This window comes from Undibacterium sp. TC9W, assembly GCF_049339865.1.
In the GTDB taxonomy this organism is placed as follows: domain Bacteria; phylum Pseudomonadota; class Gammaproteobacteria; order Burkholderiales; family Burkholderiaceae_D; genus Undibacterium.
Genome location: NZ_JBMPPJ010000012.1, coordinates 57672 through 115342, shown reverse-complemented (window position 1 = coordinate 115342; position 57671 = coordinate 57672). Strand labels below are relative to the sequence as shown.

Sequence of the window (57671 nt, the reverse complement as noted above, 5' to 3'; positions counted from 1 at the left end):
GAAACAGCAGTCAGACCGGGGTTGCTGGCACGCCGATTGCAATACGCATCCCAGAATCTGTTCATTAACCTGAAAGCATACATATGAGTACATACTCCGCAGGTGCCGCCTTCCGCAAGGCGATGCAGGAAGAATCCCCTCTCCAAGTCGTCGGTGCAATCAATGCCAACCATGCCTTGCTGGCCAAACGTGCCGGTTTTAAGGCGATCTACTTGTCTGGTGGCGGTGTGGCTGCCGGTTCCTTGGGTTTGCCTGACCTGGGCATTTCCAATCTTGACGATGTCCTGACTGATGTGCGCCGCATTACCGATGTCTGCGACCTGCCTTTGCTGGTCGATGTCGATACCGGTTTTGGTTCCTCTGCCTTCAATGTGGCGCGCACAGTCAAATCCATGATCAAGTTTGGTGCTGCGGCTATCCATATCGAAGACCAGGTGGGCGCCAAGCGTTGCGGCCATCGCCCTGGCAAGGAAATCGTCAGCAAGCAGGAAATGGTAGATCGCGTAAAAGCTGCAGTTGATGCCCGTACTGATGACAATTTCGTCATCATGGCACGTACTGATGCGCTGGCAGTTGAAGGTCTGGAAGCAGCGATAGAACGCGCCCTGGCATGCGTAGAGGCGGGTGCCGACATGATCTTCCCGGAAGCGATCACTGAGCTGGCGATGTACAAGCAATTCGCCAACGCAGTCAAAGTACCTATCCTGGCAAATATCACTGAATTTGGTGCTACTCCTTTGTTCTCGGTTGAAGAGCTGGCTGCGGTGGATGTGGGTCTGGTCTTATATCCATTGTCCGCTTTCCGCGCCATGAACAAGGCTGCAGAAAACGTCTATGGCGCGATACGCCGTGACGGCACGCAAAAGAATGTCGTCGATACCATGCAAACCCGTATGGAATTGTATGAACGCATCAATTACCACGACTTTGAGCAAAAGCTCGATGCGCTGTTTGCGCAGCAAAAAGCCAAATAATAATGATATAAGCTGTCCCGTCCTTGTGCCACATCAATCTGGCGGATGGGAACAGCCCTGAATATGAACCTCTGGAGAAATAATCATGACTGAAGCAGTTCCTTTCAAACCTAAGAAATCCGTCGCCCTTTCTGGCGTTACTGCTGGCAATACCGCACTGTGTACCGTTGGCAAAACCGGTAATGACCTGCATTACCGCGGTTACGATATCCTGGACGTGGCAGACGCCTGCGAGTTTGAAGAAATTGCCCATTTGCTGGTGCACGGCAAATTGCCTACCGTCGCAGAATTGCGTGGCTACAAAGCCAAACTGAAAGCACTGCGCGGCTTGCCAGCCAGTGTCAAGGCAGCACTCGAATGGTTGCCTGCATCGTCCCATCCTATGGATGTCATGCGCACTGGCGTTTCTGCTCTGGGTTGCGTATTGCCAGAAAAAGACGATCATAACCACCCCGGTGCACGCGATATCGCTGACCGCCTCATGGCTTCTCTGGGTTCCATGCTGTTGTACTGGTATCACTATAGCCATAATGGCAAACGCATAGAAACTGAAACTGATGATGAATCCATAGGTGGTCATTTCCTGCATCTGCTGCATGGTGAAAAACCAAGCGCATCATGGGAAAAAGCCATGCATACATCGCTGATCCTGTATGCAGAACATGAGTTCAATGCCTCCACGTTTACTGGCCGCGTCATTGCTGGCACGGGTTCTGATATGTATTCCGCCATTACTGGCGCGATCGGCGCTTTGCGCGGCCCTAAACATGGCGGCGCGAATGAAGTCGCGTTTGAAATCCAGAAGCGTTACGACAATCCTGATGAAGCAGAAGCCGATATCAAGAAGCGTGTAGAAAACAAGGAAGTTGTGATCGGCTTCGGCCATCCTGTTTATACCATCTCTGATCCACGCAACAAGGTCATCAAGGAAGTGGCGCGCAACCTCTCTAAAGAAGCCGGCGCGATGAAGATGTTTGATATTGCTGAACGTCTGGAAACCGTGATGTGGGATATCAAGAAGATGTTCCCTAACCTGGACTGGTTCTCTGCCGTGTCTTATCACATGATGGGTGTGCCAACTGCCATGTTCACACCTTTGTTTGTGATTGCCCGTACATCAGGCTGGGCGGCGCACATCATAGAACAGCGTATTGACAACAAGATCATTCGTCCTAGTGCCAATTATGTCGGTCCTGAAGATCTGAAGTTTGTTCCATTGAATAAACGCAAGTAGGTTAAACCAAACTAAGCAAACCAGAGGTTGCAAAATGAAAGTGCAGGCAGACTTGTCCATACTCAGCACCAGACGCGCTGTGAGGCAGGATCTGCCGCGCCTGCTGGAACTCATCGCCGATGATGACCTGGGCAAGAACCGTGAAGGCGTGGGTTCGGAGGACGCATGTTATGCCGAGGCATTTGATCGCATAAGCGCCGATGATAATCAGTTCCTGATGGTAGCCGAGCTGGATGGCCGTATCATCGCCATGCAGCAGGTGACTTTCATCCCTGGCCTGAGCAGAAAAGGTGCTACCCGTGCCATGATAGAAAGCGTGCGCGTTGATGGTTATCTGCGCGGGCAGGGCATAGGCCATTGGTTCATAGAGCAAGCCATAGCCCTGGCACGTGAGCGCGGTTGCCAACTGGTGCAACTGACCAGCGACAAGAAACGCATACAGGCCCACCGGTTCTATGGAAGCATGGGCTTCACAGCATCACATGAAGGCTTCAAGCTGCAGCTCTGAATTGTAACTCTGAATTGCAACTCTGAGTTGCTGTCTGAACTCTTCTGAACACCGAATACTAATATTTAAAAATAGCGAGCCATGAATACTCAATTCCGCAAGCCACTACCCGGTACCACCCTGGATTATTTCGATACACGTGCTGCCGTCGATGCTATCGTGCCTGGTGCGTATGACAAGTTGCCATACACTTCACGCGTGCTGGCAGAAAACCTGGTGCGTCGCTGTGATCCTGCTACGCTGACTGATTCTCTGCGCCAGTTCATAGAACGCAAGCGCGACCTTGATTTTCCATGGTTTCCGGCGCGTGTAGTCTGCCATGACATTCTGGGCCAGACTGCCCTGGTAGACTTGGCTGGCTTGCGCGATGCGATTGCCTTGCAAGGTGGTGACCCGGCACTGGTTAACCCTGTCGTACCTACACAACTGGTGGTTGATCATTCGCTGGCTGTTGAATGCGGTGGGTTTGATCCGGATGCCTTCAATAAAAACCGCGCCATTGAAGACAGGCGCAACGAAGACCGCTTTGACTTCATCAACTGGACCAAGAAGGCATTCAAGAATGTTGATGTGATCCCGCCCGGCAATGGCATCTTGCACCAGATTAATCTGGAACGTATGTCGCCGGTGGTGCAGGTCAAAGACGGTGTCGCTTACCCGGATACTCTGGTGGGCACAGACAGCCATACCCCTATGGTGGATGCACTTGGTGTGATCGCGATTGGTGTTGGTGGCCTGGAAGCAGAAAGTGTCATGCTCGGTCGTGCATCCTGGATGCGTCTGCCAGACATTATTGGTGTGGAACTCACTGGCAAACCGCAGGAAGGTATTACGGCAACTGATACGGTACTGGCCTTGACCGAGTTCTTGCGCAATCAAAAAGTCGTCTCGTCTTACCTGGAATTTTATGGCGAAGGCGCATCCCACCTGACCCTGGGTGACCGCGCAACGATTTCCAACATGGCACCTGAATTTGGTTCCACTGCGGCGATGTTCTATATCGATGAGCAAACCATTAAATACCTGAAACTGACAGGCCGTGATGATGAACTCGTCAAGCTGGTAGAAACCTATGCCAAAGAAACTGGCCTGTGGGCAGATACCCTGAAGAATGCGGAATATGAACGCGTACTGAAGTTTGATCTGTCTTCTGTCGTTCGCAATATCGCAGGCCCATCCAACCCGCACAAACGCGTGCCAACATCGGAACTGGCAGCACGTGGTATCAGTGGCACAGTTGAAAACGAACCTGGCCTGATGCCTGACGGCGCCGTCATTATCGCTGCGATTACCAGCTGCACCAATACCAATAACCCGCGCAATATGGTGGCCGCCGGTTTGCTGGCCCGCAATGCCAACAAACTGGGTCTGACGCGCAAGCCTTGGGTCAAGAGTTCACTGGCCCCAGGTTCCAAGGCCGTGACCCTGTACCTCGAAGAAGCCAATCTCATGCCTGAGCTGGAGCAACTGGGCTTTGGCGTAGTTGCCTATGCCTGCACGTCCTGCAATGGCATGTCGGGTGCGCTTGACCCTGTCATCCAGAAAGAAATCATAGACCGTGATCTGTATGCGACGGCAGTGTTGTCGGGTAACCGCAATTTTGATGGTCGTATCCATCCTTACGCAAAGCAGGCTTTCCTTGCTTCGCCACCGCTGGTTGTGGCGTATGCCATCGCGGGCACCATTCGTTTTGATATTGAAAAAGACGTACTGGGTCTGGATGCAGCAGGTAAGCCAGTGATGCTGAAAGACCTGTGGCCTAGCGATGAGGAAATTGATGCTGTCGTCGCTGCCAGCGTCAAGCCTGAACAATTCCGCAAGGTCTATATCCCCATGTTTGCCAAACAGGCAGATGATGGACAAAAAGTTAGCCCCCTGTATGACTGGCGTCCACAGACTACTTATATCCGCCGCCCGCCGTATTGGGAAGGCGCACTGGCAGGTGCCCGCAACATGAAGGGCATGCGTGCGCTGGCAGTATTGGGTGACAACATCACGACTGACCATCTGTCACCATCGAATGCCATCATGCTCGACAGTGCCGCTGGTGAATACCTCGCCAAGATGGGTTTGCCAGAAGAGGATTTCAATTCTTATGCTACCCACCGTGGCGACCATTTGACGGCGCAACGTGCGACTTTCGCCAACCCGACTCTGAAAAATGAAATGGTCGTGGTTGATGGCAAGGTCAAGGCAGGTTCACTGGCACGTATAGAACCAGAAGGTCAGATCACCCGCATGTGGGAAGCGATCGAAACTTACATGGAACGCAAGCAGCCGCTGATCGTGATTGCCGGTGCAGATTATGGCCAGGGTTCTTCGCGTGACTGGGCAGCCAAGGGCGTGCGCCTGGCGGGTGTCGAAGTGATTGTCGCTGAAGGTTTCGAGCGCATACACCGCACCAACCTGGTGGGCATGGGTGTCTTGCCACTGGAATTCTTGCCAGGTGTGAACCGCCTGACGCTGAACATAGATGGCACAGAAACCTTTGACGTCATCGGTGATCGTATGCCGCGCGCAACCCTGACCCTGATCATCAATCGCAAGAATGGTGAATCTGTGGCTGTGCCTGTGCTGTGCCGCCTCGATACGGCAGAAGAAGTGTCGATTTATGAAGCTGGTGGTGTCTTGCAGCGTTTTGCACAAGACTTCCTTGAGTCTGCCAAGGCTGCGTAAGTTTTACTGGCACTGTTTTACTGACACTGCTTGCAAGCGCACCTCTTGATTGAGGGGCGCTGCCTCTGAATCAAATTTTAAAGAGTTAAAGACAATGGCCCATCTTCCACAGATCAAAATCCCGGCGACGTATATGCGCGGCGGTACCAGCAAGGGTGTGTTTTTCCGCCTGCAGGATTTGCCTGAGGCTGCCCAGCAGCCAGGTGCAGCACGCGATGCATTGTTGTTGCGCGTGATAGGTAGCCCCGACCCTTATGGTAAGCAGATCGATGGTATGGGTGGCGCAACTTCCAGTACCAGCAAGACTGTCATCCTCTCAAAAAGTTGCAAGCCTGATCATGATGTTGATTACCTGTTTGGTCAGGTGGCGATAGACAAGGCCTTTGTTGATTGGAGCGGCAATTGCGGCAACCTGTCTGCTGCAGTCGGTGCCTTTGCCATCAGCGCTGGCCTGGTTGATGCTGAACGTATTCCACAAAATGGTATCGCCACCATCCGTGTCTGGCAGGCAAATATTAGCAAGACTATTATTGCCCACGTACCGATGACTGATGGTGCAGTACAGGAGACTGGCGATTTTGAGCTCGATGGAGTGACCTTTCCGGCGGCAGAAGTCCAGCTTGAATTCATGGACCCGGCAGCCGATGAAGAGGGCGCAGGTGGCTCCATGTTCCCGACAGGTAATCTGGTCGATGATCTGGAAGTGCCTGGCGTGGGTACGCTCAAGGCAACCATGATCAATGCCGGTATTCCCACCATCTTCATCAATGCAGAAGCGATAGGCTATACCGGTACAGAATTGCAGGACGCCATCAACAGTGATGTTAAGGCGCTGGCCATGTTTGAAACCATACGCGCCCACGGCGCGTTACGCATGGGCCTGATCAAGGATATCTCTGAAGCTGCACAACGTCAGCATACCCCCAAGGTAGCTTTTGTTGCCAAGGCTGCTGACTACACCTCATCCAGCGGCAAGCAAGTCCAGACAGCGGATATCGATTTGCTGGTGCGCGCCCTGTCCATGGGCAAGCTGCATCATGCGATGATGGGTACTGCAGCCGTGGCTATCGGCACTGCGGCGGCAATTCCGGGCACGCTGGTGAACCTGGCGGCTGGTGGCGGTGCGCGCACTGCGGTGCGTTTTGGTCACCCATCCGGCACTTTGAGAGTGGGCGCAGAAGCGACGCAAGGCAATGGCGACTGGAGTGTCACCAAGGCCATCATGAGCCGCAGTGCGCGCGTGCTGATGGAAGGTTGGGTACGCGTACCCTCAGACTGACAAAATTTTGGATTTGAAACGAAGTAGTTTTATGCACGTGAAAGTGCAGGCCTCAACACGTGCCAGCGCCACTGTCCAACAATAATAATTAATGCTCAGGGCCGATGCGAATGTTAAGAACATTTTGTGATATTGAAGGAGACAGCATGACCTACGCAGCGTTTTATCAGGAATCTATACAAGACCCGCAAGGGTTCTGGGCCAAAGAAGCGCAGTTGATAGACTGGCACAAGCCTTATGATCAGGTACTCGACCATAGCAAGTCGCCATTTGCGAAATGGTATGTCGGTGGTGAAACCAATCTCTGCCATAACGCAGTTGATCGCTGGTTGGCCACCCAGGCAGACCAGCCTGCACTGATTGCCGTTTCTACCGAAACCAATACCGAAAAAACTTATAGTTTTGCCGAACTACATGCAGAAGTGCAGCGCATGGCGGCCATCATGCTTGGGCTGGGTGTCAAGCAGGGCGACAGGGTCTTGATCTATATGCCCATGATCGCTGAGGCGGCATTTGCGATGCTCGCCTGCGCGCGCATAGGTGCGGTGCATTCTGTGGTATTTGGTGGCTTTGCTTCCAAGAGCCTGGGCACGCGTATTGATGATGCCAAGCCTGTGCTAGTAGTGTCAGCCGATGCAGGCATGCGTGGTGGCAAGGCTGTGCCCTACAAACCCTTGCTGGATGAAGCCATCGCACTTGCTGAGCACAAACCCGCCCACGTCTTGCTGATAGATCGCGGCCTCGATGCCATGCAACTGGTGGCAGGGCGGGATGTTGATTATGCGACAGCAAGAGCGCAGCATCTGGATGCACAGGTGCCTGTGACCTGGCTGGAATCGAATGCCATGTCCTATGTCTTGTATACCTCAGGCACGACAGGCAAACCCAAAGGTGTGCAGCGTGATGTCGGTGGTTATGCCGTGGCACTGGCTTCATCGATGAAGCATATTTTCTGTGGCAAGCCGGGAGAAACTTATTTTGCGACTTCCGACATAGGTTGGGTGGTGGGTCACTCTTACATTGTCTATGGCCCGCTGATCGCTGGCATGGCGACCATCATGTATGAAGGCACACCGATACGCCCTGATGCGGGAATCTGGTGGAGCATAGTCGAGAAATACAAGGTCACGCGCATGTTCTCTGCACCGACTGCCGTACGTGTCTTGAAAAAGCATCCGCCCGAGCTGATGCGCAAATATGATTTGTCCTCGCTCAAAGCCCTTTACCTGGCGGGTGAGCCGCTCGATGAAACTACGTCAAGCTGGATAGCAAGCGAGCTTGGCGTCCCTATTATCGACAATTACTGGCAAACCGAGACGGGCTGGCCCATCCTGTCGGTTGCCCGTGGCGTTGAGCAGACTGCCACTCGCCTTGGTAGTCCGGGTGTAGCCATGTATGGCTACGATGTGCGCATCATCAATGAAAACACCGGTGCTGAGTGCGCGGCAAATGAAAAAGGCGTGGTTGCCATCAAAGGCCCGTTGCCACCAGGTTGCATGCAAACCGTGTATGGCGACGACCAGCGTTTCGTGAATACTTACTGGTCCAATTTCTCCCATGAGCAGTTGTATTCTACCTTTGACTGGGGCATCAGGGATGCTGATGGCTATTATTTCATTTTGGGTCGTACTGATGATGTCATCAATGTTGCCGGACATCGCCTGGGTACGCGTGAGATAGAAGAAAGCATTTCCAGCCATCCGCAAATTTCTGAAGTGGCGGTGGTGGGTGTTGAAGATAAGCTCAAAGGCCAGGTGGCAGTCGCGTTTGCCATACTCAAAAACCCTGAACTGGCAGAAACGCCGGAGCAAAAGAGAGCACTGGAGGCAGAGGTCATGAGTGTGGTTGACAAGCAGCTAGGGGCAGTCGCCAGGCCATCACGCGTGCATTTTGTCAGCATGTTGCCGAAAACCCGTTCCGGTAAATTGCTACGCCGCTCCATACAGGCGATCTGTGAAGGGCGCGCGGCTGGGGATTTGACGACTATCGAAGACCCGTCTTCCTTGCAGCAAATTCAGGCGGCCCTGAAGGCCTGAAAAGGCCTGATCGTTTGAAAGCCACGTATTGAAAACTGTGCTTTGAAAAAACCAAGGGAGCATATGCTCCCTTGGTTTTGTTGCATGCAGAATTAAGAAAACTCAGAGTTGCAGCGCAGCAGCCAGGGTTTGGACTTCTTCTTCTGACTCTTCCAGTATGCTGTTCAGCGTACCATCACCGACGACAAAGTCAATTTCTGAAGAATACTGTTCAGACACCTCGGCATAGGAATGGATATCCATGGGTGAATGCGTGGTTGCCAGTTCGTTCGCCAGTAACAGCGTATCCCCCAGGGTTTCTGGCGGCATGGCGCGCAGCCCGAACCACAGGGCCTCAACTGCTTCTACCACTTGCTGCGGCAGCATGAGGCTTTTGATCACGGCGGCACCTATCTGTGACTCGGATGATTCGCGGTCTATGATTGTGTCGAGGAAAGAGGGCAGGTCATCAGGACTGGAATCAGGTGCAGGTTCATCTCTTTCTATGAGAGAAGGGTACTCATCGACGCGGGACAGCAGGTAAAAATTTCCCACTTCATGCACGATACCGGCAAACATCGCTGTGTCCGGATCCAGCTTGGTGATGCGCCTGGCAATGACGCGTGACAGCGCTGCTACCTGGGCCGTATGCTCCCACAGCTTATTCGTCATGGCCTGCAATTGTTTGTTCTTGCTGGTGCCAGCGAGTTGTCGCACCACCAGCGAAGCAACCACCGCACGCAGGGTGCGTAAGCCCAGACGGCTGATGGCCGCCTTGACATTGGTGACATCATTGCCGCGATTGTAGGCGGCAGAATTGGCAATGGCGACCATGCGGGCCGCCAGGAAGGGTTCGTTCAAGACCAGTTTGGTTGCCGTATCAATACTGCAATCCGGGTCATCCAGGGTCTGCTGCAATTTAATGGAAGCCGCCACATTCGTCGGGAAAACCAGCTCTCCCCGTTTGGCTTGTTCAGCTATGCTGTTGAGCGCATCGATTTTATTCATCGCTATGTCTTTTGCACAAGTTAAACAAACATATGACAGGTGCAGGCTACACCCGGCCAGTCAGCACCGGGATTGTTTGTTGATTAACAAGCCCGGTGCTGTATTCGATTTACTGCTTATGTTTACAAAAATGAGTTTGCAGAATGAGTCTTATATTTCATTCTGCTTCAGATACAGTGGCAGGTCAATCAAGCGATAGAAAATAAATCCAAACTTGCTCAATTTGTCTTTTGGCTGTCTATCCACTTGTTGACTTTTGCTTCCAGCAAGGCCAGTGGCAGGGTGCCATCGCTGAGTATCACATCATGGAACTGACGCAGATGAAAGCGCTTGCCCAGTGCAGCACTGGCTTTTTGCCGGAGTTCGACGATTTTAAGTGAACCTATCTTGTAGCCCAGAGCCTGGCCCGGCCAGGCCATGTAACGCTCGGTTGCCTGGCGTGAGGCAGCTTCGCTATAGCCCAGAGTCGTTTGCTGGTACTGAATGGCTTGTTCGCGTGTCCAGCCTTTTGAATGCAAGCCGGTATCGACGACCAGGCGGGTGGCGCGCAAGAGTTCATCTGTCAGGTGGCCGAGATAGGCACTTGGGTCATTTTCAAACAAGCCCATTTCCTTGCCCAGGGTCTCGGCATACAAGGCCCAGCCCTCGGTATAAGCATTATTGCCGCCGAATTTACGGAACTTGGGTATGTCCAGTTCCTGTGATGTTGCCAAATGGAAATGATGTCCTGGCTGGCCTTCGTGCAGGTACAGGGTTTTCATGCCTGTCGTGCTGTAGTCTGCCGGATTATTGATGACGGCCCAGAATACACCGGGGCGTGAACCATCAAAGGCTGGCTGGGTGTAATGGTCAGATGCGGTCTGGCGGCTGATTTCAGGTTCGGCCCGGATATCCAGCGCAGCCTTTGGCATTTTGTTGAATAGTTCTGGCAGTTTGGCCTTGACCATTTTTTCTATCTGACGATAGCCGTCCAGCACCTCGGCCTCTGTTTTATAAGGGCGATACTGGTTTTGCGTATCTATCCAGGCTGGCAGGCCCACCGGGTCGCCGCTATAACCCAGTTTTGGGCCCAGGGCGACAAATTCGCTTTGTATGCGCGCAACTTCCTTCAAGCCTATCGCATGTATGGTTTCAGGGGCCAGGGTAGTCGTGGTCTGGTCGCGTACCAGGGCGCGGTACCAGGCGTCTCCACCTGGCAATGCGCCAAAACCACTGCTGCTGCGGCTGGCGGCCAGATAATCCTGAGACAGGAATTGACTAAACTGACGCAAGGCGGGCAAGACTTTTGCGGTTAATACCTGCTTGTATTCTTTGCTCAGGCGTTGCTTGTCTGCTTCACTAAAACCTTCGGGGAAGTTTTTGACAGGGGCAAAGTAGGCATGATCTTCCACTTTGTCTGTCACCAGTTGCGCAAACTGGGGCAGGGCAGAATTAACCAGGGCCTTGGGCAGGACGATGCCGCGTTTCATGCCTTCACGCATATTAGCTGTGGCCTGGTTTATCCACACCGGCAATTGCGCCAGGCGACGCAAGAAGATTTCGTATTGTTTGACCTTCTTCAGGGGTTGTGCGCTCTGGCCGGAGGCGAAGTGGGCCAGGGTCACGGGCAGACTGTCCATCTGATTGACCGGTAGCAGATGCCCGTCAAATTTGGACATTTCCAGGCTGGCCTTGAGTTCATAGTCCAGGCAGTCATAGGTGACGGCATCGCTTGCTGATAATTGTTCGCGCTGTATGCGCGCCAGTCTGCTGGAAACATCCTTCAATACGGCAATCTGCCTCGCCCTGACAGGTGCTGACAGTGTCATTGGCAGCCTGTCGTCATAGCGGGTGTCGCCATTATAAGTGGCACCTATGGGGTCGAAAGCGGTTTGTTTTTCATAGTATTCGTCAGCCAGCTTGTTCAGTTGCTGCCCTTGCTGCTGCCCGGCTTGCGCGACTGCCGCCTGCTTGCTAGTTGCGTTGCCTTTGTCATTTGCAGCCAGCGCGTTGACGCAACTTAGGACACCGACAGAAATAAGGACACTGGATAGTAAACGCAACTTGAGCATAAGAATTTTCCGGAGAAGATAAAAATAGTTTGCAAGCATACCACTGTGTGTACGCAGACTTGTTATGAGCTTGTTCTGAACTTGCTATGGCCTTGCCATAGCCCTGCTCAGACCTTGCTAAGACCTGGTTTGATATTGGCAGTTCCCTTGCCACTAAAGCTGGCTGAAAAAAAATGGGCTTGTCTGCCTCTTTGTCATAAAGCTTTTTGAACTTTGACCGTTATCCAGTTAGATCACGCATATTCCATTTGACGAGTGAGCAATACTGAAGTGCGTGCGGATGGAAGGTATATCGGGCTGACAAGCTTCGCGTGGTCGTGTCCTGTGTGTTGAGCGCAGGAGTGCGAGGGGAGCTGTTGTATGTAAAAATATAAGCCCCCGGTATGTGTTCCAGGTTTACTTCATCATCAGCTCATGGCTGGAGCACATCATGAAAATTGCTTCCTCGGATATTTCCTTTTCTTCACAACATACTGCCACTACAACGCTGGAAACGCAGGAAAAACTGCGCGCCTGGATAGGCAAGGAACGCCCTGATTTTGAAGGCAGGAATGCCAGTCTCCCGGCGAACTTGAGAAACGCGTCAAGCAATGTGCAAATTTCAGACGCTGCCAGGGCCGCTCAGCTTGCGCCAGCAGTGCCAGCCGACAATGCGGCTGCACAGACTGACGCCGTCCAGCAAGCCAGCGATGAGGCTGACAATGACCCGCGCATACGCCTGATCAGGTACATCATAGAACTCATGACTGGCAAACAGATCAACACCCTGAGCAGTGCAGATATACAGGCGGGTACCAGTGCGCCGGCAGCACCAGCATCCCAGGCGCCTGCTGACGCAGCACAAAATGCCCAGCCAGCGCAAAAAGGCTGGGGTGTTGAGATAGACACGCATCAATCCTATACCGAGACTGAACAGACTTCTTTCCATTCGACCGGAAAAATAGTGACCGCTGATAATAAGGAAATCAGCTTTGATCTGTCGTTTGAATTAAACCGCAGCTACCATGAAGAAAGTAGCAGCAGTGTTCGCCTTGGCGATGCCAAAAAAGTCGATCCTCTGGTTATTAATTTCTCTGGTAATTCTGCCCAACTGACATCGCAAAAATTTGCTTTTGATCTGGATGCCGACGGCAAGAAAGACAGTATCTCTTTCGTTCAGGGTGCGGGTTTTCTGGCGCTCGACAAGAACAATGATGGCAAGATCAATAATGGCAGTGAATTGTTTGGTCCGGGCACAGGTAATGGCTTTTCTGAACTGGGAGCCTATGACAGTGATGGCAATCACTGGATAGATGAAAACGATGCGATATACCAAAAACTCAAAGTATGGACCAAGGATGGTGCAGGTCATGATCAATTGCAAACCTTGAAACAGGCGAATGTTGGTGCACTGTATCTTGGCAATGCCAGCACTGAATTCGATTTGAAGAATGCGCAAAATCAGTCAAACGGACAGTTACGTTCTTCCGGCATATGGTTAAGTGAAGACGGCAAGGCGCATAGTTTGCAGCAAGTGGATTTGTCGGTATAGATGACCTGAGCTGGCTATCTTTTAGCACAGATGTCAGCACCTGCAAAAACAGCTCCCCGTGTGGAGCTGTTTTTGTGTGAGGTCATCTATTTTTATCTAAAACTTAGAACTCTTCCCAGTCATTATTTGTCGCAGCAGTCGGTTTTTCCATGCTGGATGTTTTCATCGCTGGTTTCGTTGCTGCTTTTGCCGGTGCCTTGCTTATTTTTAACGGTGCTGTCGTAGCTCTTGGGGCTTGACTGACAGCTTTGTTTGCTGCGGAAACAGTTGGTTTTTTCACGACTGCATCAAGCTTGAAGACGCTGACAGCCTGGGCCAGTGCGCCAGCCTGCTCTTGCATGCTCTCGGCGGCCGCGGCAGCCTGTTCGACCAGGGCAGAGTTTTGCTGCGTCATTTCATCCATCTGCGTGATGGCCAGATTGACTTGTTCTATACCTGCACTCTGTTCCTGACTGGCGGCAGTGATCTCACTCATGATGTCAGCCACATGCTTGATGGAAGTGACGATTTCATCCATGGTCAGGCCAGCTTCATCGACGAGCTTGTTACCGAGATTGACTTTCTCTACAGAGTCATCAATCAGGGTCTTGATTTCCTTGGCGGCGCTGGCGCTGCGTTGCGCCAGGTTCCTGACTTCGGCGGCTACCACGGCAAACCCCCGGCCTTGTTCGCCAGCACGGGCAGCTTCGACTGCGGCATTCAAAGCCAGGATATTGGTCTGAAAGGCAATACCGTCAATGACGCCGATGATATCAACGATCTTGCCCGAGCTGTCCTTGATGGAGCCCATGGTATTAACAACCTGACCAACGATATTGCCGCCCTTGGTAGCAACTTCAGTCGCCGAGATTGCCAGTTGATTGGCCTGACGGGCATTATCAGCATTTTGCTTGACGGTAGATGTCAGTTCTTCCATGGAAGACGCGGTTTCTTCGAGGGAGCTGGCCTGCGACTCCGTCCTGCTTGAAAGGTCGGCATTACCAGAAGCGATTTCACTGGATGCAGTCGAGATCATCTCCGTGCTGTTGTGCACCTGGCTGATGGTCATGACCAGACTGTTATTCATATCTGCCAGTGCACTCAGCAACTGACCGGTTTCATCCCTTGAGCGTACTTCTATGCGACCAGTCAGGTCGCCATTGGCGACCTTGGTGGCAACCTGAACGGCCTCATCCAGTGGAATGGTAATTGAACGCGAGATCCAGGCTGCAAATGCAGCACTGATGACGAAGGCAATAATACCCAGCACTATCATGAGGTTACGCGAAAACATGATGATGCTTTTGATCGCCTCACCATTAGTTTCCATATCATTTCTTTGTATGGCGCTCAGATTCTGTATATCAATCAGGGATTGTTTCAGCGCAGGGAAGGTGGATTTTCCCATCATGGCGGTGGCTTCATCCTTTTGATCCAGCTCTATCAGGTCGCCAGTCTTGCTGAAAGCCGCGACGAATGCAGCATTGGAGGCGATGAGTTTTTCTACAGCGTCTTTTTCCTTCTGAGGTATCGCCAGTTTCTTGGAAATCTCAAGCAGGGCATTGATTTTTTTCTTGTTTGCATCAATAGAAGCATACTGTGCCGTGCGGGCTTTCTGGTCTGATGTAATGAACAACTCCAGTGTACGGCTGCCGTTTTCCTGTATCAGGGCAGAAATTTCCAGGGCGCTGATGACGCCGACGGCATCATCTTCGAGTATTTCCTTGTTCCGGTCCGCGATCTCATTGAGCCTCACCACGCTGATGACGACCATGAGCAGCATGGTCAACAAGGTCAGGCCGAAGCCAAAGCTGAGACGTACCCTGATTTTTAAATTACTGAAGTTCATGGTAATTATTCCTGTGCAGATCAGTTTTGAGGGGGCAGGCAACGGCAGTTTGAGGTTTTAGCATACCTAAAATTGCGCTGTTCTGCTAAGTAAATTGGTCATTAGTCGCGGCACCTGTCAGTTTCCTGACAATTTCATCAAACCCTTCGGGTAAAATCGCAGAATACTTGATCAAAACAGAGGAATTATGAAGCTTGCAACACTGAAGGATGGTTCCCGGGACGGGCAATTACTGGTTGTTTCCCGTGACTTGAAGACAGCAGCTATTGCTGACGGCATCGCCCCGACCTTGCAGCGTGCCCTGGATGACTGGAATTTTATCCAGCCCCAGCTCGAAGAGCTGTATAACCGCCTGAATTCTGGCAGGGTAGCCTATAGTTTTGAGTTTGAAGCAAAAAAGTGTATGTCACCTCTGCCACGCGCATTTCAATGGGCGGACGGTTCATCCTATGTCAATCACGTGGAACTGGTACGCAAGGCCAGGAGCGCCGAGATGCCAGACAGCTTCTGGCATGACCCTTTGATGTATCAGGGCGGCAGCGATGACTTCATCGGCCCTTGCGATGATATCGTCATGACGTCGGAAGAATGGGGCATAGACTTTGAAAGTGAAATCGCCGTTGTGACCGGCGATGTACCCATGGGTGTCAAGGTGCAGCACGCACGCGACCACATACTATTGCTCATGCTGGTAAATGATGTATCCCTGCGTAACCTGATCCCGGCTGAGCTGGCAAAAGGCTTTGGTTTCTTCCAGTCCAAACCTGCATCGAGTTTTTCACCGGTGGCGGTCACGCCGGATGAACTCGGGGAATTCTGGAAGGAAGGCAAAGTTCATCTGCCCCTGCGTTCCAGCATGAACGGCATGCTCGTAGGGCAGCCCAATGCGGGTGTCGATATGGTGTTCTCTTTCCCACAACTGATCACGCATCTGTGCAAAACCAGAAATGCCAAGGCGGGCACTATCATTGGCTCCGGCACGGTATCAAACAAGGATGCCAGCAAGGGTTATAGCTGCATCGCTGAGAAACGCGCACTGGAGATGATAGCGCTGGGTGAACCAGTCACACCGTATATGAAATTTGGTGACAGCATCAAGATAGAAATGCTGGATAAAAACGGCAAATCCATTTTTGGGGCGATTGATCAAAGCGTAGTTGAGTCTCATCTTTAAGTTGCCATTTTTTACCTGTTTTTGTTGCTAGCTTTTGCTGCCTGATTTTATTAGCTGCTTTCATCGTCTATTTTTTTGGAGTCACCGCATGTCCCTGATCTTTTCTTATTCCCTGCGTGGTGCAGTCGTCGCAGCTTTGAGCTTGGGTAGTGTCGTGGCGCAGGCGCAGATCAGGGTGGGTATCAATTTATCTACCACCGGGCCGGCAGCGGCCATCGGTGCCTCATCCAAAAATGCCATCATGCTGTGGCCCAAAGAAATTGCAGGCAAAAAAATTGAGTACATCTTGCTTGATGATGCCAGCGACCCCGGCAATGCCGTCAAGAATGCGCGCAAACTGATCACCGAAGAAAAGGTCGATGTCATCGTCGGCCCCAATACCACGCCGAGCGCGCTGGCAATGCTGGAAACGGTGGCAGAGAATGAAACGCCGATGATCACCCTGGCCGCATCTGCCAGTATCGTCGAACCCATGGATGCCAGGCGTGCCTGGGCTTTCAAGATGCCGCAGAATGATACTCATATGACCACCATACTGACACAACACATGGCTGATCACGGCGTGAAGACCGTGGCCTTCATTGGCTTTGCTGACGCGTATGGTGAAGGCTGGTGGCGTGAGTTTTCTAAGCTGGCTGAGCTGCGCCATATCAAGATCGTTGCGAATGAACGTTTTGCCCGCACCGATACCAGTGTCACAGGGCAGGTCTTGAAAATGATGGCTGCCAAGCCAGATGCAGTACTGATCGCCGGTTCTGGTACACCCGCAGTCTTGCCACAAAAGACGCTGATAGAACGTGGCTATAAAGCGCAGATTTACCAGACCCATGGCATCGCCAGCCAGGAGTTTTTAAAGCTCGGCGGCAAGGATGTGGAAGGCACTTTATTCCCGACCGGGCCAGCAGTGGTGGCATTGCAATTGCCGGAAAAGCATGCAGTCAAAAAAATCTCTACCGAGTTTGTGCGCAAGTATGAAGCTGCTTATGGTGCGGGCACGACAACGCAGTTTGCTGGTGATGCCTGGGGAGCGTATATGCTGCTGGCGAATGCGATTCCTGCCGCCCTGAAAACCAGCCAGCCTGGCAGCAAGGCTTTCCGGCAAGCCTTGCGTACTGCGCTGGAAAACACCAGGGATCTGGTCGTGCCTCAAGGTGTCATCAATATGAATGCTGGCGACCATGTGGGCCTGGACCAGCGCTCACGCGTCATGGGCAAAATTCAGGGTGGCAAATTTGTGTATGCTTACGGCGGCTAAAAAATTTATTGCCTGCCCAACTGGAAGAAAACATTTTTTGCGCCACTTTGCCCCACCGCAAAACCCAGGTAAATAGGGCCGATAAAACTGTTGAAGCCGGCGAACAGACTGGCACTCTTGCGTAATGACTTCAATGACATATCTTCACCCCTGTTCCAGACACTGCCTGCTTCCAGTGACGTGCCGAGGAACAGGCTTTGTCCCGCCAGATCAAACTTCACCGCACGCAGCAAATAAGTCATGCTGCCATAGACCATGAAGTCCCCCGTGAACTGGTCAGGCTGGTATGCGGATAATTGCTGGAAGCCGCCCAGGGTATAGCCTATACCGCGTACATCAGTGCCTTTCTGGAACAGACCTGCCGCATTCAGTTTCAGATTGATGCTGTGGTTTTCTATGCTATTAGCCCAGGTCGTATTGATCGCCACTTCCTGGAAGTTTTTCCTGGTATCGCTGGTGCCCAGAAAGGCGCTGGCATCTATCTTGTAGCCATAGCGCGGGAAGCTGGCATCGCTGAGCTGGTCGAAGACGACTGCCGACTTCAGACCAAATTGCTGCAAGTCTGCGCTGGGCAGAGATTCGACTTTCGTGCTGCCATCTTCATTCAATAGCAGGAAGCCTCCTATCTTCGGGCGCACGCGGTAGTGATTGAAATTCAGTCCCAGTTTGGCCTCGCCGAGTGTGCTTTGTTCTCCTATGCGAAAGCCCAGATCCAGCCCCAGTTTGTCACTGCGGAAATTGTATTCGGCAATACGGGTATTGCCGCTATACAGGTTGCGGGTGTTCTGGCCGATCTCTACAAATGGTGCGAGATACATGCCTTCGCGCTCAAACAGGGGCTGGCGCAATTCAGTGTGATATTTGATGCTGTTACCAAATTCGAGATCATTGCGCCATTCCAGCCCGCCATCGGTCAGCCAGGGGCGGCGGTGACCGACTTGCAGCTTGAAGCCGCCAGCTCCTTCAAAACCGCTGGACAGGGCCAGGCCAAAACGCAAGAAATGCGGCCCCCAGTTGCGGCCATGGGCATTTACCCGTATGCCATATTCGCCATCCCGCTCTACCAGTTCATGGTTGACGCTGTCAAACTCGCGGGCATTGTTCAGTATGGCCAGCTTACGGTTGATTTCTTCCGCCTTGTATTCTGTACCCGGGCGGATATTCAACTGACGGCGTATATCACTCTCAGGCACGGCACCGTCAGTGCTGATATCGACAAACTGAATTTTGATCGGCGGTAATTGCGGGTTCAGACGTATCTCATGCTTGACGGTATACATGTCTGGCGGCAGGCTCAGAGTCAGCAAGCGGGCATCCAGTTCATGCGTGGCTTTTTCACCTATCTTCACCGCTTCCTTGGATCTGGCGAAATCCATAAAAGTGATATTGCCCAGGCCTGGTTCTATCAAAATATCTTTTGAATTCAGCATGGCTTTTTGTGCTTCCACATTTTGCTCAGTCAGAATATTCACCATCTGCTGGCTGACATTGAACAGGGTGAGTAACTGGTCGCGTGGCATCAGCGGTGTGCCTATGTTAACCGCGATGACTATATCTGCCCCCATTTGCCGGGCGATATCGACGGGCAGGTTCCTGACCAGGCCGCCATCAGACAATAATTTGCCATCTATTTCTACTGGCGCAAATACGCCAGGTGCTGCCATGCTGGCGCGTATGGCTTTATGCAGGGGGCCTTTCGTAAAAAGCACCATCTTGCCGGTTTCCATATCGGTCGCCACAGTGCGAAAAGGGATGGGCAGGCGGTCAAAATCGATGTCAGGTTGCAGGTGCGCAGTCCAGTTCTGCAAAATTTCCAGGAACTGGCTGGCCTGTACGACGCCTGCGGGCAGACGCACGCCATTGGCGCTCAGGCCCAGAGTGGCACCAAGAGGGTATTGCTCATCTTCTTCCCTGACGCTTTGCGGCAGATAGCGTCTTTCTACCCTGTCTAACGCGATATCGTTGAGCTTCAAGGCATCCAGGCGCTTTTCAATTTCGCTGGCAGAAAAACCCGCTGCATACAAGCCACCGACCACTGCACCCATGCTGGTGCCGGCAATACAATCGATGGGGACATGCAATTCTTCCAGTACCTTCAGCACGCCAACATGAGCAAAGCCACGCGCACCACCACCAGACAGGGCCAGGCAAATTTTCGGTCTTTTAAGTTCTGGCCCCGGTACGGTAATACTTTCTGCCAAGGCAAGAGATGCTGTCGTTAAATAAACGAAAAGGCTCAAAACTGTTACTAATAATGGTTTGTGCATGTTGTAATTGGTGGAAACATGGAATTCTTGGCTCAGGGTCTATATACTAGCGCATGCATATAAAACGATGCTAACCTAGGTCTAATTGCATAAGAGATTATCCTCGCCTTTACAAAAAATCTACCCATGAACCTACATCAATTGCGTTTTGTACGCGAAGCTGTAAGACAGAATTTTAATCTGACTGAGGCTGCCAAGGCCTTATTTACATCGCAACCAGGTGTTTCCAAGGCAATTATTGAGCTTGAAGAGGAGTTGGGCGTTGATATTTTCACCCGTCATGGCAAGCGCATACGCGGCCTGACCGAGCCGGGCAGGGCAGTGTTGAAGTCAGTTGAGCTCATCATGCAGGAAATTGATGGGCTTAAACGCATAGGCAAAGAGTTTGCGGCACAGGACAGTGGCAGCTTTACCATTGCCACTACCCACACCCAGGCACGCTATGCATTGCCCAAGGTGGTGCAGGCCTTCATGCAAAAATACCCCAAGGTAAGATTATCGTTATTGCAGGGTAACCCCAAGCAAATTGCCGAGATGGTCATGCGTGACCAGGCAGATATTGCGATAGCAACTGAGGCCATTGCCGGCTTTGATGGCTTGATATCCCTGCCTTGTTATCAATGGGAACATGTAGTCGTGGTGCCGGTGGATCATCCTCTGCTTAAATTAAAGAACATCAGCCTGGAAGAAATTGCCAATTATTCATTGATCACCTACGATGCCGCCTTTGCAGGCCGTAGCAAGATAGACCACGCTTTCCAGATACGCAGCCTTAAGCCTGATATCCTGCTGGAAGCCATTGATGCAGACGTAATCAAGACTTATGTAGAACTGGGGATGGGCGTTGGCATTATTGCTGGCATGGCATTTGATGCCGAACGTGACAAGAATTTGCGCGCCATACCAGTCGGCCAATTGTTTGGCATGAATATTTCACGTGTGGCGATCAAGCAGGGTGCTTATTTGCGCAGCTATATTTATACCTTTATAGAATTACTGAATCCTACCCTGAACCGTAAAATGATAGACAATGTCATGCAGGGCAATAAGGATACTTACGATTTATGAGCATGCAGGCACTGAGTAGCTGGCCTGCCGAACAACGCAGGCAGGTGCGCGGTATACTGACGGACATTGATGACACCTTCAGCAGCCATGGCAAGCTGACCGTGGCTGCGCTTGCCGCACTTGAGCGGGCAAAAAACGCAGGTTTGCGGCGTATCGCCGTGACAGGGCGACCGACATACTGGACTTTGCCTTTGTTAAGGCTTTGTGATTTTGATGCAGTCATTGCCGAGAATGGCGCGAGCGCTTTCTGGCTGGATAAAGATGGCAGGCAACAGGCGATGTATTATGCCGATGCTCAAACCCGTCTGCAACACAGGCAGCGCCTGCTGGATTTTGCTGACATCATGCGCCAGCATTTCCCGGATGTATTGCCTGCTGCAGATGCTGCACAACGCATAGGTGACCTGGCATTTGATATTGCTGAAAATATTCCTGCAATACCGCTGACACAATTGAATGAAGTCGTGGCTCTGATCCGTGAACATGGTTTTCATGCGACTACCAGCAGCATCCACGCCCATGCCTCGGTTGCGCCGTTTAGCAAACAAAGCATGAGCCAGCGGGTGTTGCATGAAGTATTTGGCGTCAGCGACGAAGCTGCAAAAAAGACTTATGTATTTATTGGTGATTCTGCCAATGATGCTAGCATGTTTGCCCATTACCCGCTCTCGGTCGGAGTGGCAAACATACGCAATTACCTTGACAGGTTTGAGGCCCATCCAGCCTATGTCTGTCGTGCCGAATATGGCGCGGGATTTGTAGAGCTGGTAGATTTTCTGTTGAAAGATAAAAATGAGTGAAAACAAAATGCGCGAATACTATGCGCAACGTGCCCAGACCTTGGAAAAGGTTTACCAAAAACCAGAGCGCCAGCAAGACTTGCGTGAGATCCAGGGTAAAGTGCTGGATGTATTGAAAGACCAGCGCGTGCTGGAAGTGGCTTGTGGCACAGGCTATTGGACTGAGCGCTTTGCCCCCGTAGCAGCGAGCGTGGTGGCGACTGATTATAACCAGCCCATGCTGGATGTGGCACAGGCCAAAGCTTACCCTGAAAGCAAAGTGCAATTTGCATTGGCTGATTTGCATGAATTGCCCGCCGCGACACCGGACCAATACACAACTTGCTTCGCCGGATTTTTCTGGTCGCATGTCATGCGTGATGATCAGACCAGCCTGTTGGGTCATCTGAGCAAGGTGACCGGTAAAGGCACGACACTGGTGTTAATCGACAATAACTATGTCGAAGGCAGCAGCACAGTCATTGCCCGTACTGATCTTGAAGGCAATACGTTTCAGTTACGCAAGCAGGAAGATGGCAGCAGGGTAGAAATACTCAAAAATTTCCCTACTGATAGTGCACTGCGCAAAAAATTTGGTCCTGCGGTGCGCGACATCCGCATTTTCAGGAACACTTACTACTGGATGCTGACTTGCATATTGAAGTAAGTATAGGGATTGAGTTCCATACTCTTCTAGTATTGTCCCTCGAAAGCCTGCCGTGATACATTGCAAGTCGTTTAAATTTTTTCTGGAGTAATTCATGGATCTGCAAGCTTGCACAGAAGCGATACGCGCTAAAGTTGGTGATGATAGTGGTTTGAACGCTACCCTGAAATTTGATTGCGGAGATGATGGCGTGGTATTTGTTGATGCGTTGGTGACACCAAATACGGTCAGCAATGAAAACAAGGAAGCTGGCTGCACCATCACAATTTCTTTGGAAAACCTGGCAGCCTTGCTGACGGGTCAATTGAATCCTATGAACGGTTTCATGATGGGCAAACTCAAAGTGTCCGGCGACATGGGCGTGGCCATGCGCTTGCAGACTGTGGTGTAAGAACCAGTCTGACAGACAAGCTTTACAGAGCGGCATTTCCTTGGCGATAGCGAGGAAATGCCGTTTTATTTTGGACTTGCAATATTGCTGACGTTTCTAGTGTTACCGACGTTGCCGATATTACTGTTGTTAAACCAGTGACATGGCACTCAATGCCAGTGCCGACGTACCATCTGGATATAAGGCGTCGTAGCAGCGTGTGCAACTGCTGCAAAAAAGGTGGGAGCGCTTGACGAATTTATAGCGCAGTATGAGTTGTAATTGCACTCCACTGCAATGGGGGCAATGCTCGCGCATATGGCCTGCCGAGGGCGCATCTTCGGATTGAAAACCTTCTTCTAACATTACTCCTTCTATGACATCACGGGGATCAAGCTGCATCAGTATAAAATCTGGTGCGCGGGCATTGCGCCTTTCTGAATAAGTATCTTGCTGTTGGGAAAGTAGATGTGCACTGGCTGTCATCATGTTGAGCTCCTGAAAAGACATCTGCCTCTGCTGAGTTATCAGGAGGGCAGGCTTTCAATCTAGTAAAATTCAAGCCTGAAGACAAGGTTGATAGCGAGAAAAAATGAATACGCCGGTAGTATTAGGGAATAAGGTATGGTCTGTGACCATACAACCCCAGGGCTGGACTTGCGAAACTCAGGATGAACTCAGCCTGATGGAAGCTGCCTTACTGGAAGGTATACGTATGCCCAATTCATGCCGCAATGGCACCTGCCGCACGTGCATGTGCCAGATGCTGGCCGGGGAAATACGCTACCGGATAGACTGGCCGGGCCTGAGCCTGGAAGAAAAGCAGGAGGGCTGGATATTGCCCTGTGTCGCCCAGGCCTGCTCGGATGTGCTGTTGGAAGTGCCTGCCGCAGTCAAAGTGTAGCGGCGGCATCATTATTATTCGGCGTTACTACATTGCCTGAGCTGCCCGTCCTTGCGATTCCAGCACGCAGTGCTGGCCTCTGGTACGGGATGGGGTACGCCTTCATCATTTATTTTTGCCAGTCGGGTATCCCAGGTCCTGACGCCTTTTTTATCAAGTTGCAACCGAATGACCCAGCCACGGGTTTGCGGTTCATTGTCGAGCTCATCCATGACGAAATTACCGAGGCTGTATATGATAGGCCTGCCCTTGTAATGCTCTACATCCTGTATCACATGGGGGTGTCCACCTATGATGGCATCGGCACCTGCATCTATCATCAATCTCGCTAACTGGCGCTGCCTTTCGACAGCGAGTTTGTCGTTTTCCCAGCCCCAGTGCATGAAGGGTATCACGAGGTCAGCGCGGTATTGCTGGCGCGCCTTGCGTATATCCAGCACCACTTGTTCATCTTCACTCCAGGCTACACCGGCTGCTTGTGCTTCCGCTTCAAAGCTGCGCGGCATGTATTCGTTATAGCCCAGCAGGGCAATGCGCAAGCCTTTCTTTTCTATGATCAGTGGTGTATGCGCTTCACGCAAATTATTGCCGCCGCCAAAGCGCTGGATCTGCTGCTGATCCAGCAAATCCAGCATTTCCTGGAAAGCCGCACGGCCAAAATCACCGGAATGATTATTGGCAATCGACACTGCATCGACATGCTGCTTCAGCGTAGCCAGGGTACGGGGATGCGCGCGGAAGGTGAAATTCTTGTCGGCAGCATCACCCGTTGTGGCAACCACGCATTCGAGGTTGACCACGCGTATGTCAGTACTTTTGAATAATTTGGCAAAGGCAAAAAACGGGTCTTTGCCCTCGGCGATCATTTTTCCTGGCTTGCCATCAAGGACGACGTCGCCAGCAAACAATATGCTGACACTGTCGTCTTGTGTCTGGGCTTGGGCTGTTTGTGCGAGCGTGCCAGTCAGAATAAATGCTGCCAGCAGATGACTTAAAGACTTGAGTTTCATTGCTGCACCTCCTGCAAAGTGCAGCGGTACTTCAGTTCACGTTCTACATCACCCGCATAGACTGAATTTTGCGGCGTCAGGGGGCTCTCTTTGCTGCTGATTTTGAAGGGAGGGCGGTAAGTTGCCTGATGGACGGGGATATCGCTGCGACGGGTCTGGAAATAAGCATACAGCTTGATATAGTCTATCTGCTGCGCCTTGCCTACCATGACGGCTTTAAAAGTGAAACGTTCACCTATATCGGTAGTCTTCACATCATACGGGTCAGTGACTAACCGACTTTCTATGGTTTGCATGCTGCCAGCATAGCTGACGTAGCAGCGCAATAAAGGTTTGGCCTGACTACTTGTACTGAGGAAGCACGCCGTAAAAAAAAACGCTGCCTGCTAGTAAAGATACTCGATACCTGTTCTTGGTCCCTGCAAGTGCCTGCATAGATTCACCGATGTTCGTTTATACGAACAGCGATTATCACAGTATTTGTGGATGCAGGGAAGTCAGAGTTTTGCCTTCTATCCTGTAGCAGGATAAATGTTCAGGAACTTCGCAGCGCCAACCCAGTGTCCGTTCTATTTGCTGGCGCAGATGGTCGGCCGCTGCTGGCTCGCCATGGGTGATGAAACTGCGCAAAGGTGCTTGCTTCAGGTGTTTCAGCCATCCCAGCACTTCTTCATAGTCAGCATGGGCGGATAAGCCGTCAACCATCACTATCTTGGCGCGCACCCTGATATCCTGGCCGTGAACACGCACCGTGCTTGCCCCATTGATCAATTTCTCGCCTCTTGTACCACCAGCCTGATGGCCGCAAAAAACAATGGTGTTCCTGTCGTCGGGCGCGATGTATTTCATGTGATGCAGCACCCGTCCACCAGTGGCCATGCCGCTGGCAGAGACGATGACTTTTGGCCAGCGTTCATTGTTCAGGCGCTGGGATTCTTCTGGCGTCCTGACATAGGTGGTCATGGCTGCAATGCCAGCGATATCTTCGGATGAGAGTTTCAGTGAATCTGCGTAGTGGCTATAGATGCTGGTCGCACTTTCAGACATGGGGCTGTCCAGATAAATCGGAAAGTCATGTATCTGCTTGTTCTTGCGCAACTGGTATAACAGATACAGCAATGTTTGCGCACGCCCAACGGCAAACGAGGGTATCAGCACCGAGCCACCACGTTGTACGGTGCTATTGATGACGTCGCGCAAATCGTTTTCGGGAACACTGTTACTGTGCAGTCGATCACCGTAAGTTGATTCTACGATGAGGTAGTCTGTTCTTTCCGGGAATTCTGGCGCCTTCATGATGTAATCGCGCGGCCTCCCTACATCGCCAGAAAATAACAGGCTGGTCTGTTCCATTTTTAAAGAAATGCTGCAAGAACCCAGGATGTGCCCGTTAGGTATCCATTTTGCCTGCACGTCATCGGCTATCGTGATGCTGGTATGTTCGTCAATGTAATGGAAATGCTTGAGTGCCTTGGCAACGTCATTACTGTCATACAAGGGCAGGGCCTGCTCATGTTTGGACAGGTGGTGACGGTTCAGGTAGGCTGCTTCTTCTTCAAACAGATGGGCAGAATCGCGCAATAATAATTTACAGAGCGCGAATGTGGCCTTGCTACAGTAAATCTTGCCTTTGAACCCCAGTTTGACCATCAATGGGATATATCCAGAGTGATCAAGATGGGCATGGGTCAGTAAAATCGCATCGACTTTCGATGGATCAAAGGGGGGATCTTCCCAGTTACGCAAACGCAGTTGCTTGTAACCCTGGAACAGGCCGCAATCCACCATGATGTGGCTGTGGTCCGACACCAGCAGATAACGTGAGCCTGTCACGGTGCCAGCGGCACCCAAGAAATGCAGTTTGATCAAAATACACCTCCAGTCGGGGGATAGTGTTTTCTTGCTCTGTTGTCAGGCAAGTTCAAAGAACACAAACACTATTGAACACGTACAGGCATATTCAAGTCAATGATCTGTTGACTCCAGGCAAGCCTTAGTTTTACTTTGTTTGTGCTAACTCAATCATGGGCGCCGGTTTGGATCAGTTTCAGATAATTTTCCGGCAGGGCGAAGCGTTCTCCATAGAGTGTCCGCAATTCTGCTGCGCGTCTGGCAAATGCCTGTGAGCCCACAGAATGCACATATTGCACTGCACCACCCGTCCATGCCGGGAAACCTATGCCAAAAATTGATCCTATATTGGCATCGCGCGTCGATTCCAGTACACCTTCATCCAGACAGCGCAGGGTTTCTATCGCCTGCATGTACAAAAACCTGTCCTGCAAATCGGCATAGGGCGGGTTGTGCCCGGTTTTGCCAAACAAGTTAGCCAATTCTGGCCACAGATATTTCTTGCCTCCATCTGTGGGATATTCATAAAAGCCCGCGCCTGCTCCTTTGCCTGAGCGCTGATGCTGATCAATCATGGTATTGATGATCGCGGCAGATGCCGGTGCTTGCCAGCTCTTGCCTTCGGTTTCGAGATCCGCCTTGGTTTGCGCGGTGACATGGCGGGACAGACTCAGCGACACCTCATCCTGAACGGCTAGCGGGCCAACCGGCATGCCGACGGAGAGTGCCGCATTTTCTATGAGCGCGGCAGGTAAGCCTTCTGCCAGCATGCTCAAGCCCTCGTTGACAAAACTGGCAAATACCCGGCTGGTGAAAAAGCCGCGCGAGTCATTGACGACGATGGGCGTCTTGCCTATCTGCAGTACATAGTCGTATGCACGGGCGATTGTTGCCTCACTGGTTTGCTTGCCCTTGATGATTTCCACCAACTGCATTTTATCGACAGGCGAAAAGAAGTGTATGCCTATGAAGCGTTCAGGATTCTTGACTGCTTTTGCCAGTCCGCTGATTGGCAGGGTGGAGGTGTTGCTGGCCATGATGCCATCGGCTGCCAGCATGCTTTCTGCTTCGCTGGTGACAGTCGCTTTGAGTTCGCGGTTTTCAAATACGGCTTCGATGATGAGATCACATCCTGAAAAATCACTGGCGCTTGCAGTAGGCTGTATCAGTTCCAACTGGTTCACTGCCTTTTCTGCAGATAAGCGACCTTGCCCTATTTTTTTGTGCAGGCCGTTGGCAATATTGGTTTTGCCCTGCTCGGCTTTTTCCAGAGTCGGCTCTTTCAATACCGTATGTATGCCACGCGCTGCACTGACAGCGGCTATGGCAGCGCCCATCATGCCTGCACCTATCACACCGAGCTTGCTGACTTTGGATTTTGCGATGTCTCGCGGGCGGCTTTTGCCTGAGCTGATTTCCTGCATCTGGAAGAACAGGGTACCTATCATGTTCTTGGCAACCTGGCCCGTGGCGAGATGGGTGAAGTAACGGCCTTCAATTTTCAGGGCATTATCAAAATCGACTTGTGCACCTTCAACCATGGCTGCCAGTACGGCTTCAGGCGCTGGATAATTGCCGCGGGTTTTTTCACGCAACATGGCCGGTGCCACCATGATCATTGGCAGCAGCTTGGCAGAGTTGGCTGCGCCACCTGGCAATTTATAGGCTGCATCATCCCAAGGTTGCTGTGCCTGGGGATTGGCCAGTATCCATGCTTTAGCCTGCTGCAACATATCTTCATGGCTGCTGGCGATGGCATGTACCAGGCCTGCCTTGACGGCTGCTGCAGGAGAAACCTGCTTGCCTTCGAGCAGATAAGGCATGGCTTCCTGCAAGCCCAGCAGGCGTACAGTACGCACCACACCGCCAGCGCCTGGCAATAATCCCAGCGTCACTTCCGGAAAACCGATTTTGGTTTTGGGGTGATCGAGGGCTACGCGGTAATGGCAGGCCAGCGCCAATTCCAGTCCGCCACCAAGAGCACTGCCATTGATGGCAGCAACGACTGGTTTTCCGAGTTTTTCCAGTCGGCGCAGCACAGCCTTGTTTTTCTCTACCATTTCCAGGCAGGTTTTTGCATCTTGTATGCTGATGAGTTCACGCAAGTCGCCGCCGGCAAAAAAACTTTCTTTACCAGACGTCAGGATGATGCCACTGAGCTGCTCTTTTTCTTCTTCCAGTCTGTTGACCGCAGATGCCAGGGCTGCCCGGAATTCCGCATTCATGGTATTCACCGACATGCCCGGCATATCGATGCTGAGTGTGACTATCTGATGTTGGTCTTTGCTGTAATTGATCATGATGTCTGTTTCCCCAATTTTCTATACGCGCTCTATGATGGTGGCGATGCCCATGCCACCACCCACACAAAGGGTGATAAGACCGCGCTTTAACTGGCGCGCTTCGAGCTCATCGATCAGGTTGCCAAGCAGCATGCAACCAGTGGCACCGAGCGGGTGGCCCAACGCAATCGAGCCGCCATTCACATTGACTTTTTCTTCCGGTACCTTGAGGTCTTTCATGAATTTCATGACGACAGCAGAAAAAGCTTCGTTGACTTCAAACAGGTCTATGTCTTCAATACTCAGGCCTGCTTTGTTCAAGGCTTTCAGCGTCGCAGGGCCAGGGCCGGTCAGCATGATGGTAGGGTCAGTTCCTGTCACGGCAGACGCTACGATACGAGCACGTGGGTTCAGGCCCAGGCGTATGCCCATGGCGGCGCTGCCTATGAGTGCAAGCGCTGCACCATCAACAATGCCGGACGAGTTGCCAGCGGTGTGCACATGGTTGATACGCTCAATGTGTGGGTACTTGCGTATCGCAACACTGTCAAAACCCATCTTGCCCGGCATCTCAAATGAAGCCTTGAGCGAAGCCAGCGCCGCCATGCTGGATTGTGGTTTGATGAATTCATCTTCAGCCAGTATCACCAGGCCATTCATGTCGCGCACAGGGCGCAAGGATTTGAAACGGCCCGCCGCCCGTGCTGCCGTGGCTTTTTCCTGCGAGCGCAGGGCAAAGGCATCGACATCTTCGCGGCTGAAACCTTCCAGGGTGGCAATCAGATCTGCGCCTATGCCTTGTGGTAAAAAGTCAGTTTGCATGCTGGTTTGCGGGTCGGCTGCCCAGGCTCCACCATCTGACCCCATGGTTACGCGCGACATCGATTCAACCCCACCTGCTACCACCAGCTCCTCCCAGCCCGATCGCACTTTTTGCGCTGCCAGGTTGACTGCCTCGAGGCCCGATGCGCAAAAGCGATTCAGTTGCACGCCTGCGACCTGCCAGTTCCAGCCTGCTGCCAGGGTCGCCGTTTTGGCGATATCTGCGCCCTGGTCGCCTATGGGCGTAACGCAACCCAGCACGACATCGTCAATCAGTGCAGTGTCCAGCGACAGGCGTTGCTGCATATCCTGCATCAGGCCAGACAATAAAGAGATGGGCTTGACGCTATGCAGCGAACCATCTTTCTTCCCTTTGCCACGCGGTGTGCGTGGCGCATCAAAAAGATAGGCTTCAGTCATTTCATTCTCCTTTTTGCTGGTCTGTATATGAGGGCTAGATGGCTTTATTGGTGCTCAAGTGTATGATAATACAATTAATAAAGCAAATGCTTGATTAATTGTGATGTGGCTAATTTAATAATGTGAGATGAGGAACCCGCAATGACGCAAAACATCATTAACAATCCTGAGTTTCAATGCATGCTAAAGATGGTGATAGAGGAAAAAATCCCCTTCTGCCAATTGCTGGGCATGAAACTCGACAGTTTTGACCCGGATGCCCCACGCCTGTCCATAGGCATGCGTGACGAATTGCTCGGCAATTTTGCCCAGGGCATGCTGCATGGTGGGGTCATCGCGTCTGTGCTTGATAGCGTAGCGGGATTCGCCATCCTGCTGAAAATGGCGCAACACAACCCACAGGACGATGTCATTTCGCAGATCAAGGAATTTGGCAAGATGAGCACCATAGACTTGCGCATCGACTATCTGCAACCAGGGCGCGGCAAGCACTTTGTGGCTACTGCCGAAGTCACGAGGCTGGGCAAGCGTGTCGCCAATGTCTTGATGGACTTGCGTAACGAGAAGGGTGACAGAATTGCGACAGGTGCCGCCGCCTTTATGTTGCATGGCCGCGCCTGATTGCCTTTCTGCCCGCTTGTACTAGGATGTAGATACAAACGACAACAAGGGGAGGCAGCATGAGCATACGTCTCGAAAAAGCCAATGGACTGGCTACCATTATTTTTGATAATCCCGATTGCATGAATGTCATGGGCGCAGCAGAGATACGTGCCCTGAACCAGTTAACCGAATTGCTGGCAGAAGACCACAGCATACGCGTCGTCATTATCCGTGCCGAGGGCAAGGTATTTGGTGCGGGTGGTGACATCGCCAGCTTCAGGCCCGGTGACCCGGCATCCCCCGAAGCGATACGTGAAATTGGTGCCGAGCTGAACCGGGCAATATTGCGCCTGCATAAGCTGCCAGCCATCGTGATTGCCTCTGTCCATGGCGCGGTAGCTGGTGGCAGCATGGGTACCATGAATGCGGCTGATCTGGTCGTCGCGGCCAAGGGCACACGTTTTAATATGGCTTATGCCAAGATAGGTGCGAGCCCGGATGTAGGCAATACCTGGTTCCTGCCGCGCCTCGTTGGTAACCGCAAGGCATTGGAATGGCTATTGTTTTCAGAAAATTTTGATGCTGAAGAAGCCCTGGCCTTTGGCCTGATCAACCTTGTCGTGCCGCCCGAACAATTGAAAGACGTCACAGAAAAGCTGGCAATGAGGTTGTTGCGTGGCCCGCAAGAAAGCTATGCCAGGATGAAGCGCCTGGTTTACCAGTCCGATGCGACTTCACTGGAGCAGCAGGTCAATGACGAAATCGAGGCTTTTGCGTCAGTCACCATGACATCGGACTTTGCCGAAGGTGTGTCGGCCTTTCTGGATAAGCGCACCGCCCATTTTGGCTGCAAGCTTAACTAGGTGCTATTTTTGGGCAACTAGGGCGATATATGACAGTTTCGTGACAGATTTTGTGCCTAAAAACCGGTTTTCCCCTCTGAAACTGCAAGATAAATCGAGAGTGTAGTGTTTTATTTTACTTTTCCCTGAAATTCTGCGTATAATCGTTCAGTCGTTGAGATTCAAAGTGGTAGTGCAGTATCAGTCTGTCATTTCTTACTTGGTTGAAACGATCTATCGGGCATATGCCCACATTAACTGAAATAGGAAATTGTAATGGCAACAGGTATTGTTAAATGGTTCAATGATTCAAAAGGTTTCGGCTTCATCACTCCAGATGAAGGCGGTGAAGATCTGTTTGCTCATTTCTCCGCTATCCAATCTAACGGCTTCAAATCTTTGAAAGAAAACCAACGCGTTTCTTTTGAAGTAACTACAGGCCCTAAAGGCAAGCAAGCTTCTAACATCCAAGCAATCTAATTGCTGATTTGTTAGTCTGGCGTTATGCCAGATTTGCTCAAAAAATCCCCGGTTATCCGGGGATTTTTTTTACAAAAATACAAAATTTTCTTTCCCTAATATTTCTAAACTTATTTATACTTAATTTGCCACAGACGTACTAAAGTTGTCTCGGATCAATACTCTCAACAAGAATTTTTGTATTCTTGTTCCAAATTTGGAACATAAAAAGGGGAAGTGAAGATGTTCAATCTGACAATCAGATTAAGACTGATAGGTGCTATGGCTTTCATGGCAATCATGCTGGTAATCGGCGGATTGATGGGGATATATGGCGTCAGGAACAGCAATGCCGTCATCAAGGAAATTTTCACTAACCAGTTGCCGTCGGTCGAAGCACTTGGGCAATCCCGCGTCTTTATCCTTCGTGCCCGTACTTCTCTAGACAGGGCCATCGGCCATCCAGAATTCCCGGACACTGCGGAAACGATCAAGCGCTCAGAAGAATTCTTAAAGCAATCTGAAGACTACTGGAAGAAATACCTGGCTTTGCCGCAAGACACTGAAGAGAAAAAGATTTCCGATGAAGTCGCAGCCTTGCGCGATAAGTACATCAACAGTGCGCATCTTCCCATGCTCAATGCCATCAAGGCAGGTAATAAAGAGGAAGCGGACAATATCAATATGAAGATAGTGCCGCCAGCCTACAGCGCCTATTCTGATCAGATGGCCAAGCTCAGTGATTATCAATTTGCTGGTGCTGCCAACTCCCTTAAAGATAGCGAGCGGGCTTTTACGACGTTTTTATGGGTTGACGTATTGGGTGTGATCGGTGGTCTGGTTGCAGTGTTTATCTCTGCCTACTTTTTGCTGGCTGCCATTTCTCATCCACTGAAGCTGGCGATTAGCCAATTTGAGGCGATAGGCAATGGTGACCTGACCCAGCAACTGAAACCAACATCCCGCGACGAAATGGGGCAACTTGTTACTGCGCTGGAAAACATGCGTCAGAGCCTCATGCAAACTGTCACCATGGTGCGGCAATCAAGCGGCTCTATCGCTGTATCTTCAGAAGAAATTGCGACTGGCAACATGGATTTGTCCAGCCGTACCGAACAACAGGCTGCCAGCCTGGAAGAAACCGCTTCCTCCATGGAAGAGCTGACATCGACAGTGCAGCAGAATGCCGATAATGCACGCCAGGCCAGCACCCTCGCATCGAGTGCTTCGGAAGTTGCCAGCAAAGGTGGTCAAGTGGTTGGTGATGTGGTGCACACCATGTCTTCGATCAAGGACAGTTCCAAAAAGATCGTTGATATTATTGGTGTCATTGATGGCATCGCCTTCCAGACCAATATTCTGGCCTTGAATGCTGCGGTAGAAGCCGCCCGTGCGGGTGAGCAGGGCCGTGGCTTTGCTGTGGTCGCGACTGAAGTGCGTAATCTCGCGCAGCGCTCGGCCAATGCCGCCAAAGAAATCAAGGCACTTATCAGTGATTCTGTCGATAAGGTCGAAGTAGGTTCGCGCCTAGTCGATGATGCGGGCAAGACCATGGACGAAATCGTGGTCTCCATCAAGAATGTCGCCGATATCATGGCAGAAATCACTTCTGCCAGCGCCGAACAGAGAGATGGTATCAACCAGGTCAGCCTTGCAATAGGCAAGATGGATGAGGCTACCCAACAAAATGCCGCTCTGGTAGAGCAGGCTGCAGCGGCGGCCAGCAGCATGCGTGACCAGGCAAATAACCTGAACCATGCCGTGAGTATCTTCAAGATTGATGCAAACGATGCGAGTGCTAATAGCAGCAAGTCTGCCGTGGTTGGTGCTGCAAGAGCTGTCATCAGGGATAATCCTGTGACTAAGCGGTCTGCAGTCAAATCACTGCCTGCGGCAACTCCGGCTGCGCCGAAAAAGACAGCCAAACCGGCAGCTTCAGCAGCGCAGGATGACTGGGAAGAGTTTTAATTCGCCACACTCAGAGTTCAACCCGGAATGGCAAAAATCATGCTCAGGATTTTTGCCAATAATCCGGCTGGCTATAGGCATGGCGTAAAAAGTCGATGAAGGCACGTATGCGCAAGGGCAAGTGACGACGCTGGGCAAAGATCGCATAGATATCATTGCCCGGCGCGTTGAATTCATCCAGCACCGTGACCAGCTTGCCTGATTCAATTTCTGCCCCCACCTCCCACATGGAGCGCCATGCCAGGCCTTTGCCTGACAAGGCCCAGTCATGCAGCACTTCGCCATCATTGCAGACCATATTGCCCTCCACCTTCAGGGTCACATTTTTACCGTTCTGACGAAAGGTCCAGCCACGCTGGCTGCCATCAGCACTGAAAGCCAGGCAATTGTGCTTACTGAGTTCATCCAGGGTTTGCGGCGTGCCATGGCGTTTGATGTAGGCGGGTGAGGCGACAACCACGCGCTTGTTGTCCGCCAGCTTGACGCCTATGAGGTTGGAGTCAGTGAGTGCGGCTATGCGTATCGCCACGTCTATGCCTTCACCGATTAAATCCACTACCCGGTCATTCAGGCTCAGCGTCAGCTTCACGTCGCGGTGCTCACTCAAAAACGAGGGCATCAGCGGTGCCACATGCTGGCGGCCAAAACCCGCAGGGGCTGAAATTGTCAGCGTACCGCTGGCACGGGCGCTGCGTTCAGATACGGCACCTTCGGCATCTTGCAGATCAGCCAGTATGCGCTGGCAATCTTCTAGGAAGGCTTCACCCTCATTGGTCAGCGCCAGCTTGCGGGTGGTGCGTTGCAAGAGTTTGACACCCAGTCTTTCTTCCAGCGCATCTAGACGGCGGCCTATCATGGCCGGGGCCACGCCTTCAGCGCGGGCGGCTGCAGACAGGCTGCCACGTGTTGCCACTTCAGCAAAGGTAGAAATTTGTTTGAATTGATCCATGACAGCCTGGCTTCTTATCTCTCCATTTGCAACTAAAATGAAAAGATGTAGTGATGAAATTCAATGATTATAGTATTTTATATTGAATATACTGCTTTCATGATGTTTGCCATTTAATTTTTCACATCCAGGTCACTCTCACATTCAGTGCAATCAATAAAACCATGACTATTTCCGCCATTGCCTTTGATGCCTACGGTACCCTGTTCGATGTGTATTCCATCAGCGAACTGGCAGACAAGCTTTTTCCCGGTAAGGGCAGGGCACTGGCAGAGTTGTGGCGCGACAAGCAGATTGAATACACCCGCCTGCGTACTATGTGCAGCATGTACAAGCCATTCTGGGAAGTCACCCAGGACGCGTTGATATTTTGCTGCCAGAAGCTGGACCTCGATTTGACGCTGGATGCGCAAAACAGCCTGATGGGTCAGTATGCACGGCTGAAAGCATTTCCTGAAAACCTGCCTGTCCTGCAAGCCTTGCAGGAACAAGATATGAAAATGTCGATTTTATCGAACGGTAACCTGCACATGCTACAGTCGGCTGTCGATGCTGCTGGCATGCAGGGTATATTCAGCCATTTGCTGTCAGTCGAAGTCGTCAAAAAATTCAAGACCGCACCTGAAGCCTATCAAATGGCACCCGATGTATTTGGTGTGCCAGCGAAAAATATTTTGTTTGTATCCAGCAATTGCTGGGATGCCTGTTGTGCCACCTGGTTTGGTTACACCACCTTCTGGGTCAACCGGCAAAACGCGCCACTGGAACAACTGGGCGTGACGCCGCACGGTGTGGGGCACACGCTGCAAGACCTGATTCCCTTTATCGCAAAACACCGCAACTGATTTCGTTTTATTTCATTTTTCTGGAGACCACAATGACACAACTGACTTTACCTGAAGGCATGCAAATCAGCGGCGAAATTAAGCCAGGTTTTGCCGAGATTCTGACACCAGAAGCCCTGACCCTGGTTGCCAAGCTGAGCCGCGCATTTGAGCCACGCCGTCAGGAATTGCTGGCCGCCCGTGTAGAACGTGCGAAACGCCTGGATGCAGGTGAACAGCCAGACTTCCTGCCAGAAACACGTCACATCCGCGAAGGTGACTGGAAGATCGCACCTATTCCCAAAGCACTGGAATGCCGCCGTGTAGAAATCACAGGCCCGGTAGAGCGCAAGATGGTCATCAATGCCTTCAACTCTGGCGCTGACAGTTACATGACAGACTTTGAAGATTCCAATACGCCTAACTGGGATAACCAGATCACAGGCCAGATCAATATGCGCGACGCTGTGCGCCGCACCATCAGCCTGGAACAAAATGGTAAATCCTACAAACTGAACGACAAGATTGCCACCCTGGTCGTGCGCCCACGTGGCTGGCATCTCGATGAAAAACATGTGCTGGTTGATGGCAAACGCATCTCTGGCGGCATCTTTGATTTCGCCCTGTTCCTGTTCCATAACGCCAAAGAACAACTGGCACGCGGCGCTGGCCCTTACTTCTATCTGCCTAAGATGGAATCCCATCTGGAAGCACGCTTGTGGAACGATATCTTCGTCATGGCACAAAATGAAATCGGCCTGGCACAGGGCACAATCAAGGCCACAGTGCTGATCGAAACCATCGTTGCTGCCTTTGAGATGGATGAGATTTTGTATGAGCTGCGTGAACATAGCTCAGGTCTGAACGCTGGTCGCTGGGATTATATTTTCTCTTGCATCAAAAAATTCAAGAACGACAAAGGCTTCTGTCTGGCAGACCGCGCCAAGGTTACGATGACAGCGCCTTTCATGCGTTCGTATGCGCTGCTGTTGCTGAAGACCTGCCACAAACGTAACGCACCGGCGATAGGCGGCATGGCAGCACTGATCCCTATCAAGAACGATCCTGAGAAAAACGAGATCGCCATGGGTGGCGTGCGCACTGACAAAGCCCGCGATGCGACAGATGGTTACGATGGCGGCTGGGTAGCTCACCCTGGTTTGGTAGAACTGGCGATGACGGAGTTCAAGAAAGTACTGGGCGATGCGCCTAACCAGATTTCCAAACAACGCCCTGATATCGAAGTCAGCGCCAAAGACTTGCTGAACTTCCAGCCGGAAACACCCATCACCGAAGCAGGCCTGCGTTACAACATCAACGTCGGCATCCATTACCTCGGCGCATGGCTGGCTGGCAATGGTTGCGTGCCTATCCATAACCTCATGGAAGATGCTGCAACTGCAGAAATCAGTCGTTCACAAGTCTGGCAATGGATACGTTCTGCCAAGGGCAACCTGGAAGATGGCCGCAAGGTCACTGCTGACATGGTCCGCGCCATGATCCCGGAAGAGTTGGCCAAGGTGAAAGAAGTTGCTGGTACAGGTCCTACTTATGACCGTGCCGCACAAATTTTTGAAGAGATGTCAACGTCGGAAGACTTTGCTGAATTCCTGACTCTGCCTTTGTACGAAGAAATTTGATGTTCTGGCAGCATTAGCGCTGTAATCAGTTAAAAAAGCGAACCTTGTGTTCGCTTTTTTATTTGTCTTTTGGTGCTTTCAATTAGTCTTGCTCAGCTTATTTGAAAAACATGTTTAATTCACACGTCTGGCAAGAAGAAAAATAGTAATACATCACACATTTTAACAATAAGGCAATATAAGTTTGTTATATTGTTGCTCACTGTGCTGGCGCGATCTGGAATCTGCCAGGCAGCAAAACCGGGCAACCCATACCTTAGAAAAGTGAGTGAAAAAATGAAACAATATGGTGCTGAATTTTTGGGAACATTCTGGCTGGTACTTGGCGGCTGCGGCAGTGCAGTGTTGGCGGCCGCTTTCCCTGGTGTGGGTATAGGCTTGCATGGTGTGTCGCTGGCTTTTGGTTTGACTGTGCTGACCATGGCTTTTGCGATAGGCCATATCTCTGGCTGTCATCTTAATCCCGCGGTCTCTATCGGTTTATGGGCAGGTGGCCGTTTTCCTGCCAACAAATTGCTGCCTTACATCGTCGCCCAAGTATTGGGCGGTATCGTTGCCGGTGGTGTTTTGTACCTGATCGCCAGTGGCAAAGCAGGTTTTGACGTGTCTGGCGGCTTTGCTTCAAATGGTTACGGTGAGCATTCGCCTGGCGGTTATTCCATGGTGGCTGCTCTGGTGACTGAGGTTGTCATGACGATGATGTTCCTGGTCATCATCCTTGGCGCGACCGACAGCCGCGCACCACAAGGTTTTGCACCTATCGCCATAGGCCTGGGTCTGACATTGATACACTTGATCAGCATCCCTGTTACCAATACCTCGGTCAATCCTGCCCGTAGCACGGGTGTGGCCATCTATGTGGGCGGCTGGGCTCTGCAGCAATTGTGGCTGTTCTGGCTTGCACCTATCGTTGGTGCCGTGCTGGGTGCGGTCAGCTACAAGGCGATTGCTGGTGAGGCGAAATAAACAGCGGGATTGCAGGGTATGGTAGTGCCACGCAAGGTAATGCATAAGCACTGAAGGCTCGTAAATACGATGCAAAATTGACGGATGTCACGCACCTGAAAATCTGGCATGGTATCCTCGGGCCTTCCCCTGTCTTTTATGCATATCATGCCCAGTCACCTCATCAATACCGACGACGTTATTTCCGCAACCGCAGCCTGGCTGGACAAAGCCGTCATCGGTTTGAACCTCTGTCCTTTTGCCAAGGCGGTACAAGTCAAGCAGCAGGTGCGCTATGTCGTCAGTGAAGCCAGGACACCAGAAGCCTTGCTGGAAGACCTGGAGCGCGAACTCGAATTGCTGGCAGAAGCCAATCCCGAGAAAATAGAAACTACCTTGCTGATCCACCCACTGGCATTGAATGATTTTTTGGACTTCAATGATTTTCTGGATGTCGCCGATGGCATGCTGGAAGAAATGGAACTCGACGGCATTCTGCAGGTTGCCAGCTTTCACCCTGACTACCAGTTTGCCGATACCGAGCAGGACGATATAGAAAACTATACCAATCGCTCGCCTTACCCAACGCTGCATCTGTTGCGCGAAGAAAGCATAGACAAGGCGGTAGAAGCCTTCCCTGAGGCCGAGCAAATCTATGAAAAGAATATGGAGACCATGCGTGAGCTGGGCCATGAAGGCTGGCGTCGCCTGTTTTCCAATTATGCTAAAAAGTAAGTAACTGAAGTTTGCTTGCCGCTGCAGATCAATCGAATTCTTATATCGATATGTGAATAAGTAATTTGCGACCTGCATGAGGCTGGCAATTATTCGATATACTATAAAATCAATATACTGGAGGGAGTATATTGACGTAAGTAATTGATTTAAAATAGAAAAATCGGAATATTTTATATGATTATTTCTATTGTCCCTGTTGCCTCCAAAAAGCAACCCCGAATTCCAGGGCCAGCTTAAGCCAGGCAGATCCTATTTCCTTGCAAATCCCATGCCTTAATAACCACGCTTCTGTAGAAAATTTGCTTTTGGCAATTGCTGAGCAAGTGTTTCTTCTGATTTTCTGCTGACAAGTGCCTTGTTATTTTGCAGAGCAACATGTACAGTAAGAGGTTGATTTTCCGCATTTTTCACCCTTTAGTCTTCTATCGCAGTTTCTATCTCAGTATCTATATCTATGGCTTTAATCGTCCACAAATACGGCGGTACTTCGATGGGTTCGACAGAACGCATCAAGAACGTCGCCAAGCGCGTCGCCAAATGGCATGATGCCGGTCACCAGATAGTCGTGGTGCCTTCAGCAATGTCTGGTGAAACAAATCGCATCATTGGCCTGGCAAAAGAAATTTCTGCCCAGCCTGATCCCCGTGAACTTGACATGATTGCCTCTACCGGCGAACAAGTCTCAGTCGGTTTGCTGGCCATTGCCCTGCAGGCGATAGGCAAACAAGCCGTGTCCTATGCAGGCTGGCAAGTTGCCATCAAGACGGATTCTGCCCACACCAAAGCCAGGATCGCCTCGATTGATGAAACCAAGGTCAAGGCTGACCTCGATGCCGGCAAGATCGTCATTATCACCGGTTTCCAGGGTGTGGATGAACTGGGCAATATCACGACCTTGGGTCGTGGTGGCTCTGATACCTCTGCCGTGGCTGTTGCTGCAGCTCTTAAGGCGCAAGAATGCCTGATTTATACTGACGTCGATGGTGTCTACACAACTGATCCGCGTGTCGTGTCTGATGCGCGCCGCCTGAATACCGTTACCTTTGAAGAAATGCTGGAAATGGCTTCGCTTGGGTCCAAAGTACTGCAAATCCGCTCCGTCGAATTTGCCGGTAACTACCGCATGCCTACCCGCGTTTTGTCATCACTGACTGACCCATTAATACCGCTGGAAGAAGAAGCGAATTCCGGCACCCTGATTTCGTTTGAGGAAGATACACACATGGAACAAGCTACCATCACCGGCATCGCGTTTAACCGTGATGAAGCAAAAATCACCGTTTTGGGTGTACCAGACAGACCAGGCATCGCCTACCAAATCCTGGGCCCGGTTGCTGATGCCAATATCGAAGTCGATATGATCATCCAGAACCAGTCAGTCGAAGGCAAGACTGACTTTACCTTCACTGTGCCACGCGGTGAATACACCAAGGCCATGGACGTGCTGGAAAACAGCGTCAAGGCCCATATCGGCGCAGGCAGCATCGTTGGTGACTCCAAGGTATCCAAGGTCTCCGTGGTTGGCGTAGGCATGCGCAGCCATGTTGGTATCGCTTCCCAGATGTTCCGTACCTTGTCGGAAGAGGGCATCAATATCCAGATGATCTCCACTTCCGAGATCAAGATTTCGGTCCTGATTGATGAAAAATACATGGAGTTGGCAGTCCGCTCCCTGCACAAAGCATTTGGCCTGGAAAGCGCCTAAAAAATTTTCTGGCCTGACTGTTGACCAAAGTCACACAAGCAGCTATTATCACGGTCTCAATTGCAGCTGAGTTTTGGCGGCTGCAATAGTGTGGAGATGTGGCCGAGTGGCCGAAGGCACTTCCCTGCTAAGGAAGCATTTGGGGTAACCTGAATCGTGAGTTCGAATCTCACCATCTCCGCCAGCAATACTGAAAAAGCCTCTGGGTAACCAGAGGCTTTTTCTTTTTTTGATCCTTCCGCATGCCTTTCAATACGCCATTTCCGTTTGAATCCGAATGGCTTCAAAGGGAATGAAATCACGCCGGGTTTCTTCCCTGCAGTATTGGACATATATCGTCGATTTGTTCTTAAGTTTGTTTCGCTTTGCCGGATTATTTACATTCTTTGCGACTCATGTTTAGCGCGCAATCCTGCATCGCCTGATGAATAAGGGTAGAACTCGTTGACGTGGTTTTGCCAGACGGTATTCCGTGCTGACACATTCGTGACCAGTTTTCCGGCTGGTTTGACATCTCGCGCTGATGAATTTGTATTAAAAACACAACGACAAGCCAGCCACAATTAAAATATTTTCACTTATTGCTAAAAACTTAAGAAATTGGAGTATAGTGAAGTTGAAATTGCAAAAAAAGCAATTAAAAATATAAACAACTGGCAGCTCTGCCAGACTGCACCCAGGTTTATCGTACCCCAACTTTCTTGAAATGGAACCGAGATGAAATTCCTTTCTATGATAGGCGGTAGTCTCGCCCCCATATTACTCATGCTCGCCGCTCAAGCTCACGCCCAGGCTGCGCCGGATAATCTGGCTGCTGCGCGTTGTGAACGCATCGTCACGGCGGACGTGGTGGCGATAGACCAGGCCATGATGATTAACCGCCTCGGCACTTCGCAACCGGGCGGCATGGTGTATGCGCTGCGTGGCGATGTGGTCGCTGTCAGAGGCAGTACGCCAGGGCCAGGCAATGCACAATTGCGGCCAGGCAAACGCCCACGGCCCATGGTCTTGCGGGCGAATGTGGGCGACTGCCTGGTGGTCAATTTCCAGAACTGGCTCAATCGGCCACATTCCAATTCCAACCCGCCTGCGACGCGCAATGCATCGGTGCATGTGGCCGGTATGGAGCTGGTGCAAACCATCACCGATGACGGCGCCTTTGTAGGTAATAATCCTGTGTCTGCGACAGGAGATGCCAGCGGTATTATCCAGCCTGGCAAAGCGATCACTTATCGCCTGTTCGCGGCAGAAGAGGGCAGTTTTTTACTGTATAGCCTGGCCGGGCAGGAGCAATTGACCTATGGCCTGTTTGGTTCTGTGAATGTGCAGCCACGCGGGTCAGAATGGTATCGCAGCCAGGTCACGCAGGCTGAAATGCAACAGGCTTCGGTTACCGGTACTGCGGGTTACCCAGTGATCAATTACGGTGCGCTGGTGCCTGGCAGCAGCAAGCCGGTATTGAAAATGCTGGATGCTAAAAATAATATTGTCCACAGCGATCTGACTGCCATTATCACCGGACCAAATCATGGCCCTTTCACGGTGAGTGGTGCACGCAATCCCTCCTATCCCAACCCGGAATCGCCATACCGTGAAGTGACGGTGATGTACCATGACTCCTTCTCACTTGTTCAGGCATTTCCCCAATTGGCGGATCAAAATAATGTGCTCAGCGGTGCCAATGATGCTTTTTCCATCAATTATGGTTCAGCAGGTATTTCTGCTGAAATTCTCGCCAACCGTCTCAAGGTCGGGCCGACTGCCGATTGCCCTGAATGTAAGTTTGAAGAATTTTTCCTGAGCTCGTGGGCGGGTGGTGACCCTGCCATGGTGGTCGATAATCCCGCCAATCTGACATGCTCGCCCCAGCCTTGCACCCCACCCAAAGCGACGGTGGCGCTCTACCCGGATGATCCATCGAATGTGTATCACACTTACCAGGGTGACCGCGCCCGTTTCCGTGTCCTGCATGCGGGGCAGGGGGTATTTCATGTGCATCATCATCATGCTCACCAATGGCTATATTCACCGGACAGTGATGCCAGCAGTTACCTCGACAGTCAGACCATAGGCCCAGGCACTTCCTATACAATGGACCTGGTCTATGAAGGCAGCGGTAACCGCAACCTGACGCCGGGTGATTCTATCTTCCATTGCCATTTCTATCCGCATTTTGCCAGCGGCATGTGGGCCTTGTTCCGCGTGCATGACGTGCTGGAACTGGGCACGCCCCTGGGCAGTGATGGCAGGCCAGTGCCAATGTCGCGGGCGCTGCCTGACGCCGAGATATTGGCTGGCACACCCATCCCCGGCTTAGTGCCCCTGCCAACCCGTGCCATGGCACCATTGCCGGCCGCAGTGCATATCGATAAAGGCCAGGTCAAAGTGACTGGTGCAGGCAACCCTGGTTATCCCTTCTTTGTACCGGGCATCGCCGGCCACCGTGCGCCGCATCCGCCCAATGATTTTGCCGTCGAGAATGGCGTCGCACTGAATGGCGGCTTGCCACGCCATCTGATCACCGGCGGAAAAATTTCTGTCGATCAATACACGCAGACCGACTTTACCAAGGAAATGAGCAGTATCAATGCCATAGAATTGCCAGAGCAGGGAACCGTCACAGAACAGGCGGCAATGGCCATGCATGAACAAAAATCAGTTGCTACCAGGTTGCCAGATGGCAGCCCCGCGCAGTTTGCCATGAATGGTTTGCAGCGTGCACCTGGTGCACCGTTTGCCAATCCCGCCAGAGGTGCTACCGTCACACCACCAGTACGCATCTACAAGGGCGCTGCCATGCAGACTGACGTTGTGCTCAATAAAAAAGGCTGGCACTTCCCGCAGCAACGCATACTGGCCTTGTGGCAGGATGTGAAACCGATTTTGAATGGTGACAAACCACCTGAACCCCTGTTCTTCCGCGCCAACAGCAATGACGTGGTTGAATACTGGCATACCAATCTCGTGCCCAGTTATTATGAGCTGGATGATTTCCAGGTGCGCACACCCACCGACATCATCGGCCAGCATATCCATCTGGTGAAGTTTGATGTGCTTGCCTCTGACGGTGCGGCCAATGGTTTCAATTATGAAGACGGCACCTTCAGCCCCGACGAGGTGCGCGCCCGTATCACCGGCATCAATCAGGCTGGTGGCATTGCCGTGAATGGCAAATCAGTCAAGCTGACCCCGAAAGCCATCGCTAGCTTTGGCAATGGCCCTACGCCCGGCAGCATGCAGTGGGTAGGCGCACAGGCGACGGTGCAGCGCTGGTGGGTTGATCCGGTGATGGATAAGCAAAAAGCTGACCGCACGCTGCTGACGGTATTTACGCATGACCATTTTGGTCCGTCTACCCATCAGATGGTGGGTTTGTATGCCGGGCTGGTGGTAGAGCCTGCAGACTCACGCTGGACTTCGACTGACGGTAAAACCTTGCTGGGTAACCGCAGCGATGGCGGTCCCACCAGTTATGCGGCCAACATCGTGCCGCGCCAGGGCAAGGCCTATCGTGAATTTGCGCTGGCTGTTGCAGATTCACAGTTTGCCTATCTGCCTGCCAGCCGCAGCAGCTTTGATTGCTATCCCGGCCAGGACCCGATATACAGCGGTTGCAAGCGCAGTGCAAATGGTAGTTACACTGGCTGGGCTGATCCGCTCAATGGTATCAACTGCGTCGGCTGTTTGCCATTTGCAGTCAGCAATCCGGTCAATCCACCGATTCCGCCAAACACCACGCCAAGTATCATTGGTGGTTTTGGTATCGGTGTATCGGTACTCAATTACCGCAATGAATCCCTGGCCTTGCGGGTGGCGTCCAGCAATGGTGCCGTCAATTCAGGCACGGACCTGGCAGGCTCTTACAGCTCCATTTTACGTAATGATGCACAACTGAATGTGCAACCAACGGCTGGTGCAAACATCAATCCGGGTTGCGTAAAAACTGCCACGAATAATTGCTTTACTTTCCCAAAACAGCCAGTCAGTGCACAGATGGGAGGCACTGATCCTTTCACGCCGATCTTGCATGTCTATGAAAACGACCCTGTGCAATTACGCATCATCGATGGCGCACTGGTGGGTAACCATACCGTCACTGTCAATGGCAACAAATGGTTGTTCGAACCCTTCGATACCAACTCTGGCTACCGCGGCAGTCAGACCATGGGCTTGTCCGAGCATTTTGAAACCCTGTTCACCATCCCGCAAACCGGTAAGGCTCAGTCGCTGGATTATCTGGTTAATACCAGCAATGCCTATGATGGCAATGTCAGTGGTGCCTGGAGCCTGATGCGCAGTTATAATAATCCGGTGTCATGGCTCTCGCCCTTGCCTGGCAATACCAGCATCAGGCCGGTTGCCACCACCATGCCCAACCTGCCCACTGATTGCACTGCGCGCGGCCCTTGTGTGCGTCAGTTCAAGGTATCGGCCACGACCATACAACAACTGCTGGGTTCCAATAGCCCCTTACTGTATAACAGCCGCGGTGCCAAACTGTCGAATGGCCAGTTCTCGAAAGATACCCTGAACGACCTCAATGCCATCGTGTATGTGCAAGACCAGGACCTGAACCCGAACGGCACCTTGAAAGCCGGGCTCAATATTGAACCTCTTGCCTTGCGTGCCGCTGCTGGCGATGTCATCAAGCTGCAACTGACCAATCGCATCAATGCCATGGCGACTGTATTTTCCACACCTGAGTCAGCGGCAAGGCCTAATCCTGGTTTTACAGGCGCCTATGCCAATATCAATCTGCTGCCGTCTACCCAGGCAGGTCTGCATCCACAATTGCTGGCGATGGATGTCAGTCATTCAGATGGCATGAACGTCGGGCTCAATCCTGTACAGACTGTCCTTGCTTGCAATCCTCTACCTTGCACAGGTACTCTGCCGTCCATTACTTACACGTGGTATGCCGGTACCCTGCAAAACGAAAACGGCGTCACCAAGGCAACGCCAGTAGAATTTGGTGCCCTCAACCTGACACCGGCCGACCCGTTGATGCAGGCTTACCATGGCTTGTTTGGCGGCATGATCATCGAGCCTATCGGTGCGAAATGGCAAGACGATCCGGGCACGCATATCTCCAGCACGGTGTCGCCTGCAGTAGGCAAGCCTTTCCGTGATTTTGCGGTTTTCATGCAAACCGATATCGCCATGCAGTATCAAGGCAAATCACTGTACAGCGCGGGCGCGCCCATGATGGCGGTGAACTACCGTACCGAACCTTTCTTTTATCGCTATGGTACCCAGGTCAATCTGAATCTCCCGGCTATCGACACCACGGCTGAGGTATCAAATACCCTGGTCAATGGCGATCCGCAAACACCAGTCTTCCGTGCCAATGCAGGCACGCCAGTACGCTTCCGCCTGTTTGGCCCGCCAGGGCTGGCTGATAGCATGAATGTATTTGAGCTGACTGGTCATCATTGGCAGTTTGAACCTTATGCCGATAACTCCACCAGGATAGCCAGCAACCCAGCCTCACTATCGACGGGTACCCAGTCCGGCTATGGCACGACCTCGCATTTTGATGTGGTAGTGGATAAGGCAGGTGGATCATTCGCAGTGCCAGGCGACTATTTGTACCGCAGCTGGCCCAATGGCCAATATGGCACCGGCGGCTGGGGCGTATTCCGCGTCAGTCCTGCTCAAACGAGTGCCCCCGGAGCGGTCACTGCAACAGTACAGGAAGCGTTTACCGATATCGTCGTGATTGACAAGGTGGTGTCTGTTGAGGGCATTCTCGATGTATCGGGCAGTGTTACGGTGCGCCCCGGTAGTGTGCAATGGGAGCAGGCCGACTCGGTCTCCATCGTGGCTGACGGCAAAGTGCTGGGCAGGGTCGCAGTTGACCAGACCGGGCGCTGGCAATTCAAGGCCAATGTAGCAACGCCCGGCATGCTCGAAGTGCGCTCTTCTTTTGGTGGACTGGCGCAGCACAAACCTGCAGCGGCCATCCTGACAGCGACCAATAGTGCGAAAGCGGCTGTCGACAAGTTGGCCGAACCACCAGTGTTGCCATTGCAAAAAATAGAACGTCGGAAACGCTAATGGGGTATGCCAATCTGAGCAAATTCGCCTATGTACGCAGTCGCCAGCATCAAGCCCTGGCGGGCTTCGTGCTGGCGACTGCCCTGTCAGTTATTTTTGCTGGCAAGGTCAGCGCAGCATCTGTACCAGAGAGCAGCATCACACCAAATCAGGTGATCAAGGATGGCGTTTCCTTACAACTGGAGATGTCGCAGTCCATGCAAGAAGGGGCAGAAGCACGCTTCACCCTGAGCCTGCGCGATGCCGCCAGCACCAGGCCTATCCGAAATGTACGGCCTATCGCCTGGGTCGATGGGCACGACGGACAAACTCAGGGAGAAGAAAACAGCGAGCAGGCTTGCCGCCGCAAGGTCGCCTCCTTCATAGGAGGTGATTTACTGCATGCGCCTGCGCTGAGTTTGAATGCCTACTATGTGCTGGCCATGAACGAAGATAATTCCATCTCCGTCATCAATCCGCAAACCGGTTTTGGCGGTTCTAAACTGCTGACCATGGTGATACTGCACGGGCCAGGGCAGGACTGGTTGCTGACACCTGAGCAAAACCTCTGGGTCAGCCAGCCACAGGTGGATGAAGTGGCGCTGGTCGATACCCGCAACTGGCAAGTCAAAACCCATGTGCCCGTGTCTGGTCATCCCCGGCAAATGGCCCAGCGCCCAGGTGCGCAGCAGGTGTGGGTATTGACTGACGATGGTGTGACGGTTCTTGCATCAACCAATGGTCAGGTGCTGGCCGCAATCAAGACGGGGCTTGGTAACCATACCATCGCCTTCAGTGATGACGGCAAGAGCGCATTTGTCAGCAATGCCACAGACAACAGCATCAGCCTCATCGACGCAGGGTGCCTCAAGAAACTCGCTGACATCAATGGTGGCATCAAGCCTGTCGCCATGGCTTGGTCATCCAAGGCGCAACTGCTGTACGTCGCGCACGAAGGGGATGGCCAGATTATCGCCTTTGATGTGGCTGGCAAACAGGCGGCAAGTATCAAGGCGCTGCCCGGCATATTCACTATCCGTTTTACACCCGATGGCCGCTACGGCTTTGTCCTCAACCCACAAAAAAACAAACTCGATTTGCTTGATACTGCCACCAGCCAGATCGTGCAAGGCGCAGACATCACGCATGGGCCGGATCAGGTCACGTTTTCTGATCGCATGGCCTACATCCGCCGTCGCCATAGCGAAATTGTGCAACTGGTGCCGCTGGATGCAATTGCACATAACATACAGGCCGGGCAGCCACTGGCGCTGGCATCCGTCAGCAATGGTCAAAAAGCCTTTGATAAGGGTCGCAGCGCAGCCAGCCTGGCAGACACCACGGTGATGGTGCCCAATGGTGCAGCCGCTCTGTTGGCGAACCCCGCAGACCGTACCATTTATTACTATCAAGAGGGTATGAGCGCACCTGCAGGCAGCTTCCGCAATTATGGCCATGAACCACGCGCTGTGCTGGTACTGGATCACAGCCTGCAAGAACGCCAGCCCGGCCTGTACCAGGCCAGCACCCGTTTGCCCAAGGCGGGCAATTACCAGGTGGTGTTTTATCTTGACTCACCCAGGATGCTGCATTGTTTTCCGATCACGGTGCAGGCCGATCCGTCCAAACCACCTGCAACACGTTATGCGGTGACACTGGCTGGTACCACGCCCACCTTGAGCAAAGGTGAAAACCAGAATTTGCAATTCGCCATCCGCGATGCAGTCAGCGGCCAGACCCAGACAGGCATTCCTGATTTGCAGGTACTGCTTTTCAATACGACGGGGGCACAACTGCAAGTCGATGCGCATGAACAAAAGAACGGCGACTATGTCATCAGCTTTGCGCCGCCCGTCAGCGGGCATTACTATGTCTATTTTCAGGCAGCGTCGCTGGGCATGAGCTGGAATCAGTCGGCGCGACTGGTGCTGACTGTGAAATAAAGACTTACTGTGGGATTCAATATGAAGCAAGTCATAAAAGAGATGTCGAAGATGTCAAACAAAGCGCTGCTGTTCATGATGTGCTTGTTCGCGGCAATGCCAATTGCACAAGCAGCCATGCGTCCCATACCTGAAGCTCAGCTCATTAACCAGGATGGCAAGAACGTCGCCTTCTACCGTGACCTTGTGCAAGGCAAGACAGCGGTCGTCAATTTCATCTTCACGTCCTGCACCATGATCTGCCCCACACAGACCGCCACCCTGCGCCAGGTGCAGCGTGACCTGGGCACGCGGGTAGGGCGTGATGTGGTTTTTATCTCTATCAGCATAGACCCGAATACCGACCAGCCGCCACGTCTGAAAGCCTTTGCCAAACAATTTGAGGCTGGGCCGGGCTGGCAGTTTTTGACGGGTAATAAATCCGTCGTCTATAAATTATTACGCTCCCTCAATGCCGGTGTCGGTGACATCAGTAATCACAGCGGCCTGGTGCTGGTCATCAATGAAAAAAAACAGGCCTGGCAACAACTCGCCAGCATGCCAGAGGCCAAGCTTATCCAGACTACGATAGAACAGGTGGCCGGGCCTGATCCTGCGATGCAGTCAGCCAATAACCGCTACTTCCCCAATTTGCCACTGCAAACACAAGATGGCAAGACCGTGCATTTTTTTGATGATGTCATGAAAGACAAGGTCGTACTCATCAATTTCATCTTCACGACCTGCCCAGGCATCTGTTCACCCATGACTGCCAATCTGGCAAAGGTACAGCCTTTGCTTGACCCACGCGTGCAAATGGTCAGCATCACCGTCGATCCTGACACGGATACCCCACAGGTCTTGAAAGACTTTGCCAGCAAGTTCAAGGTGCGCCCAGGCTGGCTGTTTTTGACAGGCAGTGCAGAGAACATCAGCACGGTCGCCAAAAAACTCGGTGGCAGTGGTGAAGACAAAGATGCCCACAGCGGCATTTTATTGGCAGGCAATGTACAGACCGGCGACTGGAAAAAAATCTATGCGACGGCCAGGCCAGAAGATATTGCCCTGGCTGTAGGAAAGCTATTGCCCGCAAGATGATGGCAAGGCTTTGGGTTGCACTTGCTGCTTTGCTCGGCCTGTTCTGCACAGACCTTGCCAGGGCTGACGATCAAGCATGGCAACGCGGCCAGGCCACGTACCACAAAGGCTGGAACGGCCAGGCAGCCTGCGTGCGCTGTCATGGCTACCAGGGCCAGGGCAAAGAAGAGGGTGGCTTGCAAGCCCCACCTCTGGCAGGCAAGCCAGACCGCCAGCATCTGCAACGCGCCTTGCTTGACGGCGTGGGCAGCAATGGTCAGCTCTTGCATCCACTCATGCCCCGTTATCACATCGATGCCGCAGGCCTCGATGATTTGCTCACTTACCTGAGTGTCATCGGCAAGGACACGCCCGGTCTTACTGACACCGTGCTACGTGTCGGCGTCTTTTTGCCTGACAACGTCTATGGTGCCGCCATACAGGCAGGTTTAAACAAGGCTTTTGATCAGGTCGCTAATGGCGTATATGGGCGCAAGCTGGAACTGTTGGTCAATCCAGCACCTGACCAGGTATTTGTCGAGGTCGCCAGCTTGCAAAGCGGCGCGCAGGCCGCGCCCAATTCCAGGATTGAAGCGAACAGGCTGGCAGTCATCGGCCCCTTACCTGCACCAGGTCTTGCCAGTTTTTCTGACTCGCCTGCACAAGATAGCTTCCACCTCTTGCCGCCAGTACGTGAACAAGCCAGCGCTTTGCTGGTGCAGGCTGCGCTGGATGCTCGTGGCGTAGCTAACAACAATAGAGCGACACAACAACTGACCCTGATCTATGATCAGGGCAATGATCCCGCCATGCATGCATTGCTCAAGGAATTACGCGAGCAGGCGCGGGCAAATCACCAGCCATTGCGTGAACAAATATGGTCTGCCAAGGTCCGCCAGCCCGGCGAAGCAGTGATTTATCTGGGTAGCGCCGCCAACTTGCGTGAAGTACTTGCCGCCACTGGTGAAGGCCTGGTATATGCGAGTGCCATTCACTCAGGTCCCGCCAGCCTGCAACTGTCGCCCGCACAAGCAGCCCGCCTGCGTCTGTTGCTACCATGGCGTACCAGCAGCCCGGTATTTGACCTGGCTGATGCCTATAGCGATGCTGCCTGTGCTGCAGGTATGGTATTGATAGAGACACTTAAACGCAGTGGCCGCCAGCTTGGCCGTGCAGAGCTGCTGCAACAACTGAACCAGCTCAGAGATTTTACTATTCCTGGATTTGGCACAATAAGTTTTCACTCTGGCCAACACCACGGCAGCCGGGGCGGGCAATTACTCGCCGTGGATGTGGAACATGGCATATTCAAAGTGCTGCGTCGCTGGTAAGCATCAACTCATGCCGATATTTGCAATCGCTGATCCAACTGATTCATGCAAAACCTGTTGATGCCGATTGCAAGGGGTATGGGAAGTTTGGGTATTGCCAGTAAAGATTGAACATCAAAACCACCCCGGCGCAGGCAATGGAAATAAAGCTTAATTGAGGCCAGGGATCTTTTGCAGTATGGGTATTGCTTCGCCCAGAAGCGCCCGTTCACGGGCACTCATGCGTGTAGATAATACATCGCTTAGCCAAAGTGTGCGGGCCTTGCGGGCAGTGGCATTTTCTGCCTGGCCCTTTCTGGTCAGGGTAATGAGTTGGCTCCGGCCATCTTTAGGATCTGGAGTCTGAGTAATCAGGCTGTTTTCTTCGAGTTTGGCAACGACCAGGCGCATGCTTTGATGTTTGACACCCCGGTTCTGTGCCAGGGTGGCAATGCTGGCAGGCCCATTGCGCTCCAGGAAGGCCAGTGTTTCTCCCTGGGCAGTAGTCGGTGTTCCCGCCTGGCTACGGACGGCGCGGACGAATTTGCCTATGGTGTCTCGCAAATTTTCTGCCAGGGCTTGCACGCTTTCATGATCATTCTCATGGTCGCTGTCAGTGACGTTTGGTTTTTTCAAAGCTGGTTTCCTCCTGGTGCAATGATGGAGCATATTGCTCGTTTCGCCAAGTTTTATAGGGTGCAAACAAGCGGCATCATTGCTGCTCATGTAGAGGCACTAGTGCGCGCGCAACTGTGCGAGTACGGCACTCAGTGTATTGATGCCCCAGTGTTCAAGGTAGCGGCCATCCTGGACATGGACGATGTCGATGACGTCTATGGAAATGGATTTGCGAGTGGCGGCAATACCCAGCAGGGTGCCAGTGTGTTTTCCAGTAATGCTTTTTCTCGTGGTGACTTTTTCACCCTCGCACAATTGATCATGTATCTGCACCTGCAAGTCGCTCAGTGCGGGCCTGAGCATGTGCTGGAAGGTGTTCCACATGCCCTCGGCGTCATTTGCGGTGCCGGGTGGGGCTGAATGATTGATGAAGCGGGTATTCATGAGCGCTTCGAAAGACGCACGGTTTCCTTCTTCTATGACTTCCTTGTTGAAGCGTTTTACGACTTCCTTGCGGGCGTGATTATCCATGTGATCTGATGGTAAATAGTTGAAGTTTATATTTTGTGTTTGGGGCGATGATATCTTGCTGGTGGCGACCGCCTTACCCGACAGTAAGCAATTCGGGACAGCAAGAAAAATCGTGAACTGCGCTATGAAAGCACGTCTTTGCATTATTTACTCTTGTATGAAATACGTCTGGCAAAAAGCCGTTTGCTATTGTCAGTAATCTTCATTTTGTCATTATCTGAGAGCTGTCCGAGTTTCGTCCAATGACTCCCAGATGGGTAAAGCGGAAACCGGATGAATACTTCAAGCCGTAACCCAGGGCCCTGTCAAAGCCTATATGCGCTATCCATATCATGCCGGTGGTGATTGCCAACGGCGCAGAAAAGAAAATCCCGGACGCCAGCATCAACGTGGCGCCAGCGTATGAATGTGCAGTGTTGTATATCAGTGCACCTGCTCTGGGGCCAGCCAGGTAAGCAAGCAGCGATAAGTCGGGTGCCAGAAAGAACAGGGCAAACACGCCCCAGCCTGCACCATATTCTGAGTAAGCAATCAGACTGCCCAAAAGTACGCATACGCCTTCAAGGCGAAGGACAGTGCGTATACCGCCAGATACTGTGCCTGTCATAAATTCTCCTGTTACAGGTGGTGGGGTGAAAAAATTATATACAGTCTAACTGTATAAATCAAGTCGGATTTTGCGTGACTTTTTACCCGGCTGCGTTGGTAGGCATTTTTCTAATGCTGGAGAAGCAGGGCGATGGCAAGCGCTGCCTGGCGCTGCATGGATTTATTGACGGACTGGAAGCCAGGCAAACCAGATCCCGTCACAAAATGGCAATACTACTGTGCCGCATTGCTGTGCACAGCTTGGGGGAGGGTCCCAGAAAGTAAAACCAGAACTCATTTCATGGACAAGCGCAGTGAAAGTGATTACATTAAACAATTGATGGCAATAGTTTTCAGAAAAGCGGCTTTTTCCGCTTGCCGTGCTTGTTGTATCAGGAATAAACCACTTATAAACCATTTATGGGGGAGTATTCATGTCTGCAGATAGCAAAAAATTTCGTTTGATTACGCGCAGCGACTTTGATGGCCTGGTTTGTGCTGTCTTGCTCAAGCATCTTGATCTGATTGATGACATCCTGTTTGTGCATCCCAAAGACATGCAGGACGGCAAGATCGCTGTCAGTGATGCTGACATCAGTACCAATCTGCCCTATGTCGAAGGAATACATATGGCTTTCGACCATCATTTGTCAGAAACCCTGCGTAATGCGGAGGGTGGCGGCAGAAAAAATCATGTGATTGCACCTGATGCACCTTCCGCAGCCAGGGTTGTGTATGACTATTATGGCGGCCGCAATGCATTCCCGGCATCCTGGGACAGCATGATGGCAGCTGTCGATAAGGGCGACTCAGCACAATTCAATCGCCAGGAAGTCTTGCACCCGCAAGACTGGGATTTGCTCAATTTCCTCATGGATGCCCGTACTGGCCTGGGGCGTTTTCGTGACTTCAGAATATCGAACTACAATCTGATGATGAAGCTGATAGACCTGTGCAAAACCCAGGGTATCTCCGACATCATGCGAGACCCGGATGTGAAGGAACGGGTGGATCTGTATTTCGAGCATGAAGAGAAATGCAAGGAGCAAATCCTGCGTTGCGCGACTGTGCATAAAAACCTGGTGATACTTGATTTGCGCAATGAGGAAACCATCTTCGCCGGTAACCGCTTCCTGATCTATGCTTTGTTCCCTGAGACCAATATTTCCATCCATGTGCTCTGGGGTTTGAAAAACCAGAATACCGTGTTTGCCACCGGCAAGTCTATCCTGAACCGTAGTTCCAAGACCAATATAGGGCCATTGATGCTGGAATTTGGTGGCGGTGGTCATGAAAATGCGGGTACCTGCCAGGTCGCCAATGAACAGGCCGAACAGGTATTGGCGACCCTGATAAGCCGTATCAATCAGGATGGTTGAGAGTAGTACTTTTGCTTCAGAAGGCTATCTGTATTCCCGTGGGCAGGAATTTGGCATACCTGCTAAGGGAGTTGCTGATAGCGCTGGCCGCAATGCGGTAATAAAAATCCTCAGTGCTCTCGCCTGTCTTGATGGCACCAAAGCGTTCATGGAATTTCCAGACTGACTCATTGCCTTTTCTGACATCAAAATGCGCACTCTGGAAACCCAGGGCGAGTCCATAGTGATATACCATCAGGGCAGATTCTATCGAGCAGCTGCTGGCAGCGCCCGCTTGTATGATCCAGGAACCCCAGCAGAATGAATCTGCCTGCTGATCATACAGGCGCACCGTACCTATATTCTCCCCCTGCATGTTTTGTATGATGAAGTAGATTTGCCTGTCATCGAGCGCATATTTTTCCAGCCATTGCTCTTGCGGTTTGATATCGGCTGAGGTGCTGGAGATAAAACGTGATTTTTGTTCGTCAGTACGCAAGGCAACGATGTAGCTGGCGTCTGCCACGGTGGCATTACGCATGATCAGTTTATGGCCGGTGATTTTTTGCGGTTTTAAAAAAGCGGGCCCGCCTGCCAGCCCGAGGTCGGCAAGGCGCTGGGCAATGCCTGCCCGTTGGGCAGATGCCTGTATCTGGGCGGCGATGCCGGGCGATGCGGATATTTCCGGGGTGGATGACGGTGACGATGGTGAAGCTGGTGACATGGCTGATTCATCTGAGGTTTTCACGAGAGATGATTTTACTGTGCAGTTTGCCCTGCGTACAGGCAAACGGCACGTTTGCCGTTTATTTTGCGACTGGCGTAGCATTCACAATGATGCTCTTGTAATAGATATGGCTGGTCGATTCAAAGCCGGAATCGAGACCGAACAAGATCCACAGGCTGCCATCGGCTTCTGTCTTGACGTTCAACGGTGTCATGTTGCTCAATTTTTTCTCCATATACGGCGCCTTGCCACAATCGGTGCTGGCATTGCCTATGGTACCCAGTACCTGAGCAAATTTGCCTGAGCCCGACTGGCCGCCACGGTCTATGTTCATGACGAACTCATCGCCCTTTTGTACTGTCAAAGGTTCTGTTGGTGATGCGCCGCCAAAAAACCAGACGCTGTCACCTGGCGAGCCGCCTACACCAAAACAGCCTGTGGCCACATTGCTGACGATAGTGGCCTGAAAGCTCAGGGCGTATTCTGTATTTGGAGCAAAGCCCGAGTATTTTTTCTTGATGTAGATGAACAGGTCATCACTGCGGTTGGTGCCAAAGGTATACAAGCCCTTGCCGCTAAAAGGCAGGGGCAGGGTGCGGTATTCGGTGACGACGTCGGTTGGTTTTGTCTCGCTGCTGAAGTCAGAGGTGCCAAAGGCCCAGCCGGGTGGCTCGCTGCTGAAATCGGTATTGATCTGGACTGGTACTGGCTTGGGAATATAATTGGTAGTGCCGCCACAGCCAGCCAGCAGGGTAGTGACGACAGTCGCTGCGAAAAAATGCGTGAATGTTTTCATAATCAAGATTAAAAAAGATTTGCCTGTTAGGGATGGTATGGCGACAGAGAATAACGGGCGGCAGGGATAAAGTCGTTCTTGAAAATGTCAGATAATTGTCTTTAATTTGTAAATCTTGCCTGGCTTGAAATTGTCTGAAAATTGTAAGTGGCGTCGCAAGTATGGGTAATTTGCGTAGAATCGCGCGCTGCCCGCACTACAATGCGGCAAATGAGGGCAATGCAAAAAGGAGAGAAGTATATGTTTCGTGTAATGCTGGTGGAAGATGACGCCAAGCTGGCAGCGCTGGTTGCCGAGTATCTCAGAGAATACGAATTTACAATAGACATCGTCAGCCGTGGCGATGCTGCGCTCAGCCATTTTCAACAAACATCACCGGATATTGTGGTGCTAGACCTGATGTTGCCTGGCCTCGACGGCATGGTGGTTTGCCGTCAGTTGCGGGCCATCAGTGCCGTGCCTATCCTGATTTTGACAGCGCGTGAAGATGCCTTTGATGAAGTTTCGGGTCTGGAGCAGGGGGCCGACGACTATGTCAACAAACCTGTGCAACCAAGGATATTGCTGGCTCGCCTGCGTGCCTTGCTGAGGCGCGTCAAGGATGAGCCTGAAGATGAAAACGCTGACCTGGTTTTTGGTGCCTTTCGTGTCTGCCGCAGTGACCGCACGGTATTTTGGCGCGACGAAACTGTCACACTCAATAGCGCAGAATATAAATTGTTGCTGGTGCTGGCCGAGGCTGCAGGCAAGGTTTTGTCACGCAACGATATCTTGATACAGATGCGTGGCATAGAGTTTGATGGCTTGGACCGCAGTATCGATAATAAAATTTCCCGTCTGCGGCGCAAATTTGATGACCCGCATGCCGACAAGATCAAGACAGTCTGGGGAGAGGGCTATCTGTTCAGCCCGTCTGCCTGGGACTAGCAGATGAATCGCCTGTTCCTGCGCTTTTTTGCTTTGGTGATGCTGTCCATCAGCGTCGCTACGATTGCCATCTATGTTTCCATCACCATTTTCTTTGGTGATCCTCTGGAAGAAGTCGCACAGCAGCAGGCATCAGGACAGATTTTATTATTGACGGAGTACGTCGATCAGGCAGGTCAGAATGAATGGCTGACACGCCTTAACAAGATCAGGGAAATCACCCGCGCGCGGATGGATTTGATACCCATGCAGCCGGTACTGGCCAAGTTGAACCAGACAAGGCGGGCCCAACTGATGCGTGGTGAGGTGGTCATCGATGTTGCCAGCAAATCCTTTTACCGCCGCGTTGATTTGAAGGGTGAACGTTACGTCGGCAGTGATGATGAAGTCATCCATGCGCAGAATTTACCGATTGATGTTGCGCCCGTTCTCAAGACCGAGGCGCTGCGCTACATCATCGTGGCACTCTGCCTGTTGATCCCGATTGCAGTCTGGTCCAGCTCGCACTGGCGGGGTTTGCAGGCGCTGGAAAAAGTGGCCGATGAATTTGGTGCGGGTCATTTGAAGGTCAGGGCACAGACCAAAGAACGTGACAGCATACACCCGCTGGCACAGCGCATGAACCAGATGGCGGCCCGTATAGAGAGCCTGCTGGATGCGCAAAAAAATCTCTTGCATTCAGTCTCGCATGAATTGCGCACGCCCATCGCCAGGCTGGAATTTGCACTGGAGCTCTTGAGAAACGCCGCCAAAAATCCCCAGCTTGAACCACGGATGCAAGCCATGGAAGCCGATATCAGTGAGCTCAATGCGCTGGTCAGTGAGTTACTGGACCTGGGCAAACTGGACCAGGATGCCAGCCTGAACAGGAGTGAATTCGATATTGCCAATAGTCTTTCCAGTTGTGTCGCCAGCTTGCAGCATGTGCTGGATGTACATGTAGTCAATACAGATTTCTCCGTCGATCTGGGGACTTATTGCGGCGATCAGCGCTTGTTGAAGCGGGCAATCAGCAATCTCTTGCGTAATGCGGCCAAATACGCCACTGCATGCATCTGGCTGCATGCCAGCAGGAATGCTGATGGCAGCCTTGAAATCATGCTTGAAGATGATGGCCCCGGCATACCTGCCGAGG

At 51.9% G+C, this 57671-nt stretch carries 46 protein-coding genes and 1 tRNA gene (1 of these 47 only partly in view); 31 read left to right on the top strand and 16 right to left on the bottom strand.

The window, feature by feature from the left end:
* The first annotated feature begins 83 nt into the window (after positions 1–83).
* From prpB to ACO0LN_RS17925, 6 genes are all read left to right on the top strand, one after another.
* On the top strand, positions 84–974 hold the full coding sequence (gene prpB, locus ACO0LN_RS17950) for a methylisocitrate lyase (RefSeq protein WP_422976096.1): 891 nt from the start codon (positions 84–86) through the stop codon (positions 972–974).
* A gap of 85 nt (positions 975–1059) precedes the next feature.
* Positions 1060–2208, top strand: a complete 1149-nt coding sequence (gene prpC, locus ACO0LN_RS17945) for a bifunctional 2-methylcitrate synthase/citrate synthase (RefSeq protein WP_422976094.1) — start codon at positions 1060–1062, stop codon at positions 2206–2208.
* 34 nt (positions 2209–2242) lie between these two features.
* Positions 2243–2716, top strand: coding sequence for a GNAT family N-acetyltransferase (locus ACO0LN_RS17940; protein WP_422976092.1), 474 nt, complete (start codon positions 2243–2245; stop codon positions 2714–2716).
* A gap of 81 nt (positions 2717–2797) precedes the next feature.
* Positions 2798–5392 (top strand): Fe/S-dependent 2-methylisocitrate dehydratase AcnD, encoded by a 2595-nt coding sequence (gene acnD / locus ACO0LN_RS17935; RefSeq protein WP_422976090.1) that lies wholly within the window; start codon positions 2798–2800, stop codon positions 5390–5392.
* Between the two features lie 94 nt (positions 5393–5486).
* Positions 5487–6671, top strand: a complete 1185-nt coding sequence (gene prpF / locus ACO0LN_RS17930; protein WP_422976088.1) for a 2-methylaconitate cis-trans isomerase PrpF — start codon at positions 5487–5489, stop codon at positions 6669–6671.
* Between the two features lie 146 nt (positions 6672–6817).
* Positions 6818–8707, top strand: coding sequence for a propionate--CoA ligase (locus ACO0LN_RS17925; protein ID WP_422976086.1), 1890 nt, complete (start codon positions 6818–6820; stop codon positions 8705–8707).
* A 102-nt stretch (positions 8708–8809) separates the two neighbouring features.
* On the opposite strand, the gene ACO0LN_RS17920 is transcribed toward ACO0LN_RS17925, so the two are convergent.
* On the bottom strand, positions 8810–9694 hold the full coding sequence (locus ACO0LN_RS17920) for an HDOD domain-containing protein (RefSeq protein ID WP_422976084.1): 885 nt from the start codon (positions 9692–9694) through the stop codon (positions 8810–8812).
* 218 nt (positions 9695–9912) lie between these two features.
* A complete protein-coding gene (locus ACO0LN_RS17915; RefSeq protein WP_422976082.1) occupies positions 9913–11745 on the bottom strand; it encodes a DUF885 domain-containing protein in 1833 nt (610 codons plus the stop codon).
* A gap of 430 nt (positions 11746–12175) precedes the next feature.
* Here ACO0LN_RS17915 and ACO0LN_RS17910 point away from each other — a divergent pair, with 430 nt between their 5' ends.
* Positions 12176–13276, top strand: coding sequence for a hypothetical protein (locus ACO0LN_RS17910; protein ID WP_422976080.1), 1101 nt, complete (start codon positions 12176–12178; stop codon positions 13274–13276).
* A gap of 103 nt (positions 13277–13379) precedes the next feature.
* Here the strand turns inward: ACO0LN_RS17910 and ACO0LN_RS17905 are convergent, their stop codons facing one another.
* The gene (locus ACO0LN_RS17905) at positions 13380–15104 is read right to left on the bottom strand and encodes a methyl-accepting chemotaxis protein (RefSeq protein WP_422976078.1); all 1725 of its coding nucleotides are present in this window, start codon (positions 15102–15104) and stop codon (positions 13380–13382) included.
* Between the two features lie 187 nt (positions 15105–15291).
* On the opposite strand from ACO0LN_RS17905, the gene ACO0LN_RS17900 reads away from it, so the two are divergent.
* Together ACO0LN_RS17900 and ACO0LN_RS17895 are read left to right on the top strand one after the other, a co-directional pair.
* Entirely contained in the window at positions 15292–16278 is a 987-nt protein-coding gene (locus tag ACO0LN_RS17900; RefSeq protein ID WP_422976076.1) for a fumarylacetoacetate hydrolase family protein, read from the top strand.
* A gap of 97 nt (positions 16279–16375) precedes the next feature.
* Positions 16376–17533: an ABC transporter substrate-binding protein gene (locus tag ACO0LN_RS17895; protein WP_422976182.1), complete on the top strand. Its 1158-nt coding sequence runs from the start codon at positions 16376–16378 to the stop codon at positions 17531–17533.
* Positions 17534–17538: 5 nt separating this feature from the next.
* Here the strand turns inward: ACO0LN_RS17895 and ACO0LN_RS17890 are convergent, their stop codons facing one another.
* The gene (locus ACO0LN_RS17890) at positions 17539–19734 is read right to left on the bottom strand and encodes a patatin-like phospholipase family protein (protein ID WP_422976074.1); all 2196 of its coding nucleotides are present in this window, start codon (positions 19732–19734) and stop codon (positions 17539–17541) included.
* 192 nt (positions 19735–19926) lie between these two features.
* On the opposite strand from ACO0LN_RS17890, the gene ACO0LN_RS17885 reads away from it, so the two are divergent.
* The 4 genes from ACO0LN_RS17885 (at position 19927) to ACO0LN_RS17870 (ending at position 22705) form a co-directional block, all read left to right on the top strand.
* Positions 19927–20868, top strand: coding sequence for a CysB family HTH-type transcriptional regulator (locus ACO0LN_RS17885; RefSeq protein ID WP_422950529.1), 942 nt, complete (start codon positions 19927–19929; stop codon positions 20866–20868).
* Positions 20865–21668, top strand: a complete 804-nt coding sequence (locus tag ACO0LN_RS17880; RefSeq protein ID WP_422976072.1) for an HAD family hydrolase — start codon at positions 20865–20867, stop codon at positions 21666–21668. The genes ACO0LN_RS17885 and ACO0LN_RS17880 overlap by 4 nt, the downstream gene beginning before the upstream one ends.
* Positions 21661–22314, top strand: coding sequence for a class I SAM-dependent methyltransferase (locus ACO0LN_RS17875; protein ID WP_422976070.1), 654 nt, complete (start codon positions 21661–21663; stop codon positions 22312–22314). The genes ACO0LN_RS17880 and ACO0LN_RS17875 overlap by 8 nt, the downstream gene beginning before the upstream one ends.
* Before the next feature lie 94 nt (positions 22315–22408).
* A complete protein-coding gene (locus tag ACO0LN_RS17870; RefSeq protein WP_162059462.1) occupies positions 22409–22705 on the top strand; it encodes an SCP2 sterol-binding domain-containing protein in 297 nt (98 codons plus the stop codon).
* A 129-nt stretch (positions 22706–22834) separates the two neighbouring features.
* On the opposite strand, the gene ACO0LN_RS17865 is transcribed toward ACO0LN_RS17870, so the two are convergent.
* Positions 22835–23173, bottom strand: a complete 339-nt coding sequence (locus ACO0LN_RS17865; protein ID WP_162041942.1) for a hypothetical protein — start codon at positions 23171–23173, stop codon at positions 22835–22837.
* 103 nt (positions 23174–23276) lie between these two features.
* On the opposite strand from ACO0LN_RS17865, the gene ACO0LN_RS17860 reads away from it, so the two are divergent.
* Positions 23277–23588, top strand: coding sequence for a 2Fe-2S iron-sulfur cluster-binding protein (locus tag ACO0LN_RS17860; RefSeq protein ID WP_422976067.1), 312 nt, complete (start codon positions 23277–23279; stop codon positions 23586–23588).
* A gap of 14 nt (positions 23589–23602) precedes the next feature.
* On the opposite strand, the gene ACO0LN_RS17855 is transcribed toward ACO0LN_RS17860, so the two are convergent.
* From ACO0LN_RS17855 to ACO0LN_RS17835, 5 genes are all read right to left on the bottom strand, one after another.
* Positions 23603–24598: a CapA family protein gene (locus ACO0LN_RS17855; RefSeq protein ID WP_422976065.1), complete on the bottom strand. Its 996-nt coding sequence runs from the start codon at positions 24596–24598 to the stop codon at positions 23603–23605.
* On the bottom strand, positions 24595–24894 hold the full coding sequence (locus ACO0LN_RS17850; RefSeq protein WP_422976064.1) for a hypothetical protein: 300 nt from the start codon (positions 24892–24894) through the stop codon (positions 24595–24597). The genes ACO0LN_RS17855 and ACO0LN_RS17850 overlap by 4 nt, the downstream gene beginning before the upstream one ends.
* Positions 24895–25069: 175 nt before the next feature.
* Entirely contained in the window at positions 25070–26464 is a 1395-nt protein-coding gene (locus ACO0LN_RS17845; protein ID WP_422976180.1) for an MBL fold metallo-hydrolase RNA specificity domain-containing protein, read from the bottom strand.
* Between the two features lie 152 nt (positions 26465–26616).
* Positions 26617–28749 carry a 3-hydroxyacyl-CoA dehydrogenase NAD-binding domain-containing protein gene (locus tag ACO0LN_RS17840; RefSeq protein ID WP_422976062.1) on the bottom strand — a complete coding sequence of 711 codons (2133 nt, stop codon included), beginning with the start codon at positions 28747–28749 and terminating at the stop codon, positions 26617–26619.
* Between the two features lie 21 nt (positions 28750–28770).
* A complete protein-coding gene (locus tag ACO0LN_RS17835; protein ID WP_422976060.1) occupies positions 28771–29973 on the bottom strand; it encodes an acetyl-CoA C-acetyltransferase in 1203 nt (400 codons plus the stop codon).
* A 141-nt stretch (positions 29974–30114) separates the two neighbouring features.
* On the opposite strand from ACO0LN_RS17835, the gene ACO0LN_RS17830 reads away from it, so the two are divergent.
* From ACO0LN_RS17830 to ACO0LN_RS17815, 4 genes are all read left to right on the top strand, one after another.
* The gene (locus tag ACO0LN_RS17830) at positions 30115–30594 is read left to right on the top strand and encodes a thioesterase family protein (protein ID WP_422976058.1); all 480 of its coding nucleotides are present in this window, start codon (positions 30115–30117) and stop codon (positions 30592–30594) included.
* Positions 30595–30653: 59 nt separating this feature from the next.
* Complete coding sequence (locus tag ACO0LN_RS17825; protein WP_422976056.1) at positions 30654–31439, top strand: enoyl-CoA hydratase/isomerase family protein; 786 nt, start codon at positions 30654–30656, stop codon at positions 31437–31439.
* A gap of 255 nt (positions 31440–31694) precedes the next feature.
* Complete coding sequence (locus tag ACO0LN_RS17820; RefSeq protein WP_007878889.1) at positions 31695–31898, top strand: cold-shock protein; 204 nt, start codon at positions 31695–31697, stop codon at positions 31896–31898.
* Between the two features lie 222 nt (positions 31899–32120).
* Positions 32121–33845: a methyl-accepting chemotaxis protein gene (locus tag ACO0LN_RS17815; RefSeq protein ID WP_422976054.1), complete on the top strand. Its 1725-nt coding sequence runs from the start codon at positions 32121–32123 to the stop codon at positions 33843–33845.
* A 43-nt stretch (positions 33846–33888) separates the two neighbouring features.
* On the opposite strand, the gene ACO0LN_RS17810 is transcribed toward ACO0LN_RS17815, so the two are convergent.
* Positions 33889–34794 carry a LysR family transcriptional regulator gene (locus ACO0LN_RS17810; protein WP_422950516.1) on the bottom strand — a complete coding sequence of 302 codons (906 nt, stop codon included), beginning with the start codon at positions 34792–34794 and terminating at the stop codon, positions 33889–33891.
* 164 nt (positions 34795–34958) lie between these two features.
* Between ACO0LN_RS17810 and ACO0LN_RS17805 the strand changes: the two genes are divergently transcribed.
* The 10 genes from ACO0LN_RS17805 (at position 34959) to ACO0LN_RS17760 (ending at position 51012) form a co-directional block, all read left to right on the top strand.
* Positions 34959–35639 (top strand): haloacid dehalogenase type II, encoded by a 681-nt coding sequence (locus ACO0LN_RS17805; RefSeq protein WP_422976052.1) that lies wholly within the window; start codon positions 34959–34961, stop codon positions 35637–35639.
* Positions 35640–35671: 32 nt separating this feature from the next.
* Positions 35672–37258 (top strand): malate synthase A, encoded by a 1587-nt coding sequence (gene aceB, locus ACO0LN_RS17800; protein ID WP_422976050.1) that lies wholly within the window; start codon positions 35672–35674, stop codon positions 37256–37258.
* Between the two features lie 276 nt (positions 37259–37534).
* Positions 37535–38224, top strand: coding sequence for an aquaporin Z (gene aqpZ, locus ACO0LN_RS17795; RefSeq protein WP_422976048.1), 690 nt, complete (start codon positions 37535–37537; stop codon positions 38222–38224).
* Between the two features lie 147 nt (positions 38225–38371).
* On the top strand, positions 38372–38938 hold the full coding sequence (locus tag ACO0LN_RS17790; RefSeq protein ID WP_422976046.1) for a DUF1415 domain-containing protein: 567 nt from the start codon (positions 38372–38374) through the stop codon (positions 38936–38938).
* A gap of 457 nt (positions 38939–39395) precedes the next feature.
* A complete protein-coding gene (locus ACO0LN_RS17785; protein ID WP_422976044.1) occupies positions 39396–40646 on the top strand; it encodes an aspartate kinase in 1251 nt (416 codons plus the stop codon).
* 92 nt (positions 40647–40738) lie between these two features.
* Positions 40739–40830: transfer RNA gene (locus ACO0LN_RS17780), tRNA-Ser, on the top strand.
* Positions 40831–41363: 533 nt separating this feature from the next.
* The gene (locus ACO0LN_RS17775; RefSeq protein ID WP_422976043.1) at positions 41364–46703 is read left to right on the top strand and encodes a hypothetical protein; all 5340 of its coding nucleotides are present in this window, start codon (positions 41364–41366) and stop codon (positions 46701–46703) included.
* On the top strand, positions 46703–48625 hold the full coding sequence (locus tag ACO0LN_RS17770; RefSeq protein ID WP_422976041.1) for a hypothetical protein: 1923 nt from the start codon (positions 46703–46705) through the stop codon (positions 48623–48625). The genes ACO0LN_RS17775 and ACO0LN_RS17770 overlap by 1 nt, the downstream gene beginning before the upstream one ends.
* A 21-nt stretch (positions 48626–48646) precedes the next feature.
* Positions 48647–49702 (top strand): SCO family protein, encoded by a 1056-nt coding sequence (locus ACO0LN_RS17765; protein ID WP_422976039.1) that lies wholly within the window; start codon positions 48647–48649, stop codon positions 49700–49702.
* Positions 49699–51012, top strand: coding sequence for a hypothetical protein (locus ACO0LN_RS17760; protein ID WP_422976037.1), 1314 nt, complete (start codon positions 49699–49701; stop codon positions 51010–51012). Before ACO0LN_RS17765 ends, ACO0LN_RS17760 begins: the two co-directional genes overlap by 4 nt.
* A gap of 150 nt (positions 51013–51162) precedes the next feature.
* Here the strand turns inward: ACO0LN_RS17760 and ACO0LN_RS17755 are convergent, their stop codons facing one another.
* From ACO0LN_RS17755 to ACO0LN_RS17745, 3 genes are all read right to left on the bottom strand, one after another.
* Positions 51163–51627: a MarR family winged helix-turn-helix transcriptional regulator gene (locus ACO0LN_RS17755; RefSeq protein ID WP_422976035.1), complete on the bottom strand. Its 465-nt coding sequence runs from the start codon at positions 51625–51627 to the stop codon at positions 51163–51165.
* Between the two features lie 99 nt (positions 51628–51726).
* Positions 51727–52140 (bottom strand): ester cyclase, encoded by a 414-nt coding sequence (locus tag ACO0LN_RS17750; RefSeq protein ID WP_422976033.1) that lies wholly within the window; start codon positions 52138–52140, stop codon positions 51727–51729.
* A gap of 202 nt (positions 52141–52342) precedes the next feature.
* Positions 52343–52747, bottom strand: coding sequence for a DUF4260 domain-containing protein (locus ACO0LN_RS17745; RefSeq protein WP_422976031.1), 405 nt, complete (start codon positions 52745–52747; stop codon positions 52343–52345).
* Positions 52748–53162: 415 nt separating this feature from the next.
* On the opposite strand from ACO0LN_RS17745, the gene ACO0LN_RS17740 reads away from it, so the two are divergent.
* Positions 53163–54107 carry an exopolyphosphatase gene (locus ACO0LN_RS17740; protein ID WP_422976029.1) on the top strand — a complete coding sequence of 315 codons (945 nt, stop codon included), beginning with the start codon at positions 53163–53165 and terminating at the stop codon, positions 54105–54107.
* A gap of 16 nt (positions 54108–54123) precedes the next feature.
* On the opposite strand, the gene ACO0LN_RS17735 is transcribed toward ACO0LN_RS17740, so the two are convergent.
* Together ACO0LN_RS17735 and ACO0LN_RS17730 are read right to left on the bottom strand one after the other, a co-directional pair.
* Positions 54124–54810 (bottom strand): GNAT family N-acetyltransferase, encoded by a 687-nt coding sequence (locus tag ACO0LN_RS17735; protein ID WP_422976027.1) that lies wholly within the window; start codon positions 54808–54810, stop codon positions 54124–54126.
* 82 nt (positions 54811–54892) lie between these two features.
* Positions 54893–55609, bottom strand: a complete 717-nt coding sequence (locus tag ACO0LN_RS17730; protein WP_422976025.1) for a hypothetical protein — start codon at positions 55607–55609, stop codon at positions 54893–54895.
* Between the two features lie 240 nt (positions 55610–55849).
* Between ACO0LN_RS17730 and ACO0LN_RS17725 the strand changes: the two genes are divergently transcribed.
* The gene (locus ACO0LN_RS17725) at positions 55850–56536 is read left to right on the top strand and encodes a response regulator transcription factor (RefSeq protein ID WP_304941433.1); all 687 of its coding nucleotides are present in this window, start codon (positions 55850–55852) and stop codon (positions 56534–56536) included.
* A gap of 3 nt (positions 56537–56539) precedes the next feature.
* A protein-coding gene (locus tag ACO0LN_RS17720) for an ATP-binding protein (RefSeq protein WP_422976023.1) crosses the window boundary here: on the top strand, positions 56540–57671 show its 5' portion. 227 nt of this gene lie beyond the right edge of the window; only the first 1132 of its 1359 coding nucleotides appear in the window; it begins with the start codon at positions 56540–56542; its stop codon lies off the right edge, out of view.

Bases quoted from the DNA above. Each gene is read 5' to 3' on its own strand.
- ACO0LN_RS17925 (WP_422976086.1), top strand. From the start codon at position 6,818: ATGACCTACGCAGCGTTTTATCAGGAATCTATACAAGACCCGCAAGGG.
- ACO0LN_RS17750 (WP_422976033.1), bottom strand. From the start codon at position 52,140: ATGGATAATCACGCCCGCAAGGAAGTCGTAAAACGCTTCAACAAGGAA.
- ACO0LN_RS17840 (WP_422976062.1), bottom strand. From the start codon at position 28,749: ATGATCAATTACAGCAAAGACCAACATCAGATAGTCACACTCAGCATC.
- ACO0LN_RS17760 (WP_422976037.1), top strand. From the start codon at position 49,699: ATGATGGCAAGGCTTTGGGTTGCACTTGCTGCTTTGCTCGGCCTGTTC.
- ACO0LN_RS17765 (WP_422976039.1), top strand. From the start codon at position 48,647: ATGAAGCAAGTCATAAAAGAGATGTCGAAGATGTCAAACAAAGCGCTG.
- ACO0LN_RS17735 (WP_422976027.1), bottom strand. From the start codon at position 54,810: ATGTCACCAGCTTCACCATCGTCACCGTCATCCACCCCGGAAATATCC.
- ACO0LN_RS17875 (WP_422976070.1), top strand. From the start codon at position 21,661: ATGAGTGAAAACAAAATGCGCGAATACTATGCGCAACGTGCCCAGACC.
- ACO0LN_RS17865 (WP_162041942.1), bottom strand. From the start codon at position 23,173: ATGATGACAGCCAGTGCACATCTACTTTCCCAACAGCAAGATACTTAT.
- ACO0LN_RS17910 (WP_422976080.1), top strand. From the start codon at position 12,176: ATGAAAATTGCTTCCTCGGATATTTCCTTTTCTTCACAACATACTGCC.
- prpF (WP_422976088.1), top strand. From the start codon at position 5,487: ATGGCCCATCTTCCACAGATCAAAATCCCGGCGACGTATATGCGCGGC.
- ACO0LN_RS17880 (WP_422976072.1), top strand. From the start codon at position 20,865: ATGAGCATGCAGGCACTGAGTAGCTGGCCTGCCGAACAACGCAGGCAG.
- aqpZ (WP_422976048.1), top strand. From the start codon at position 37,535: ATGAAACAATATGGTGCTGAATTTTTGGGAACATTCTGGCTGGTACTT.
- ACO0LN_RS17820 (WP_007878889.1), top strand. From the start codon at position 31,695: ATGGCAACAGGTATTGTTAAATGGTTCAATGATTCAAAAGGTTTCGGC.
- ACO0LN_RS17855 (WP_422976065.1), bottom strand. From the start codon at position 24,598: ATGAAACTCAAGTCTTTAAGTCATCTGCTGGCAGCATTTATTCTGACT.
- ACO0LN_RS17725 (WP_304941433.1), top strand. From the start codon at position 55,850: ATGTTTCGTGTAATGCTGGTGGAAGATGACGCCAAGCTGGCAGCGCTG.
- ACO0LN_RS17915 (WP_422976082.1), bottom strand. From the start codon at position 11,745: ATGCTCAAGTTGCGTTTACTATCCAGTGTCCTTATTTCTGTCGGTGTC.
- ACO0LN_RS17775 (WP_422976043.1), top strand. From the start codon at position 41,364: ATGAAATTCCTTTCTATGATAGGCGGTAGTCTCGCCCCCATATTACTC.
- prpB (WP_422976096.1), top strand. From the start codon at position 84: ATGAGTACATACTCCGCAGGTGCCGCCTTCCGCAAGGCGATGCAGGAA.
- ACO0LN_RS17830 (WP_422976058.1), top strand. From the start codon at position 30,115: ATGACGCAAAACATCATTAACAATCCTGAGTTTCAATGCATGCTAAAG.
- ACO0LN_RS17860 (WP_422976067.1), top strand. From the start codon at position 23,277: ATGAATACGCCGGTAGTATTAGGGAATAAGGTATGGTCTGTGACCATA.
- ACO0LN_RS17885 (WP_422950529.1), top strand. From the start codon at position 19,927: ATGAACCTACATCAATTGCGTTTTGTACGCGAAGCTGTAAGACAGAAT.
- aceB (WP_422976050.1), top strand. From the start codon at position 35,672: ATGACACAACTGACTTTACCTGAAGGCATGCAAATCAGCGGCGAAATT.
- ACO0LN_RS17745 (WP_422976031.1), bottom strand. From the start codon at position 52,747: ATGACAGGCACAGTATCTGGCGGTATACGCACTGTCCTTCGCCTTGAA.
- prpC (WP_422976094.1), top strand. From the start codon at position 1,060: ATGACTGAAGCAGTTCCTTTCAAACCTAAGAAATCCGTCGCCCTTTCT.
- ACO0LN_RS17850 (WP_422976064.1), bottom strand. From the start codon at position 24,894: ATGCAAACCATAGAAAGTCGGTTAGTCACTGACCCGTATGATGTGAAG.
- ACO0LN_RS17835 (WP_422976060.1), bottom strand. From the start codon at position 29,973: ATGACTGAAGCCTATCTTTTTGATGCGCCACGCACACCGCGTGGCAAA.
- ACO0LN_RS17825 (WP_422976056.1), top strand. From the start codon at position 30,654: ATGAGCATACGTCTCGAAAAAGCCAATGGACTGGCTACCATTATTTTT.
- ACO0LN_RS17870 (WP_162059462.1), top strand. From the start codon at position 22,409: ATGGATCTGCAAGCTTGCACAGAAGCGATACGCGCTAAAGTTGGTGAT.
- ACO0LN_RS17810 (WP_422950516.1), bottom strand. From the start codon at position 34,794: ATGGATCAATTCAAACAAATTTCTACCTTTGCTGAAGTGGCAACACGT.
- ACO0LN_RS17905 (WP_422976078.1), bottom strand. From the start codon at position 15,104: ATGAACTTCAGTAATTTAAAAATCAGGGTACGTCTCAGCTTTGGCTTC.
- ACO0LN_RS17730 (WP_422976025.1), bottom strand. From the start codon at position 55,609: ATGAAAACATTCACGCATTTTTTCGCAGCGACTGTCGTCACTACCCTG.
- ACO0LN_RS17770 (WP_422976041.1), top strand. From the start codon at position 46,703: ATGGGGTATGCCAATCTGAGCAAATTCGCCTATGTACGCAGTCGCCAG.
- ACO0LN_RS17805 (WP_422976052.1), top strand. From the start codon at position 34,959: ATGACTATTTCCGCCATTGCCTTTGATGCCTACGGTACCCTGTTCGAT.
- ACO0LN_RS17900 (WP_422976076.1), top strand. From the start codon at position 15,292: ATGAAGCTTGCAACACTGAAGGATGGTTCCCGGGACGGGCAATTACTG.
- ACO0LN_RS17790 (WP_422976046.1), top strand. From the start codon at position 38,372: ATGCCCAGTCACCTCATCAATACCGACGACGTTATTTCCGCAACCGCA.
- acnD (WP_422976090.1), top strand. From the start codon at position 2,798: ATGAATACTCAATTCCGCAAGCCACTACCCGGTACCACCCTGGATTAT.
- ACO0LN_RS17940 (WP_422976092.1), top strand. From the start codon at position 2,243: ATGAAAGTGCAGGCAGACTTGTCCATACTCAGCACCAGACGCGCTGTG.
- ACO0LN_RS17815 (WP_422976054.1), top strand. From the start codon at position 32,121: ATGTTCAATCTGACAATCAGATTAAGACTGATAGGTGCTATGGCTTTC.
- ACO0LN_RS17920 (WP_422976084.1), bottom strand. From the start codon at position 9,694: ATGAATAAAATCGATGCGCTCAACAGCATAGCTGAACAAGCCAAACGG.
- ACO0LN_RS17740 (WP_422976029.1), top strand. From the start codon at position 53,163: ATGTCTGCAGATAGCAAAAAATTTCGTTTGATTACGCGCAGCGACTTT.
- ACO0LN_RS17785 (WP_422976044.1), top strand. From the start codon at position 39,396: ATGGCTTTAATCGTCCACAAATACGGCGGTACTTCGATGGGTTCGACA.